40 protein-coding genes (2 of these 40 running past the window's edge) are annotated in these 57,671 nt (G+C 48.3%); 31 read left to right on the top strand and 9 right to left on the bottom strand.

Annotated features, from left to right (window positions below):
• The 19 genes from KSP24_RS10590 to KSP24_RS10500 form a co-directional block, all read left to right on the top strand.
• A protein-coding gene (locus KSP24_RS10590; RefSeq protein ID WP_216975101.1) for a DUF5695 domain-containing protein crosses the window boundary here: on the top strand, positions 1–2,178 show its 3' portion. 1,848 nt of this gene lie to the left of the window's left edge; the window shows 2,178 of its 4,026 coding nt (coding positions 1,849–4,026); its start codon lies off the left edge, out of view; the stop codon is at positions 2,176–2,178.
• Positions 2,179–2,313: 135 nt separating this feature from the next.
• On the top strand, positions 2,314–3,612 hold the full coding sequence (melA, locus tag KSP24_RS10585) for an alpha-glucosidase/alpha-galactosidase (protein ID WP_216975109.1): 1,299 nt from the start codon (positions 2,314–2,316) through the stop codon (positions 3,610–3,612).
• Positions 3,613–3,625: 13 nt separating this feature from the next.
• The gene (locus KSP24_RS10580; protein WP_216975100.1) at positions 3,626–5,452 is read left to right on the top strand and encodes a cache domain-containing sensor histidine kinase; all 1,827 of its coding nucleotides are present in this window, start codon (positions 3,626–3,628) and stop codon (positions 5,450–5,452) included.
• 16 nt (positions 5,453–5,468) lie between these two features.
• Complete coding sequence (locus KSP24_RS10575) at positions 5,469–7,064, top strand: response regulator (protein WP_129548782.1); 1,596 nt, start codon at positions 5,469–5,471, stop codon at positions 7,062–7,064.
• A gap of 123 nt (positions 7,065–7,187) precedes the next feature.
• Positions 7,188–8,543 carry an ABC transporter substrate-binding protein gene (locus KSP24_RS10570; RefSeq protein WP_254207715.1) on the top strand — a complete coding sequence of 452 codons (1,356 nt, stop codon included), beginning with the start codon at positions 7,188–7,190 and terminating at the stop codon, positions 8,541–8,543.
• Positions 8,544–8,576: 33 nt separating this feature from the next.
• Positions 8,577–9,482, top strand: a complete 906-nt coding sequence (locus tag KSP24_RS10565; RefSeq protein ID WP_129548783.1) for a carbohydrate ABC transporter permease — start codon at positions 8,577–8,579, stop codon at positions 9,480–9,482.
• Positions 9,479–10,405, top strand: a complete 927-nt coding sequence (locus KSP24_RS10560) for a carbohydrate ABC transporter permease (protein ID WP_129548784.1) — start codon at positions 9,479–9,481, stop codon at positions 10,403–10,405. The genes KSP24_RS10565 and KSP24_RS10560 overlap by 4 nt, the downstream gene beginning before the upstream one ends.
• Positions 10,406–10,423: 18 nt before the next feature.
• The gene (locus tag KSP24_RS10555) at positions 10,424–11,530 is read left to right on the top strand and encodes a M24 family metallopeptidase (RefSeq protein ID WP_129548785.1); all 1,107 of its coding nucleotides are present in this window, start codon (positions 10,424–10,426) and stop codon (positions 11,528–11,530) included.
• Between the two features lie 48 nt (positions 11,531–11,578).
• Positions 11,579–13,102, top strand: coding sequence for an Ig domain-containing protein (locus tag KSP24_RS10550; protein ID WP_216975099.1), 1,524 nt, complete (start codon positions 11,579–11,581; stop codon positions 13,100–13,102).
• An 87-nt stretch (positions 13,103–13,189) separates the two neighbouring features.
• A complete protein-coding gene (locus tag KSP24_RS10545) occupies positions 13,190–14,398 on the top strand; it encodes an NAD(P)/FAD-dependent oxidoreductase (protein WP_216975098.1) in 1,209 nt (402 codons plus the stop codon).
• Complete coding sequence (locus KSP24_RS10540) at positions 14,395–15,396, top strand: proline racemase family protein (protein WP_129548788.1); 1,002 nt, start codon at positions 14,395–14,397, stop codon at positions 15,394–15,396. Before KSP24_RS10545 ends, KSP24_RS10540 begins: the two co-directional genes overlap by 4 nt.
• Positions 15,397–15,447: 51 nt before the next feature.
• The gene (locus tag KSP24_RS10535; protein WP_216975097.1) at positions 15,448–16,335 is read left to right on the top strand and encodes a dihydrodipicolinate synthase family protein; all 888 of its coding nucleotides are present in this window, start codon (positions 15,448–15,450) and stop codon (positions 16,333–16,335) included.
• 15 nt (positions 16,336–16,350) lie between these two features.
• Positions 16,351–17,787, top strand: coding sequence for an aldehyde dehydrogenase family protein (locus KSP24_RS10530; protein WP_216975096.1), 1,437 nt, complete (start codon positions 16,351–16,353; stop codon positions 17,785–17,787).
• Complete coding sequence (locus KSP24_RS10525; RefSeq protein ID WP_216975095.1) at positions 17,780–18,187, top strand: (2Fe-2S)-binding protein; 408 nt, start codon at positions 17,780–17,782, stop codon at positions 18,185–18,187. The genes KSP24_RS10530 and KSP24_RS10525 overlap by 8 nt, the downstream gene beginning before the upstream one ends.
• On the top strand, positions 18,184–18,519 hold the full coding sequence (locus tag KSP24_RS10520; RefSeq protein ID WP_216975094.1) for a (2Fe-2S)-binding protein: 336 nt from the start codon (positions 18,184–18,186) through the stop codon (positions 18,517–18,519). The genes KSP24_RS10525 and KSP24_RS10520 overlap by 4 nt, the downstream gene beginning before the upstream one ends.
• On the top strand, positions 18,516–19,742 hold the full coding sequence (locus KSP24_RS10515) for an NAD(P)/FAD-dependent oxidoreductase (protein WP_216975093.1): 1,227 nt from the start codon (positions 18,516–18,518) through the stop codon (positions 19,740–19,742). Before KSP24_RS10520 ends, KSP24_RS10515 begins: the two co-directional genes overlap by 4 nt.
• A gap of 62 nt (positions 19,743–19,804) precedes the next feature.
• Positions 19,805–22,129 (top strand): glycoside hydrolase family 127 protein, encoded by a 2,325-nt coding sequence (locus KSP24_RS10510; RefSeq protein ID WP_216975092.1) that lies wholly within the window; start codon positions 19,805–19,807, stop codon positions 22,127–22,129.
• Between the two features lie 431 nt (positions 22,130–22,560).
• Positions 22,561–23,511, top strand: coding sequence for a copper amine oxidase N-terminal domain-containing protein (locus KSP24_RS10505; protein ID WP_216975091.1), 951 nt, complete (start codon positions 22,561–22,563; stop codon positions 23,509–23,511).
• A 4-nt stretch (positions 23,512–23,515) separates the two neighbouring features.
• Positions 23,516–26,809, top strand: a complete 3,294-nt coding sequence (locus KSP24_RS10500) for a DUF5704 domain-containing protein (protein WP_216975090.1) — start codon at positions 23,516–23,518, stop codon at positions 26,807–26,809.
• Positions 26,810–27,088: 279 nt separating this feature from the next.
• Here KSP24_RS10500 and KSP24_RS10495 read toward each other — a convergent pair whose 3' ends face one another.
• Genes KSP24_RS10495 through KSP24_RS10485 form a run of 3 tightly spaced genes read right to left on the bottom strand, consistent with a single transcriptional unit; the run spans position 27,089 to position 29,902 of the window.
• A complete protein-coding gene (locus KSP24_RS10495) occupies positions 27,089–28,090 on the bottom strand; it encodes a DUF5643 domain-containing protein (RefSeq protein ID WP_216975089.1) in 1,002 nt (333 codons plus the stop codon).
• Positions 28,091–28,143: 53 nt separating this feature from the next.
• Positions 28,144–29,346 (bottom strand): DUF4179 domain-containing protein, encoded by a 1,203-nt coding sequence (locus KSP24_RS10490; RefSeq protein WP_216975088.1) that lies wholly within the window; start codon positions 29,344–29,346, stop codon positions 28,144–28,146.
• The gene (locus tag KSP24_RS10485; RefSeq protein WP_216975087.1) at positions 29,318–29,902 is read right to left on the bottom strand and encodes an RNA polymerase sigma factor; all 585 of its coding nucleotides are present in this window, start codon (positions 29,900–29,902) and stop codon (positions 29,318–29,320) included. The genes KSP24_RS10490 and KSP24_RS10485 overlap by 29 nt, the downstream gene beginning before the upstream one ends.
• 367 nt (positions 29,903–30,269) lie before the next feature.
• On the opposite strand from KSP24_RS10485, the gene KSP24_RS10480 reads away from it, so the two are divergent.
• Positions 30,270–32,801, top strand: a complete 2,532-nt coding sequence (locus tag KSP24_RS10480; protein ID WP_216975086.1) for a rhamnogalacturonan lyase — start codon at positions 30,270–30,272, stop codon at positions 32,799–32,801.
• A 283-nt stretch (positions 32,802–33,084) separates the two neighbouring features.
• On the opposite strand, the gene KSP24_RS10475 is transcribed toward KSP24_RS10480, so the two are convergent.
• A complete protein-coding gene (locus KSP24_RS10475; RefSeq protein WP_058829035.1) occupies positions 33,085–34,125 on the bottom strand; it encodes a substrate-binding domain-containing protein in 1,041 nt (346 codons plus the stop codon).
• Between the two features lie 511 nt (positions 34,126–34,636).
• On the opposite strand from KSP24_RS10475, the gene KSP24_RS10470 reads away from it, so the two are divergent.
• The 10 genes from KSP24_RS10470 to KSP24_RS10425 all read left to right on the top strand — a co-directional run bounded on the left by KSP24_RS10470 (position 34,637) and on the right by KSP24_RS10425 (position 49,970).
• Positions 34,637–35,599 (top strand): ABC transporter permease, encoded by a 963-nt coding sequence (locus KSP24_RS10470; protein ID WP_216975085.1) that lies wholly within the window; start codon positions 34,637–34,639, stop codon positions 35,597–35,599.
• 15 nt (positions 35,600–35,614) lie between these two features.
• On the top strand, positions 35,615–36,496 hold the full coding sequence (locus KSP24_RS10465; RefSeq protein ID WP_013369666.1) for a carbohydrate ABC transporter permease: 882 nt from the start codon (positions 35,615–35,617) through the stop codon (positions 36,494–36,496).
• A gap of 63 nt (positions 36,497–36,559) precedes the next feature.
• Complete coding sequence (locus tag KSP24_RS10460) at positions 36,560–38,149, top strand: ABC transporter substrate-binding protein (RefSeq protein WP_216975084.1); 1,590 nt, start codon at positions 36,560–36,562, stop codon at positions 38,147–38,149.
• Positions 38,150–38,175: 26 nt separating this feature from the next.
• Positions 38,176–39,633 carry a glycoside hydrolase family 32 protein gene (locus tag KSP24_RS10455; protein WP_216975083.1) on the top strand — a complete coding sequence of 486 codons (1,458 nt, stop codon included), beginning with the start codon at positions 38,176–38,178 and terminating at the stop codon, positions 39,631–39,633.
• A gap of 41 nt (positions 39,634–39,674) precedes the next feature.
• On the top strand, positions 39,675–42,932 hold the full coding sequence (locus KSP24_RS10450) for a glycoside hydrolase family 32 protein (RefSeq protein WP_216975082.1): 3,258 nt from the start codon (positions 39,675–39,677) through the stop codon (positions 42,930–42,932).
• Positions 42,933–43,164: 232 nt separating this feature from the next.
• The gene (locus KSP24_RS10445) at positions 43,165–44,901 is read left to right on the top strand and encodes an ABC transporter ATP-binding protein (RefSeq protein ID WP_216975107.1); all 1,737 of its coding nucleotides are present in this window, start codon (positions 43,165–43,167) and stop codon (positions 44,899–44,901) included.
• Complete coding sequence (locus KSP24_RS10440; protein ID WP_216975081.1) at positions 44,882–46,720, top strand: ABC transporter ATP-binding protein; 1,839 nt, start codon at positions 44,882–44,884, stop codon at positions 46,718–46,720. Before KSP24_RS10445 ends, KSP24_RS10440 begins: the two co-directional genes overlap by 20 nt.
• Positions 46,721–47,075: 355 nt before the next feature.
• Positions 47,076–48,275 (top strand): MFS transporter, encoded by a 1,200-nt coding sequence (locus KSP24_RS10435; RefSeq protein ID WP_216975080.1) that lies wholly within the window; start codon positions 47,076–47,078, stop codon positions 48,273–48,275.
• Positions 48,268–48,912, top strand: a complete 645-nt coding sequence (locus KSP24_RS10430) for a TetR/AcrR family transcriptional regulator (protein ID WP_216975079.1) — start codon at positions 48,268–48,270, stop codon at positions 48,910–48,912. The genes KSP24_RS10435 and KSP24_RS10430 overlap by 8 nt, the downstream gene beginning before the upstream one ends.
• Before the next feature lie 146 nt (positions 48,913–49,058).
• Positions 49,059–49,970: an AraC family transcriptional regulator gene (locus tag KSP24_RS10425; protein ID WP_216975078.1), complete on the top strand. Its 912-nt coding sequence runs from the start codon at positions 49,059–49,061 to the stop codon at positions 49,968–49,970.
• Positions 49,971–50,078: 108 nt separating this feature from the next.
• Here the strand turns inward: KSP24_RS10425 and KSP24_RS10420 are convergent, their stop codons facing one another.
• From KSP24_RS10420 to KSP24_RS10400, 5 genes are all read right to left on the bottom strand, one after another.
• Positions 50,079–51,479: a sugar porter family MFS transporter gene (locus KSP24_RS10420; RefSeq protein WP_165080299.1), complete on the bottom strand. Its 1,401-nt coding sequence runs from the start codon at positions 51,477–51,479 to the stop codon at positions 50,079–50,081.
• A 227-nt stretch (positions 51,480–51,706) separates the two neighbouring features.
• Positions 51,707–53,044 (bottom strand): response regulator, encoded by a 1,338-nt coding sequence (locus KSP24_RS10415; RefSeq protein ID WP_064962466.1) that lies wholly within the window; start codon positions 53,042–53,044, stop codon positions 51,707–51,709.
• A complete protein-coding gene (locus tag KSP24_RS10410; RefSeq protein WP_216975077.1) occupies positions 53,019–54,470 on the bottom strand; it encodes a sensor histidine kinase in 1,452 nt (483 codons plus the stop codon). The genes KSP24_RS10415 and KSP24_RS10410 overlap by 26 nt, the downstream gene beginning before the upstream one ends.
• On the bottom strand, positions 54,467–55,465 hold the full coding sequence (locus tag KSP24_RS10405) for a substrate-binding domain-containing protein (protein ID WP_216975076.1): 999 nt from the start codon (positions 55,463–55,465) through the stop codon (positions 54,467–54,469). The genes KSP24_RS10410 and KSP24_RS10405 overlap by 4 nt, the downstream gene beginning before the upstream one ends.
• Before the next feature lie 53 nt (positions 55,466–55,518).
• Positions 55,519–56,364: a Cof-type HAD-IIB family hydrolase gene (locus KSP24_RS10400; protein WP_216975075.1), complete on the bottom strand. Its 846-nt coding sequence runs from the start codon at positions 56,362–56,364 to the stop codon at positions 55,519–55,521.
• 265 nt (positions 56,365–56,629) lie between these two features.
• On the opposite strand from KSP24_RS10400, the gene melA (KSP24_RS10395) reads away from it, so the two are divergent.
• On the top strand, positions 56,630–57,671 hold the 5' portion of the coding sequence (gene melA, locus KSP24_RS10395) for an alpha-glucosidase/alpha-galactosidase (RefSeq protein WP_013369680.1). 473 nt of this gene lie beyond the right edge of the window; 1,042 of the gene's 1,515 nt are visible here — the first part of the coding sequence; it begins with the start codon at positions 56,630–56,632; the stop codon falls past the right edge of the window.

Here is a 57,671-nt window from a genome sequence, read left to right as displayed (position 1 = left end):
ACGTTAGCCAAGCAGAATATAGATACAGAGGGTGAGCAAAGTAAAGCCCTGGAAATGATGGGTAAAATCAATGCCAAAACTCGTGCATCACGCGGCCATATGCCTGTATGGTACTACTATACCGATCCGGTGACGATTACCGGGGAGAACTGGTTTAACTTCCAGTACACGACTTCACTTGCGGGATATGCGATGGATGACTGGATCCGTCATCATGAGGACAATCATCGCGAGGAGCAACAACGGCTGTCCTATGCTGCCAAAATTGCCAATGTCGGAGCGATTAATTCCGGACAAATCAGTTCGGACCCTGAGAACATCGGGGCGGTTGCATGGACGTATCAAGCAGAAAAAGGCAATAACGGTACAAACGGTACCGGCGGCGGTAAAAATGTTCCGCTCTTTAACGGCTGGCGCGGCATGAGCGGTGAGGCTGACCTCGGATTGTTTGGTGCACTTAAAACCTTAAGCGCGGATATCGCGATTGATCCAATTTTTGGATTGACGGGCTACGGTGCAGAGGTGAGTAAAAGCGGTAACGTGTATACGATCAAGCCGCTGGACGGTTTGTTCAAACGAGTCAACCTGATTACGGAAAAGCTGTATATCGAGCTGGAAAAGGACCAGTATACAGAAGCCAAGCTGGCAACATCCAAGGATTATGTATGGCTCCAATTGAAAAATCAAACGCCGGGCCAAGCTCATTCTACGTACGTTACATTTGATGGCTTAAAGAAAGGAACGTACCTGGTTAAAGTGGGTGGTCAATCACAAGGCAAGTTTAATGCGTATGCACCAACCAATAAGCTTAAGTTGGAAATGGGTACAGCATCCTCCTATACAGTAGAGCTGACACCCACCACACCTGATCCCAACAAAGCACCTGTCGTTGATGCAGGCAAGGATTCCAAGGTGAAGCTGCCGGATCAGATTATTCTGAAAGGTACAGCTACAGATGATGGACTTCCGCAAGGAAAGGTGACCAGCGAGTGGAGTCTGGTTGAAGGACCACAGAACGCGAAGGTCACATTCAGCAGCAAAACATCACTACGCTCGAAGGTGAACGTTTCTGAACCAGGAACGTATATATTCAAGCTGACAGCCAGCGACTCCCAGTTATCAGGAGAGGCTAAAGTAACTGTGATAGCTGAACCGGCGGCACCGTTACCTGAACAGCTTGCCGTTTACAAGTTCGACGAAACCAGCGGTGCTGTTGCTGCGGATTCATCGGAAAGCGGCAATGATGCTACCGTTAAGGGAACTGCGGCATGGGCTGCGGGGAAAAGAGGCAACGCTGTGAGCCTGAACGGCAAGGACAGCTATGTGCAGCTTCCGGCGGGGATTGTCAGCCGGGCACAGCAATTGACCGTATCCGGCTGGGTCAAAGCGAACAGCCTGAGCGACTATGTGCGGATTTTTGACTTCGGCTCCGGGACCAATGAATATATGTTCCTGACTCCTAAAGCCGGGAACCGGATGCTATTTGCCATTACGAATCAAGGTAACGGGCAAGGACAGGAGCAGACGATTGATGCCCCTGTATTGCCGACAGGCGTATGGAAGCATGTTGCAGTCACGCTTTCGGGCTCCACAGGTATTTTGTACGTGGATGGGAAAGAAGTGGGACGCAATACCAACCTGACCTTGAATCCAACCAGTCTGGGACAGACGAAAAATAATTTTATCGGTAAGTCCCAGTACCCTGATCCGTATTTCAATGGTCTGGTGGATGAATTCCGGATCTATAGCCGCGCTTTGAATGCAAACGAGGTGGCAGGTCTGGCCTCCGGTACAGCACAGAGTCTGACGGCAACTGAGAACATCACTGCGTTAAAAGAGGTGAATGTAACAACTCATGTCGGTGAAAAACTTGAACTGCCAAGCGTAGTGGAAGCTACGTATGGAGAAGGCTCCACCAAATGGGTGGCTGTGGAATGGGAGGATATAGACCCTGCACAATATGCTGCTCCAGGTTCGTTTGAATTGAAGGGCAAAGTGGAAGGGACAGAGTTGAAGGCATTGGCCAAGGTGACTGTGATTGAGGCAGGGGCAGTGACTTCACCGGTAACTCCGATTAGCCCGGAGACTTCAGTAACCCCGCCAACTACGACATCCCCGGCAACATCTGTCTTACCGTCTCGGCTTATCAGCCCAGCTAAATCAGTGGGAGTATCCTGAATAAGAGGCAACAACGCATAGTCATGGCTAATCTTTCCCATCGTCACTTTCTTCCTGCAAAGGGGGAGAGGGGCGATGGGTATCCTTGCATTTGAGGTGCAGAGCTGCGAACAAAATGTGAATGGGGGACAAAGTATGAGCAAGATTACATTTCTGGGTGCAGGCAGTACGGTGTTTGCTAAAAATGTGCTTGGCGATTGTATGTTGACACCTGCTTTGCAGGGCTTTGAACTGGCGTTGTTCGATATTGACCCTGTTAGGCTGAAGGATTCGGAAAATATTTTATCCAATTTGAAAAAAACAACGGGGAGTACCTGTGTGATCCGCTCCTACACTGACCGCAAGGAAGCACTGCGTGGAGCGGCCTATGTAGTAAATGCCATCCAGGTGGGCGGTTATGATCCGTGTACGATTACAGATTTTGAGATTCCCAAAAAATACGGACTGTGCCAAACGATTGCTGATACGGTTGGTATTGGCGGTATTTTCCGCAATTTAAGAACGATTCCGGTGATGCTCGATTTTGCGGCAGAGGTGCGCGAGGTGTGCCCGGGTGCACTGTTTCTCAACTATACCAATCCGATGGCTGTGTTGACGAACGTGATGAACGTACACGGTGGTGTCCGTACAGTAGGGCTGTGTCATAGCGTACAGGCGTGTATACCCGAGTTGTTCAAAAGCCTCGGCTTGGAGCAGGAAGGTGTAAAGGCAAAGATCGCAGGCATTAATCATATGGCGTGGCTACTCGAAGTGAGCAAGGATGGGGTGGATTTGTATCCTGAGATTAAAAAACGGGCTGCCGCCAAGCAGCGGGAAAAGCATCATGATATGGTACGCTTTGAAATGATGATGAAATTCGGCTATTACATTACAGAATCGTCCGAGCATAACGCAGAATATCATCCGTATTTTATCAAACGGGCATACCCTGAGCTGATTGAACGCTTCAATATTCCCTTGGATGAATACCCGCGCCGCTGCGTGAGCCAGATTGAACGCTGGGAGACAATGCGTGAGGAACTTTTGGGCGATCAGGATCTGCGCCATGAACGGTCGAATGAATATGCTTCTTATATATTTGAGGCAATCGAAACCAATCAGCCCTTTGCGATTGGCGGGAATGTGATGAATACAGGTTTGATTACCAATCTGCCGAAGGAAGCCTGTGTAGAGGTACCTTGTCTAGTCAATCGTAATGGGGTTACACCGACCTTTGTCGGGGATTTGCCGCCTCAATGTGCTGCACTGAACCGGACGAATATTAATACCCAGCTGTTAACGATTGAAGCTGCAATGACGGGGAAAAAAGAACACATTTACCACGCCGCTATGCTGGACCCGCACACCTCGGCTGAATTATCCATGGATGATATCGTTTCTCTGTGCGACGACCTGATTGCAGCGCACGGGACGTGGCTTCCAGCTTATGTGTAAGGGAGGCAGATGAATGGGGGGCAGGGGGCGTCAAAAGTTCGCCGGGATTCCTACGATCCGTGGGAAATTTATCGTATTGACGCTGGTGCTGACTGTCATTCCGATGGTAGTGCTGACCTTTACCTTTTACCGGATCGCGGTCCATTCTCTTGGTGAGAAGTCGGAAGCGCTAGCAATGCAGTCCCGGCAAATGAGCGAGAATTATGTTAATGCGACACTCTCCGATCTGAATGATCTAACCAATGCCATTCTCAGCAATCCTGATGTGCAGTCCACACTGGAGACCAAGCCGGAAGATGATTATGAATACTTACGGAACGACGAAACACTCAGCATGGTCGTCCGTACGCAAACCCAGACCAAGCCGTATATCACGTCCTCCCTCATCTATGCCGCCAATGGCGGACTCAAGCATTCTCTCTATCAAGGGAATGTTTCGGTCCGTTTTGGCGGCCTTCCTACATTAGAGGAAGCACGTGTGTACTACCGCCGTCTGCTCGCTGAGCGACCTATGATGTGGATGGCTCATCCGCCGTTTAAATCAGGACGCGGGATGGCGGAGGATCGTATATACGTCGGGAAGCTGCTGCGAAAAACGAATGGAGACTATGAACCGCTTGGATTTTTGCTGTTAGAAATCGATAAGGCCAGTCTGTTTCGGGGGCTTGCTTTTCATGAAACAGATAGCAATACCCAGATGTGGGTGCTGGATCAGGAGGGCGAGCCTGTATACCGATTGCCGGAACAGAGTGCTGCGGACCCATCGCTATTGCGACAAATCGCCCAATCTGCTGTAGATAGACCCGTGCTTACGAAGGACTGGAGAACATGGAACGGCCGCCAGACGATGATTTCCTATGGCCCGTTAAATGAGGGACAATGGACGCTCCTGCAAAAAGTCGATCAGTCCGTGTTATTCGAGGATGCGCGGCAAATCGGGGCCTGGACCATCTGGACCTTTTTGATTGCACTGGTGTTGGGCTGGATGCTGTCTTATCGGCTGAGTGATACGATTCGTCGCCCCCTGCTTCAATTGAGCCGATTAATGGCGGTGGATGGGAGTGTGACCACCACAGCCTCAGCCCAAACTTTTGAAGCTCCTGCTTCCGTTGTTTTTAACCCTAAGGATGAGGTGGGGCAGATCGGGGAGCGATTTCTTCATATGATGCAAAAAAATCATGAGCTGTACGGGCAGGTTTACGAAGCGTTGCTGTCGCGTAAGCAGGCCGAGTTCCGCGCGCTTCAGGCGCAGATTAATCCGCACTTTTTGTATAACACGCTGGAGTCGCTCAAAGGAATGGCATTGGCTAATGGGCAGCGGGATATGGCAGAGGTGATCGGCGCCTTCGGTAAATGCTTTCGCATTTCGCTAAGTTATGGTCGAGAGCAAATCAGTTTGGGACAGGAAGTCGAGCATGTAAGCGCCTATGTGAAGGTACAGCAGTTCAGGTTTCGAGATTCGTTCGAATGGATTTGCGAAGTCGAGGAGGATATTTGCGGGTTTTACGTACCCAAGCTGATTCTCCAGCCACTCGTTGAAAATGCGATTTACCACGGCTTAAAAGGTCGTACCGACCGCGGCTATATTATGTTATCCGGTGCTAGGGAAGGCGATGCTTTGCGTTTAACGGTCAGTGATGATGGGGGCGGTATTGGAGCCGAGCGTCTGGACGATATTCGGAAGTCGCTAGATGCCGAGCGGGGGAGTGCGATTGGCTTTGGACTGCGTAATGTGCATGAACGTCTTCGACATTATGGTCCCCAATATGGTCTGTCTGTGACAACCGAGCTGGGTCAGTACACCTCGGTTACCTTACTGGCACCCATTCGAACCGAATAAGAAAGGGGAGGATGGCATGTACCGGCTGCTGATTGTGGACGATGAATATCATATTCGGGAAGGACTGAGGCTGATGGTGGCGGAAAGTGGCCTGTCAGTGGAAGTCAGTGATGTGGCGGGGGACGGCGCAACGGCATTACGTTTGTATATGGAGCGGCGACCGGACATCATTTTACTGGATATTAATTTACCGGATATGAGTGGGCTGGACATAGCAAAAACCATTCGGGAAAAGGATCAACACACCCCATTATTATTCCTGACAGGGTACGAATCTATGACGTATATACGTCAGGCGGTTTCGCTTCAAGCGGTTGATTATTTGCTCAAGCCGGTGACAAGCGAGGATTTTGAAGCGGCTCTGAGACGAGCTGAGGATCGCATTGCGCAATGGCGAAGAAGCGAGGAGGAAGCTATTCACCGTCACCGTTCATTGGAGCCATTGTACAGGGAGCATTTGCTGCTGGATCTGCTCCAGCAGCGACGCCCAGCAGCCGAGGTCATTCAGGAGATGGACGGGCTAGGATTTTTCGCCGAGGCGAGTGGGCCGCCTTATACTGTGCTGTGTTGCGAGCTAGAGGAGGCGCCACAGCAGGAGACAGCCGCCACTAGCAATACACCACACGGTTCCATGTATGGAAGCAGCCATGTATTCGCCGGACTGGCGGAAGAGGCTGCGGTAGCAGCCGGGGCGAAGGCGCACAGTGCAGCGGTTTCCCGCGATCGGCGTGTTGTGCTGCTGGCGACAGCATCTTGCAGAGCGGCGGAGTGGACGGCACAGCAGATTCGTCAGGCGGTGCAGGAACGATTGAGCCAGGGGATGTCCATCGGGATTAGCCGCCCCGTACAACGGATGGAGCAACTTTGCGAAGCTTATGAGCAAGCTGTGCAAGCGGCAGAGCATCGGGGGTGGGTGGGCTATAGCCAGATCATCCCCTATGAGAGTATTCAGACGGCCGAGCCGAACAGTAGTCATTTGCTAGAGAAGGAACTGCTCATGATTACGGAAATTCGAGCAGGCAATGATGCTGCCGTACATGCGATTTTGCAGGAATGGTCTGGACAATTAGCGGGCTTGCCTGTCAATCAGGTGAAAATGATCGTCACCCAGCTCGTCCTGTTCGTTATGCGCATTGTTCAGAGCGATGCATTCGAAGGGCAAACATCCATACAGGAGCAGGACCCATTATTGGAACTGTCCCGATTGCGGCACGGGCCTGAGATGATTGATTACGTGTCGCGCTATTTTGTCCGGGTGGGGCGCCAAGTCCGGGAATCGCGCGAGAAGGGGATTCCGCGCAAATTCCAACGCGCCAAGGAATGGATTCGTGAGCACCTTCAAGAGGATGGCGGATTGAACCGTCTTGCAGAGTACATGAATATGAGTCCCAAATATTTGAGTGCCCGTTTTAAGCAGGTTACAGGTGAAAGCTTCGCTGACTACCAGACGCGTGTGCGCTTTGAGCGAGCCCGAGAACTGCTGTTGGACCCGAATCGCAAGGTAGCGGAGGTAGCGGAAGCTGTGGGCTTCGCAGATACGAACTATTTTAGCATTGCCTTTAAAAAGCATACCGGATTAACGCCAACAGAATTCCGAAAAACATTTTTGTAAACGCGCTGTTAAAAAAATCATACCAAAACAAAGAGAGTCTGGAGTCGTTAGGTGGTCGGCTACGGGCTCTCGGCGCATAATAGGCTTGTAAGGAGAAACCAGTTCAGGAAGGGGCCGGTTGATTTGCGGAAACGAAGGTTACGGACATGGATGGCTCTGGTGATGACGGCGATGCTGACAGGGCTTACGGCTTGCAGTGGTAACGCTGGCGAACCGGCTAATCCCAATGCGGTCGAACTCAAGTTTATGTACTGGGGGAGCAATGACGAGAAGCAAGCGATGGAAAAGATGATTCAAAGCTTTAATGCATCCCATCCGAACATTCGGGTGAAGGGCGAGCATGTCCCTGGTGACTACACTACGAAAATTAACACGTTAATGGCTGCCAATCAGCTTCCTGATATCGCCTACCTGGGCGATTCGCTCACGATGAAATGGGCAAGTGAAGGCAGACTCCTAGATTTATCCTCCTATTATGACGAATATCCCGAATTAAAAAACAAGCTCAAATCCTCCTATCTTTACAGCGAACCTGGCAAGTCTATCGGTAATTACACTGCACTGGAAGTGATGCAGCTATTTTACAACAAGGAGTTGTTTACAGAAGCAGGGGTACCCGTTCCTCCGGCTGATCCTGAAAAAGCGTGGACATGGGATGAATTTCTGGAGATTGCCAAAAAGCTGACCAAGGATCAGAACGGCAAGCATCCGGGAGACAGCGGATTTGATCCAAAAAATATTGTGCAATACGGCTTTGCCTTCGGCAACGACCGCAGTTCATGGGGGCCACTTTTAGCGAGCAATGGCGGAGGTTTAACCGACAAAACAGGCAAGAAGTACACCCTGAACCGTCCTGAGTCGGTGGAGGTATTCCAGAAACTGCAGGATTTAGTTTTCAAGGAGCATGTTTCTCCTGATTTGATCCAGCAGCAGGACATGCCGTCCAATACGGTTCGGCTCCAGACGAGAAAGGTTGCAATGGTGGTAGATGGAACATGGTCTCTGCTCGATTTTTCAAACAACAAGCAGCTGCAATGGAGTATTGGCGTTTTACCAAAGCTTAAAGAGCCTAAAACGATGATCGTTGCGGGGGCCACAGTCATTTTCCAGAGCACCAAGCACCCGAAAGAAGCGCTCGAATTTTATTTGTACCATAACAATCCCGAAAAGGTGGATCTGTTCAAGTCCGGTCTGTGGATGCCTATCGAAGAGAAATATTATACCGACGAGCAGGCTATCCAGTCGTGGACGAATAATGCCGCACATCCACCGGAATTTCAGCAGGCTGGCATCAAGTATGCCAGAGATTATGCAATCAAGCCGTCAACTTCTACCCTGCGTAACTGGCCTGATATTGGTTCCAAGCTGACCCCAGGGCTGGATCTGATCTGGACGAACAAGAAGACGCCGCAGCAGGCGCTGGATGAACTGGAACCCATTATTCAGCCACTGCTTCAAGGAGTATACCCGGATGAATAATGCGGCAGGACAGCTGCGAAAGGAGAACGGCCCATGAAGCGACCAAAATCAGGAATGATGCGCATGGAGCGAAACTGGGGTCTGCTATTCGCGCTGCCTGCCATCCTGGGATTAATGATATTTACGATTGGACCGATCGTGGCCTCGTTCGTATTCAGCTTAACCGATTGGACAATTGGCGGACAGATGACCTTTATTGGATTGGATAATTACCGAACCATTTTGACCAAGGATACTACCTTTTCTCAATCCATGTTCGTGACCACGTATTATGCACTGGGCAGCGTACCTCTGGGCTTGGCGGCAGCTTTTATCATTGCGTTGTTATTAAATCAAAAGGTAAAAGGTTTATCGGTGTTTCGCACGATTTATTATTTACCTACCATTGTGCCGAGTATTGCCAACACGATGCTGTGGCTGTGGATGTTCAATCCGGATTTTGGTCTGTTGAATTCACTGCTGGAGAGTGTTGGACTACCGGGGAGCAAATGGATTTATGACGAGAAGACTGCGATCCCCTCGCTGATTATGATGAGCACTTGGGGAATCGGGAACACGGTCATTATCTTTTTGGCAGGACTTCAGTCGGTGCCCACCCATCTATATGAAGCAGCTGAGGTAGACGGCGGCAATAGGCTGCATAAATTTTTTCATATTACGATTCCTTCGATGACACCAACCATCTTCTTCAATCTTGTCATGTCTTTAATCAGCACCTTTCAGGCATTCAATCAGGCGTATGTCATGACCAACGGGGGACCTAACAATTCAACGCTGTTCTATGTATTCTACTTGTGGCGAACAGCCTTTACGGAGACTAAAATCGGTTACGCCTCAGCGCTGGCCTGGATTTTATTTTTCGTCATTATGGTTCTAACTGTTCTGATTTTCTCCACGTCCAAAAAGTGGGTTCACTATGAAGGGGGGGAACGTTCATGAATCAGGTCACTTCTTCTGTCAAACCTTCAGATACACCGCAACATCCACTTCCACAGCCTGAACGCTCCCGAAGTCCTGCTACCGCCACCCGTTCCAAACCATTCCAAATCAGCCGTATCGTGCTGTATATCGTTTTAATTATGGGCAGTGTTTTAATGCTGTTGCCATTCGTATGGCTCATTCGCAGCTCTTTGATGGGGACATCGCAAATTTTCGTGTTCCCTCCAGAGTGGGTACCCTCTCCTTTTCAATGGAGCAATTACCCGGAAGCGCTGACGTCGGTACCGTTCGGCAGATATTTTCTTAATACGTTCCTCATTGAGGTGTGTGTACTGGCAGGAGTGATGCTGACCTCGATTGTATCGGCCTTTACTTTTGCCCGTCTGCGCTGGCCTGGCCGCAATCTGATTTTTTCCCTGCTGATCGGGTCGATGATGTTGCCTTATGCGGTGACGCTCATACCTACTTTCGTTATGTGGCGTGAGCTGGGTGGGCTGAATACATTTCTGCCGCTGATTGTTCCTGCATGGTTTGGTGGAGGGGCATTTAACATCTTTCTGATGCGGCAATTTATGCTGACGATTCCGCGCGATCTGGACGAAGCAGCTTATATGGATGGAGGTACACCGCTAACTGTATTATGGCGCGTCGTTGTTCCTTTATCTTCGCCTGCATTGATCGTGATCGGGATATTTACATTTATTGATGTGTGGAACGATTTTTTGGGCCCGATTATTTATTTGAGTGACGAAAAGCATTTTACACTGGCGCTGGGGCTGGCGACTTTTCGGGGATTGAACAATACCAATTGGCCTTACTTGATGGCAGCATCCAGCACGATTTTGGCTCCGATCGTCCTGATATTTTTTATCGGACAACGCTATTTTATTGAAGGCATCACACTGACAGGAATTAAAGGCTAAAAGGAGGCTGATGTAGCTTTGGATAAACCCAACGGTTCAGCAAAACGGTTACAGGGTGTTCCGGGCAGACTGGCTCAGTTACGCTCGGAATTCCCGGCTCTAGGGATAGATGCACTGCTGATTACACATGGTCCCAACCGACGATATATGACCGGATTTACAGGCTCAGCCGGAATTGCGCTCGTTACGCAGGAAGAGGCTTTTTTGGTGACGGATTTCCGCTATATGTTGCAGGCAACAGATCAAGCAGCAGAATATTCAGTTATTCGGCATGAGGCACAAATCTTCCAGACCATCGCTGATCTCACAAGTAAATTGGGTGTTCGTAGACTGGGGTTGGAGAGCCGGCATGTCTCACTTCAACAGTCGGGACAGCTTCAAGCCGCAATAGGCTCGTTGGAGTACGTGCAAACGGAGGATGTAATTGAACGGCTGCGTGATGTGAAGGACGAAGAAGAGATTCGCACCATCCGTGAAGCTGCGCGTATTACCGATGCTGCCTTTACGGAGGTGCTGAATTATATTCAGCCTGGAGTTACAGAGCGGCGAATTGCGGCGGAACTGGAATATCAGCTCCGGCTCGCAGGCGCGGAATCAGGCGGTTTTGCGTTCATTGTCGCTTCAGGTGAACGCTCGGCACTGCCCCATGGATTGGCCAGCGACAAGGAAATTGGTCAGAACGAGTTTGTCACGATGGATTTTGGTGCCAATGTGCGCGGTTACCTATCTGATATTACGCGTACCGTATTTGTCGGCAATCCGTCAGAACGTCATGAGGAATTGTATGCTATTGTGCTGGAAGCAAATATGACGACGATTGCAGGACTTCGGCCTGGCATGAGCGGTCGGGAGGGAGACCGTCTGGGACGGAATGTGATTGCCTCCTATGGCTATGGAGAGCAGTTTGGTCACGGATTGGGCCACGGCTTTGGCTTGGAGATTCATGAGCAGGTGCGGCTGTCCCCTGAGAGCCAATCTGCACTTGTACCAGGACATGTCATTACCGTGGAACCGGGCATTTATATTCCGGGTTTCGGCGGAGTTCGGATTGAGGACGATGTGCTGATCACAGATGACGGTGCCCAGGTGCTGACTTCCTCGCCCAAGGAGCTGCTTTTGTTATAAAACTATCGATAGTTTGCAAGTCAACCCAAAACGATATGGAGGGATCAAATGAACACGCATAAAAGGAAAACCAAAGTATGGCTGACCACACTGGCATCTTCTCTCATTGTGGCTTTGACACCAGCTCTTCCGGGGCAACAGGCTTATGCCGAGGCAGAGTCGGATGTAAAAGTCATCGACATCTTTAGCCGGACGGTGAACGATTATGGTATAGATCTGGTCGATTGGCAAGGGTATCTGGCAAACCCCTATGTGAAGCTAAAAGTGAAGCCGCCTGCAAATGCCGCTTTTCCGTTAACTGTTACGTTAAAAGCGCAAGGCACGTCCCGGCTGATGATGGATTTGCCAAGTACGTTGTCGGCCCAAGGAGCAAGCAAAACGCTGACCTTTGCCAATGCGCAGGAGGAAAAGGATTTCCGGCTGGCCATCCATCCTGATCGGATTGGAGGAAACGGTGAAACAGAGAACTATACACTGTCCATGTCCGTTGCTGGAAATGATGGTCACACGACCACTCAGTCCATTCCGATTCGTGTGCTGGATCAGGACGATAATGAAGAACCCACAATCCCCCTCCATTTTGACTACAGATTCGATACGATCAGGCCTTATTTCAATGATGCAGCTACCAAAAAAGCCGCAGAGCTGGCAGTGAAGGACTGGTTCTATTTCTTTGATCTGGAGCCGTTTGATGAGGTTCCTGCCAACGCGGAAGTAAACCATCTGCCAGGAGATGATTGGCAAAATGAAATACAGGTGACGAATAACAAACCCTACAAAGGCATGTGGGTATTTATGAGGGGGCTAAACGGGCCGTATTCTACGGGCTTTCCGGCAGCTAACGGTCATTACCATACACGTAACGGTGTGACCGTTCCGGGGAACTTAAACCGTTCCTATAGTCTGATTCTGGATTTCTATGATGATGCCATTCCATTTACATCGGTGGACGATGAAGAATGGTATCAATCCGATCTGTCCAAGGTGACGGATGTGCATGGGCTGATCATGCACGAATTCGGTCATGCAATTGTGTTCAGTGACACGTTCCCAGGCGTCAAGGCGCTGAAGGAAGCCGCTGGCAATGACCCGGATATTATGGCTTATCAGCACAGACCGGCTGCATTGGACGACAGCTATCATCTCTCTGGAGAGCTTGCAGAAGTCGATAGATTGAGCGGACAAAATGGAGGTTGGCGCCATCTGTTCCCGACCCGGCGCTGGATGAACACGAAGCTTTCGCTGCTCGTAGCTGAAAAGGCAGGCTGGCCGCTGCGCAAGGACCTCACTCCTTTCCTCGCGCCAGAAATCTTGACGAAGCAACTGCCAGCACCCGTCAAAGGGAAAACGTACACAGCCAAGCTGGAAGCCAAGGGAGGCGTACCTTTTTACGATTGGACGGTGACAGGCGGTCAACTGCCCGCAGGCTTCACACTGGACCGCTTTACAGGAACGATTAGCGGAAAAGCAGACAGCGGAGCAGCCAACAAGACGTATACGTTCACCATACAGCTGCGGGATTATGACGAGCTGAGCAAGCCTGTGACACAAAGTTTTACGCTCAAGCTGTAATGAGTGCCCCTAGACGCGGCTGACATTAGGCAAGCCATCTGACTGTTTTTGCATTCTGATTGAAATGGTTGAAGGGAGGGGAAACGAATGAAACACGATGCGGCGGATCTGGTCATTGTAGGCGGCGGAATCATCGGTACAGCCATCGCTTATTATGCGGCTAAATCTGGTATGAAAGTCGTGCTGGCTGAACGAGGGGAAATTGCTGGAGGCACTTCTTCCCGTTGTGACGGAAATATACTGGCAATCGACAAAGAGCCTGGGTTTGACAGTCGGATGTCACTGCTATCGCAGAAGCTGGTGGCAGAGTTGGCTATGGAACTGGAAGATGAATTCGAGTATCGTGCGCCTGGAAGTATTCTGGTCTGTGAAAATGACCAGGAGATGCAGGCCGCAGAGCAATGGGTCACCCGCCAGCAGCAGGAAGGGCTTCCGTTTCGCATGCTGGATCAGCAGGATTTGCGAGAGGAATGGCCGCATTTGGCCAAAGATTTACCGGGTGGGCTGGAGTGTGCGACAGATTCTACCGTGAATCCGGTGCAGATGACGTATGCACTGGCCAGGGCCGCGCGTCGGAGGGGAGCCAGATTATTACCGCGCATGCCGATACGGTCGGTTCTCAAGGACGAAAGGGGGAACGCCTGCGGAGTGGAGACGCCAAATGGTGTAATCCATGCTGATGCAGTAGTGTTGGCCGCAGGTGTATGGACACGCAGCATCGGTCATTCGCTAGGTTTAGACCTTCCGATTATACCGCGCAAAGGACATATACTGGTGTCTGCCCGAATGCCTTCAATCGGAAACCGCAAGATGATGGAGTTCGGTTATCTGATGAGCAAGTTCGGAGGTCAGCGGAGTGTAGATGAGGTTTATGAAAAATACGGTGTAGCGCTGGTATTCGAGCCCACCGCATCACAGAACGTTCTGATTGGCAGCAGCCGTCAGTTTGTCGGTATGGATACAGGTGTCGATCAACAGGTGATTCGCTTAATCGCTCGCAGAGCCATTCGCTTTTTTCCTGCTTTGGCCAATGTACCGCTGATGAGGGCGTATACCGGTTTGCGTCCATGGACCCCTGATCATTTGCCCATCGTATCCGCAGTGGATGAAGTGCCGGGGCTATTCATCGCTTCAGGCCATGAAGGAGATGGTATTAGTCTTGCGGCGGTTACGGGGAAGCTGGTGACCGAGATGGTACGCGGCGAACCCACTTGTATTCCGGTAGAGCCGCTGCGTTATGACCGATTTGGAGAGGCTTTTACCAGCCACGAGGTTCATGGGGAGGTAACAGGATGAGCGTAGCGGGCAGAATTACTACGATTGATACTCATACGGGAGGCAATCCGACGCGGACAGTCATCCACGGTGCGCCTAAACTGGTAGGTCATACGATGCTGGAAAAGATGACTTATATGGCAACGCATCATGATGATTTTCGCCGTCTGCTGATGTTCGAGCCGCGTGGTCATGAGGTGATGTCAGGCTGCATTTTAACAGAACCTTGTCATCCAGATGCAGATATTGGTGTGGTCTTTATAGAAACAGGCGGCTATTTGCCAATGTGTGGTCACGATACGATTGGCGTATGTACGGCACTAGTGGAAGGCGGACTAATTGCTGCGGATAAAAAATCTATATTGCTGGACACTCCGGCAGGCCCGGTTCAAGCACGGCTGGATGTAGATGGGGGTAAGGTGAGACAAGTAACGTTCACAAACATCCCTTCCTTTGTGTACCGCCGTGAGGTGAAGGTTCAGGTAGAGGGGATCGGTCGAGTTACCCTTGATATTGCCTATGGAGGCAACTTTTACGGCATTATAGAGGCGGCTTCTATCGGTCTTGTACTGAATCAGAGCAATGGAGCAAAAATTGTACGAACAGCGGTACAGATTCGGGAGGCAGTGAATGCAGTTGTTGAGGCAGTACATCCTGAAAATCCGGTTATTCAAGGATTGACACATATTGAATTTTACGGGGAACCCGTCGCCTCGCAGGCTGATTGTCGCAATGTTGTCGTCATTCCGCCAGGGGGTATCGACCGCTCTCCTTGTGGTACAGGAACCTCGGCCAAGGTAGCGGTGCTGCATGCCAAGGGAAAGCTAGGCTTGCATGAGGTGTTTGTGCATGAAAGCATCACAGGCTCCATGTTTCGGGCTGAAATTATGGGCGAGACGCAGGTAGGTCCTTACCCGGCAGTGATTCCGCAAATTACAGGTTCGGCATGGGTGACGGGACATCATCAATTTGTGCTGGACCCTGAGGACCCGCTGAGAGAAGGATTTTTGCTGATATGAGCATTTTGCAATTAAATAAGAAAATAAAAATGGGAAAGGGTAGGTGAGCATATGGCACGTTTTGAAGGTGTGTATGTGGCCTTGGTTACACCGTTCACGGCAGAGCTGGAGGTCGACTACAAGCGTCTGACCGAGCTGTGCGATTATCTGATTGCAAGCGGCATTAGCGGCCTGGTACCTACAGGCTCGCTGGGAGAGTATGCTGCTTTATCGCCAGAGGAACGGTCGCAGGTGGTGCATACGGTCATTGACGCTGCGGCGGGACGTGTTCCTGTTGTAGTCGGCTCGGCTGCTCCATCCACTAAACAGGCGGTGCATTGGGTACAGCATGCCAAGGATGCCGGAGCAGCGGGTGTCATGGCGCTGCCGCCCATTAATTACAATCCACTGCCCCATGAGGTAACGGCTCATTATGAAGCATTGTCGAAGGTGGGGTTGCCGATCATTGCGTATAACAACCCCCATGATTACAAGGTTGACTTGACTCCAGATATTCTTGCAGACTTGTCGCGAATTGAAAATATCGTAGCAGTCAAGGAATTTTCCGGTGATGTACGGCGTATTCACGCTATTTTGGACCAGACAGAGCTGGAGGTCATGGTCGGAGTAGATAATCTGGCGATGGAGGGAGCATTGTTCGGCGCGACAGGCTGGATTTCGGGGGTACCTAATGCGTTACCGAAAGAAGGAGTAGAGCTGTTCCGGCTTGCGCAGGCGGGAAATGTGGCGGAAGCGTCCGCGTTGTACCTCAGGCTATTGCCGCTGTTCCACTATGATGCCAGTCCGCAATTGGTGCAGTCCATCAAATATATGATGGAGCTGGCTGGATTTCCGGTCGGCCCAACACGTCCACCCAGACTTGCGTTGCCACAGGCGGATTATGACCGTATTCGTGAAGCTTTTGAGGTGGCGGTCCGTCCGAGCGGGGTTTCATCTTGAATGGGGGTGAAGACGATGGAGAGCCGAAATTGGATTGGCGGTGAGTGGCTAAGTCCTTCCGGCGACACAATGGTGGTTCGTAATCCTTCGGCTTTGAAGGAGGAGGTGGGGGCTGTCCACTTTTCCGGTAAGGACGATATTACACAGGCCGGGGAAGCGGCACGACTGGCGCAAGCAGGATGGGCAGCATTAAGTCCGGCAGCACGGGGAGCTTATTTGTTCAAAGCAGCCGGATTACTGGAGACAGCCGTACCTGAACTGGCTGAGCTGGCCAGCCGGGAAATGGGCAAGCCAATTACCGAGATGCGCGGAGAGGTGATGCGAGGTGTCCACCTGCTCCGATACTATGCGGCAGAGGGTGTACGTTCCATCGGTACAGTTATTCCTTCGAATGAGTCGGGAGTGCTCCAATACACAAAGCGCATTCCGCTGGGCGTAACGGCTGTCATAACGCCGTGGAATTTCCCGGTAGCGATTCCGCTGTGGAAAATGGCCCCTGCACTCTTGTGCGGCAATACGGTCATTTGGAAGCCTGCTGAACATGCTTCATTAACCGCAGTACGGATTGCTGAGCTATTCGAGGCGGTGCAGCTTCCGCCTGGCGTATTGAATCTCGCCATTGGGCAGGGGAATCGTATAGGCAATGCCTTGCTGGAGCATCCAGCGCTGGATGCGGTCAGCTTCACGGGTTCTACCGCTACAGGTTTGGGCATTGCCGAACGGTGCGCACGTCGGAATATTAAATACCAGACCGAGATGGGCGGTAAAAATGCCGCTGTGGTGCTGAAGGACGCAGATGTGTCGCAGGCGGTGGCGATGATTGTCAGCGGTGCCTTTCGATCAGCCGGGCAAAAATGCACAGCCACCAGCCGAGTGATTGTAGAACGGTCTGTCTATGAGACGTTCACGGAAGCGTTATGCCAAGCGGTAGAAAAAATCCAGGTCGCCCCAGCGCTCGACCCCGGTGCTTATCTTGGACCTGTGGCATCGAAGAGTCAGTACGAGAAGGTCATGTCTTATGTATCGCTGGCCCGCCGGGAAGCCGACATTTTGGCGGAAGGTGGAGCAGTCGCCGGGACAGATAACGGTTATTATGTGCGTCCATTGTTGACGACTGGAGTAGATTCGTCCCACCCTTTGATTCAAGAGGAGGTTTTTGGCCCAGTCACCAGTGTCATGCAGGCGGACGACTTCGAGGATGCGATTCGGCTGTGCAATGATTCTATTTACGGGCTAAGCGCTTCCCTGTTCACCCGCGATTTGCGGCTTGCTCATCGATTTCTGGATGAAGCGGATGCGGGAATGGTACGAGTCAATCAGGAGACGGCAGGTGTTGAATATCAGGCTCCGTTTGGTGGTCTGAAGCAGTCAAGCTCACATACCCGGGAACAGGGTCAGGCGGCGCTGGATTTTTATTCAGTGATTAAAACCTGTGCTATCAGCTATGCGTAAACGCACGACGGGACAAAGTGAAACGGTTGGGGCGGAAGTGCAGGGGGAAGAGACCCAGTATGCAGAAAATCAATACGCAGAAAATCAGTATGCTGAATCTCCGGATGTGCAATCAAAAACGTTTGGCGCGTCAGGTCATGTGCTTGTGTGTCGATGTGAAGAAGTGAGTATTGCACAGATGGAGCAGGCCTGCCGCATGGGCGTGGACACCGTGCGTCAGCTTAAAATGGCTACACGGGTGACCATGGGGGCATGCCAGGGCAGGATATGCCGACAATTGGTGGAGTCATGGTTTTACAATCAGGTTCCTGCCGCCCGCCGGGAGGCAGAGCTGTTATCACAAAGGCCTCCGGTGCGTCCCGTAACGTTCGGTCAGCTGGCAGAAGGAGGTTCCCCATGAGCCGTGCACGTATCGTAAATCATCCGATTTTGGGACCCAAGCCAGAGCGGAGGCGGGTATCTTTCATGTTTGACGGTCGTCCCATGCAGGGATTGGCTGGAGAGCCATTGGCAGCAGCGCTGCTCGCCAGCGGTGTCCGTTTGCTGAGAAGGCATGAGGAATCAGGTACAGCCAGGGGCGTATACTGCGCCATTGGGCATTGTAACGAATGCCGTCTGACGGTTCATCCGTTCGGTACGGTTCGTTCCTGCCTGACCAAGTTGGAAGAAGGTATGGTGGTGGAAACCGGACGGCAGCTTTCGAATGAAATCACAGGGAGAATTGTGACATGAATAAAATGGCACATCTCATCGTCATTGGCGCAGGTCCGGCAGGACTATCCGCAGCGGCATCGGCTGCTGAACAAGGATTGCCCGTCACGGTATTGGATGAGTTTACTGAGCCGGGTGGACGTATGCCCGGGCAATATCATGAGGAAGGCAGTCAAGGCTGGTGGATCGGAAAGCATGTTTCAGATGAGCTGATTACCCGTTGCGAGGAGCTTGGGGTGGACATTCGCTGTGGCGTGTCCGTACATGGTATGGAATATACGACTACGTGGGAAATATCCACTTCCTATGGATTGTTCACTGCTGAGTACGTATTGCTGGCGACCGGAGCTGCTGAGATTCCTGTTCCGCTGGATGGCTGGACGTTGCCGGGTGTAATGTCCATCGGGGCTGCGCAGGTGCTGACTAACGTTCATTACGTCAAACCGGGAGAGCGCGGCATCATCGTAGGCATGAACGTATTGTCTATGGCGATTGCCCGCGAGCTGTCCGTCGCCGGGGTGAAGGTGGCGGCGATTACACTGCCGTGCGCGGGTCCGCTGGCTGGTGCAGCGGCAGATCCGACAGCCTCCGTAAAGCTGCTGCTTCAGCTGTCGGGGCTGGCCCCGGCCGCCTGGATGCGCGCCGGCGGCAAGCTGGCAGCGACGATGCGGATGGAGAAGCTCATCGCGCGCTGCTATCCCCACAGAGGCTTCCGTCTGTGGGATATCCCGATCCGTTTGCGGACAGCAGTGAAGTCCGTCAACGGGCAAGACCGGGTCGAATCCGTGACCCTGGTCCACGTTAAACCAGACGGCTCGCCGATTGCCGGCAGCGAGCGCGTCGAACCCGCCGACTTTGTGGCGCTGAGCGGCGGTTTGTATCCGCTCGCCGAGCTGGCGGCGGTAGCCGGATGCAAATTCGTATACAGCCCTGAACTGGGCGGGCATGTTCCACTACATGGTGAGCGAATGGAAACCTCGCTCAAAGGGCTGTACGTTGCCGGCAATGTTACCGGCATTGAAAGCGGACTGGTCGCCATGGCTCAAGGGCGATTAGCAGCCGCTTCTATGATCCATGCTGCTGGACTTGGCGGAGCAGGCGGGGAACAACGGGTACAGGAAGCGATCCGTGGGGTTCATTTTGCACGGAAACATGCGCTGATTCAGTTTCATCCCGGCATAACAGAAGCGAGAACACAGCTGTACCAGCAGTGGGATCACTTCTCTTCTGGCAGCGGTGCGTAACGGCTCGTGAGGTTGGATATACGTTTTTTATCCCAAATTTGCCTTAAAGGGAGGAACGGAAGATGACTCTTAAAGCAAAGGCCCATATGAAAGCGAGGCCGTTCGCATTGAACGAGGTGGTATTGGCTGAAGGTCCATTCAAACAGGCGATGGAGCTCAACCGATCTTATCTGTTGGAGCTTCAGCCTGATCGTCTGCTGGCGCGGTTTCGGGAATATGCCGGGCTTGCGCCCAAAGCGCCTCAATATGAAGGCTGGGAAGCGATGACTATTTCTGGGCATACGCTGGGACATTATTTGTCCGCTTGCTCTATGATGTTTGCTTCAACGGGCGATGAGCGTTTTAAGGAGATCGCACATTACATTACGGATGAACTGGATGTTTGCCAGGCGGCGCATGGTGACGGATATGTATCCGGTATTCCCGGGGGAAAGGAACTTTTTGAAGAGGTGTCTGCCGGAAATATTCGTTCGAAGGGATTTGACCTGAACGGTGCCTGGGCTCCTTTGTATACATTACACAAGTTATTCGCTGGTCTGCGTGACGCATATCATTTGACAGGCTGTGACAAGGCATTAGATGTAGAGTGCAAATTGGCGGACTGGCTCGAAGAAATTTTGAAGCCGATGAACGATGAGCAGCTGCAGCAGATGATGTTTTGCGAATATGGAGGCATGAATGAGGTATTGGCGGATTTGTATGCGGATACCGGGGAAGGGCGCTACTTGCAGTTGGCTGAGTGCTTCTGGCACAAGCTGGTGCTGGACCCGCTTAGCTCACAGGAGGATTGTTTACAGGGCATTCACGCCAATACACAGATTCCGAAGCTAATCGGACTTGCCAAGGAATATGAGCTCACGAATGACACGAAGCGCCGGAAGACAGTGGAGTTTTTTTGGGAGCGGGTGGTGGATCATCATTCGTATGTCATTGGGGGCAATAGCTTTGGAGAATATTTTGGCGCGCCAGATGGCTTGAATGATCGCATCGGACCGCATACAACGGAGACGTGTAACACCTATAACATGCTAAAGCTGACTAATCATCTGTTCCAGTGGAATGTTTCCGCCAAGGAAGCGGACTTTTATGAGCGGGGTCTATTCAATCATATTTTAGCCTCGCAGGACCCGGTCCACGGGGGCGTTACTTATTTTCTGTCGCTCGCTATGGGCGGACACAAGCATTTTGAAAGTAAATTCGATGATTTTACGTGCTGTGTCGGCACAGGAATGGAAAACCATGCGAGCTACGGCAGTGGCATATATTTTCACGATCACGATAAGCTGTATGTCAATCAGTTCATTGCTTCCACGCTGGCATGGAAGGATACAGGTGTCACTCTAAAACAAACTACGTCCTATCCAGACACGGATCATACTACGCTGAAAATTCAATGCGATCAACCTGCATCATTTATGCTGCTCATCCGCTATCCTTATTGGGCCGAAAAAGGGATCACTATCTGTGTAAACGGCAAGGAACAGTCGGTTGCATCGGAACCGGGCAGTTTTGTCTCAATCGCTAGAACCTGGCTTGATGGGGATGTTGTAGAGGTGACAATTCCGATGTCGCTCAGACTGGAGCAGATGCCGGATAACCCGGATCGGTCGGCTGTCATGTATGGACCGCTGGTGCTGGCAGGCGATCTAGGCCCCTTAGAAGATCCTAAAGCTAAAGAGTTCCTGTACACCCCGGTATTCATTCCTCCAACAGAAGAACTGGATCATTGGATACAGCCTATGGAGGGCAAAACGAATACATTCCGTACCTGGAATACAGGGCATCCCCGAGATGTGGAACTGTCTCCGCTGTATAAAATGCATGACCGTACGTATTCTGTCTATTGGGACATTTTTACGAAAGAAGCGTGGCAGGAGGCGGAAAAGGAATACACAGCAGCACGCGAAAAGCTGGCGATTCTGGAGCAGTGCACGATTGACTTTGCCCAACCCGGAGAAATGCAGCCGGAACGGGATCATAACTTTCAAGGAGATGCTTCGACTCGCACCGGATATGTGAATAACCGACCTTACCGGAATGCGGGAATTGACGGCTGGTTCTCTTTCGATTTGAAGACAGATCCTGTTGCTCCGATGCTGCTGGTGATCACCTACACGGCTACGCTGGAAATGCCAAACTGTGATTTTGACATTTTGATTAACGGTCATCTGCTTGAGCATTTTAGTGAAGGATTTGATGAGGCTGATAAGTTTTACAACGTGAATGCCGCTATTCCAGCTGCATATCTGGAGGGTAAGGATATAGCCACAGTGACCTTCAAAGCCAAGCCGGGACAGCGTATCCGCAGATTGTTTGGGCTGAGGATGGTCAACAAGGACGTGTATGAGCAGCTATATCAAGCTGGGAGTCCAGGTGTACATGAATGATTTTTTGAGCTGTTTCGTGAGAAAAAGTAACGTTTGATTTTTAACCAGTAATGATTTATGATGTAAGAAATATTGGATGATGCTGGATCAATCCATAGGATATGAACTGATATTTTCATAGTTTTTGCGCGTGAAGCACACGGGCTGTTTCTTCCTTCATAGGGGAGAGGCAGCCCTTTTTTGTTGAGATTTTGCGGAAGATATAAGTTAAATAAGGAGGCCATTCTATGATTTAGAGGGAGAGGTTTCTCATAGGAAATGATTTTTAGAGTAGTTATATTAGTTATTTTTCTTATAGATTTTGTAATTGGGAAACCCTATAATATATAAGTTGTATCCAGTATTTTCCGAAAGTGGGGATGCGAACAGTTTATGAGATTAGAGATGATATACATAGTTTAAAAGTTTAAGCAGACAAAGGGGATCGAGAGATGAGTATGAAAAAATGGGTGTTGAGTTTGACCGCAGTCGCGTTGCTATGGGGCGGGACAAGTACGATTCCAACGACGGAGGCGGCAAGTAGCACCAAACCAATTGAAGTCTTATTAAATGCGAAAAAAATACAGTTCCCGGATGCCAAACCTTTTCAGGATGGTAACGATTATGTAATGGTTCCCATCCGGTTTGTATCCGAGGCATTGGGTGCTAAGGTGGGCTGGGAGAAAACTGGCGGCCAATTAGCTGTGTCGATAAAAAATGATGCACATGCCGTTAATATGACAGTGGGGCAAAACACCGCTACCGTGGATGGGCAGACCAAAACGTATGAAACGAAGATTATTTTGAAGCAAAACCGTACTTTTGTACCACTGCGGTTAGTGAGTGAGGGTTTGGGACAGACGGTAGAATGGGATAAGGTCAGCCGCTGGGTCTGGATTGGGAAGAAGGAAATCGCTGCGTTAGAGGATACAGGGCATCAGGCGGTGAGTATTGAGCCGTATAAAAAGGCGATTGGTACAATACCCAATCTTATGAAGAACGTGGTTAATGGTACTAGATACGAGAAAGTGGTTATTTTCAAACAATCTGATCTGCCTACTAAGCTACTACGAGAAATTTATTCTGTTGAATCTTACACGACACCTAAAGGTGTTCCTTATCTACGAATGAGAGTAAAAACAAGTTCGGGTACAGCAGCCAGTATTTTCTACCTGACTAAGAACAAGAATGCACGTCTTCGTCCTCCATTGGATGAGCTGACAGAGGACAACGGTGATGGTACAAAAATGATTTATTACCCGATTTATTCGTCTGCAGATGAGCTTTTCCAGGGAATTAAAGATTATAAGTCTTTCAAGTTGGAAGACATTGAGTACATAGGATTTCGCTTGCAAGGCGATGGTTATATTCCGCTGATGGTTAACCCGTGGAAGGGAAATTAGGCAAATGAAGAACACAAAACGCATTTTGGCCGCATTGCTGGTGGGGGTACTGCTGTTCTTGCAGCTCCCACCTTTTTCTTTTCCCACAGATAAGGCAGTAGCCGAAACAGAAATAACACCGCTGTCCTACTATGCAGACAGGAATGCTCGCTACTTTGTTGGCATGATGTACTTCGACATGTGGATGAACACTGCTGGTAAATGGGTTACCGATGGTGGCAAAGAGCCAGGAAAAGGGATGCACGGTGAGGCGAAGTTCACGTACAAATTTAATTTTCCTGGTCGTAAGATTAAGAGCGTAGCAGCAAAATTGTATAATCCAGCAGCAGAAGTCAACAAAAATAATCCTGATTATAAAAAGTATTTTTCCAAGTCTCGGTCTGATGAATACATTGAGTATGTAGATTATGTAAGTGATGGCACGAAGGAAGACGACATTCGTGCCTTCAAAATAAATGGAGTTGGAACGGATACAACTATTATTCCAATCACGGTGAATATAAAATTGAATGCGATAACTCAACCTAAAAACATCAAGGAAGAGAGCTGCCCTACCTGTGCCAAGGAAGTAGAAGCATACCGCATCTACCAGCCCATTTTATTCAAAATCGAACTAGAGAGCGCACTCATCGTCAAGCATTTTACAACTGAAGGGAAGTCGCTTAACAACGTATTTACACCAATAGAAGATGAACTAAAACCTAATCAACCGTATGACTTCATCCCGCCAACCAATCCGAAATATGAGTATGTGGGTTACAAGAAAAGCACGACAGGTAAACCGCCAAGCGGAGATATTTTGCCGGGGATTGTACCTGGGTTTACCTATGACGGTTCTTTTGAACAGTTTACCGCTTACTTGTATTACAAAGAAGCTCAGGGCTGTCCGAAGCCTGGAGAAAGCCAAGAGGGAGCGCCCTCAAATTGCCAAGATAATGAACAGCCAACGAAAGGTGTTGTCTGCTCCCGTCCCGTTCCAGGTCTGCGCTTGGAAACTGCCGAACTGGACCCAGTAGTATCTGCCGTGATCAAAGCGGACCAGCGTGGTCGGGAACGATTTGACGTATCCAAAGGTATTCCTACCTCTGAAAGCCTGTACGGTCATGTGCAAGCCAAGAGATATCTTTTTCAACATAAGTTTGTGAACATGACGGGTCAGTGTACATATACGGTGAACGTAAAACGGGAATATCGGTTGACCTGGCGGCCTAAGAAAAAATCTCGGCGGAATGAGACGGTGAAGCGAACTTATACTTACCAAATCGTCCGTCCGTACTCCTATTGGAAGATAGACAATTTGGAGGTATATGGTATTAAAGAGGCTTCACTCCGAAACTATGCGTTACCCAATGAAGCAATCACCCTGTTTCCGCAATCCTATAATCCCCCTTCCTATATTGCGGCGACCCAGGGTAACTTTTATCCGCCCCCTGCACCAGGGACAGTGGATGGAGGTAGTCGTAGCAAAAACGGCGGCAGCAGCAAGCCCAGTGTGCCTGATGATCGCAGTGTACTGAAATCTAAGGCAGAGGAGGCAGTTAAGGAAATTGAAGTGGAGAACGATACTTTGACCTTTGAAAACAAGATCATTATGAATCCAGAGCGCGTCAAGGTAAATGGCCCTAAACCAGGTGTGATTCCCTCTTCTGGAGCGATTGGGGCCGATGTGCTGTACAGTCCGAATCATGTGATTGATAAGCATAAGATGAATAAGCCCGACACGCCCAGCAGTGGTGACATCACTTACGCTATTCTCAAAGGAAATATCAATGGAGGTGCGGATAAAACGTTGCCGATACAGGGGATCAATACAGTGACTGTCCACACTCCCGTAGTGAATCTGTCTACAGTGTCGGATGATGCTGCTCACAATCAGAAAACCCAACCTACGAAGGGACGATCCGCACTTATTTTGGAGCGTCCTTTCCGAGTCACGATTTCGACAGCAGGTCCGCATTTGAATATTCCCGGCTATGGTGATCGGGAGTATGCCAAATATGTACGAACCAAGCAGGTGCGCTTTCCATTCGATGTGTACGACAAAGGAAAGACGCATTTTTATCCGCGAGGTACCTGGATCGACATTCCGGTACTACAGCTGGACACAGACTTTTATTTGCCCGTATGGGTCGATGAAGGCAATTATACAGTCGAGTTCCGCACCATTGCCGAAAATGCACCGGATGGATTCACCGAGCAGCACCATGCCAACACAAATCTCGCTCATCATGTTGCCAATGATGTGGTGAATATTGAGGTCATCGGACGGATGTATGATTTTCATATCACGGATATTGCAGATTACCATTGGGAGCGTGTATTTCGACTGCAAAAAGGAAGCCCACTGCATAGTGGCCTGTCCTATTGGACAGGACTTGGCAATATTGACGGGTTGCCTAGAGGGAACCCGGAGCCCTTCACATTGCCTGTTCGCCCCGGCAGTCATCCATTTGAAGGGTACGCAAATGTGGCGGTCAAGACAGGCTATCATTTCAAGTTTGACCTCAAAACCAAAGGCAATATGTTCAGCGCCCGGGATGGAATTCGCATTACCCCTTCATTTTATTGGGTGAGCAAAGATGGGCGACAGCGGGAAGAGGTAGATCTGTATACACATGCAGGCAGCCGAAAGTTTATCCGTGTAGGATCGGCGGAGGACCGGGAGAAGCGATATGTTATTTTGAACGAACGGCTACGCAATGTCCCTATGGAGGAAATGAAGGATACAGCAGCCTACCAATATCAACATGGACTGAGTGAAGCAGAGCGGAGTCAGTTAACGCTGGAACGTTATGTGGCGCTGTATGCCCAGCGTATCACACGCAGCAAGACCTGGGTTGGACGCTACGACTGGCTGGTGCTGCCTGCGGCTGTACGTACCTTGATCGGTCCTAAGACAGACCTGCCGGAGGGGGTGGATGCCGATCGTGCGAATGCGGCGATTCAGCGCTGGTATGGCGAGTATAGTCTGCCTGCCGATGTGTACGCGGTCACCAAAGGGACGGATTTACGTAATGTAAGCCGAGAGAGGGAGTTAAACGAACATACAGATCTATTCAAGAAGACAGGCTTTATAGTGGTTCGTTTTAATTTGGAATCGCTCCGTCAGGGGGACACCGAGCATCCACATTTGCAATATATCAATGGCCCGCTTTTGAACCAATGGCAACTGGAAGGATATCGCAGAGAGATAAAGGACCCATACGGACACACCTTTTATTTACAGGATGGGGATATAGTATTTTATCATGCAGACCAGTCTAGTCGGGACGACTTCAATTCCTTTGTCCCTCACTAATTAGGAGATATACCAATTAAGGGTAAACTAAACCTATCCTTGACGATGTTGTACAAGCTTGACAAGCTCCTGTGTAGAGCGCTCGGTCGCTTTCCAGCTTTTTTACCGATGCTCCCTTACTGTGCAGGTGCAATGTGAGCGGATAATTGAAGCCACTTCAGCACTAGTATAACCAGTAGAATCAGTAAAGTAAGCAGGGGAAGGAATGGCTTAACGTAAAGTAAACAAAACGAGCAAGCCTGGATTCTCTTTCAGGCTTGCTCGCTTCTTGCATCGATGTTATTGGGCTGGCACGGGAATGGTCATTTCGAGTTCCTTAATGTATGTTTTATCTCCGTTTTTATATTTCCCGTCGGCTCCCTTGCCTTGACCGACAACACTCCAATTAGAGGGATCGACTGTAAATGTATACGGTTTGATCGTCACATATTGGGGTTTGCTGCCTATAGCACTGTACAGCTCATCAATATGATACTTCGTTCTAGGCTTGCTATGATAGAAGCCGACTCTCCGTTGCTGAAGCGTTTTCCCCTGATCATCTACGATGTCATAATACATCATGGATGGAGCGTACTTTCCTGTCTGCTTGGTAGATGCAGGCACTTGACCTTCGCTGTCTAGCACCAGCCGGGTTGTACGGTAGGCAATATCGAGCTGTTTGACTGTATAACTGAAATCCCCACTCTTTTGGGTTTTATTTGGCTTGATACTCACCATATTACCGTCCTTTTTAACAGGGACTTTAAACTCAAAAGGCTTGCTGATTCTGGTAACCCCTACCTGGATAGTCATTTCAAACTCGTCTGGAAGTGCATCCAACTGATTGTATTCAGCTTCTACGGCGTTCTTTTGAGATACTTTGTCTCCGAACGAGCCAAGGCCTTTAAATGCCTTCCCATCAATCAGAATTTGAGGCCTCTTGATATAGCCCTTCTTTTGATCTTTCTCAGGAACCATATACTTCTTGAGGCTTTTACTGGCCTTGGCATCTACTGGGAGGTACAGGCTCATGACTCCCTCAGGTAAATTTTTGCCTTCACGTTCGATGGAGAAGGACAAGCGTGTGCCATCATAAAACACATCGCCAAGCTTCAGTGTAACCCCGTCCTGCGTTAGGCTCAGATTGGAAGAAGCGGCTTGCGCGGATTTCGCGTCACTAGTGGCTGCTGCAATGGGGGATATGTTTTTTGGTATGGCTGCTCCTGTTCCTATTATCGCGAAAGCCGAAGTTGTAAGTAATACCCGTTTTAGGAATGTTAATTTTAAGTTTGTTTGTTTCATTAGATATGTTCTCCTCTCATGAAATGAAATTCATGTATTTAAAAAATTGGTGATTAGTTATTCAGGGGAATCTTCATTTCGAGTTCCTTGATGTACGTTTTATCTCCTCTTTTATGCTTGCCGTCAGATCCCATGCCTTCACCGACAATACTCCAATCAGCCGGCTTGACGGTCAAGGTGAATGGCTTAATCGTTACGTATTTCGTATTCGGCTTGAGAGCATCATACAGCTCATCCACATGGTATTCTGTCTTAGGCTTGCTGTGAAAATAACCGAATTGGCGCTGCTCAAGAATGTCGCCCTGATCATCCACAATATCGTAATACATCATCGTTGGCGCATACTCTCCCGTTTGCTCCGGAGAAGCAGGCACTTCACCTTTACTGTCCAGCACCAGCCGAGTCGTTGTTGAGGTGGATTTCAGCTCCTTCACGGTATAGCTGAAGTTGCCGGTGGTTTTTGCCTCATTCGGCTTGACAGTAATCATGGTGTTGTCTATTTTCACCGGAACCTTGAATTCATAGGGTTCATCAACACCCGTCATCGAAGTTCTGATCGTCAACTCAAACTCGTCCGGCAGGGAGTCCAACTTCATGAATTCCCCTACGACTGAATTCTTTTTTTCCGGATCATCACCATACGAGTTTAGGTGAGAGTCTATTTTTTTTCCATTAATCAAGACTTCGGGGAAGTATTTAAAGTACCCCTTAAGCTGATTCTTCTCAGGCACTTTATGCTTCTTTAACCATTCCTTATCGTTACTTTCAGTTTTGACATCTGTAGGCAGATAGGGACTCACAGAGCCTTCCGGCATATTCTCGCCTTGACGTTCAATAGAGAAGGACAGGCGTGTACCGTCGTACAGCACATCACTCAAGGTCAGTGTAATCCCGTCATGAGACACAGTTTCATTAGGGTGACTGAGAATGCCCTTATCTACAGCAGTCTGAATTTCATCCGAGCTCAATCCATAAAAAATACTGCCAATTCCGGGAATTTGCTTGAGTGTGGCCGCCATCGTGGGTGATACAAACCCGGCGCCTACCACTCCTGTCCCTAATATGCCAACTACGGATGCCGCCAGAACAGCCCGTTTTGCAAATTTCGATTTCGTCGTCTTTCTTTGCATGGCTCTTTTTTCAATCTCCTTCATAATTTGATCACTCATACTGCCTCTGGGCATGACTGATTCATTGATCCAATCCTCCAACTGGTCCATTTCGCGTTCATAAGGTGGTGTTGGGCGTTTGTCCATTAACAAGTCCTCCTTTGCTTCTGTGGTCCAGCAGCTTGCGCCGAAGCCGCTCATATTTTTTGCGGATGGTTGCCGACTTCAAACCCATGATGTTGCTAATCTCCTCAAAGCTGTATTGCTCAACAGCCTTCAGCAGCAGAATATGACGCTCTTCCGGTGTAAGATAAGTCAGCAGTTCTTCAATTACGCTTTTATAAGGTGATACTTGGACGATTGGATCTTGTTCCTTGACTTGTTGAACCAGTCTGAGCCAGCGGCTGTGCTTCTTTTTGATGTTCATTAAGTGATGGTAGGCCATTTTGTATAGCCATGCCGAGAAGCTGGTTTGTCTGCTGTATTGATGAAGATTCTCATAGGCTCTGATGAAAATGTCCTGAACAGCGTCCTCTGTTGCTTCATGATTCTTCAAAATATAGAAGCAGTAGGTGTACATCTGCCGCTCGAATTGTCGAATAATGATTTCGTAAGTCTGCTGTTCACCAGCCTTGACGCGCTCTACGGCCAGCTCAATCTGGCTGTGTTTATCCTGTTGATCCCCGGGGATGGTTGCCTGCAAGAGCTCACCTCCTTGTATTTATGTCTATATAACAATCGCAACGGGGCGTTTTGTGACATTATTTTTGTGAAACCTTGATAGGTATGTATGTTTTGATCACAGCTCGTCCATTTTATCATCTTATGATATTCGGATATGCCCACTTCAACTAACATGGTCGTTTCATGAAATGGACTGTTAGTAGTGGTTAATGGGGACATTTTAATTGAAACGAACAACAACACGGATTTGTGTAGAGAAATGCACGGATATTTAAACGCGTTTGGAGGAACGGCAAAACTATAATAATAAGGAATTTAAATTATGTAAGCGCAATCATTTTGGGTGTTTGCTTGTCATCACAATACAATTGAGGAGGACGAATTGGATGGCTCAAAGGAAAGGCGCATGGCGAAAGGGAACCTTGACCGCCACGTTGGCAGCAATGCTGGCGATGACGGGTACGACTGGGGGAGTGGCTGCGGAAGACTTGTCCGAACCCACGCTGCAGGCAGAATCATCAATCCCAGTAGAACAGAATCGTAGCGGCAGCATTCAGTTGGAAAAGCTGGATCGCGGACTGGTGGCTGCGGCGACGCAAGAGGGGGTATTTTTAAGCTGGCGGTTATTGGCCCAAGAAGTGAACGGCTACGGTTCAACAGGGCTGACAGGAGCGGACTTTAACGTATACCGTGATGGCAAGAAAATCGCAACGGTGACGGACAGCACCAATTATCTGGATAAGGAAGGAACCGGAAATGCGGTGTACAGGGTCGCTTCAGTCGTTAAAGGGAAAGAGAAGGATCGCAGTGCCAAAGTGAAGCCATGGCAGCAGAGTTATTATGAGCTTCCTCTGCAAAAGCCTGCTGATGGCGTAACACCCGCAGGTGAATCCTATACGTATTCGGCCAACGATATGAGTGTGGGGGATGTGGACGGAGACGGCCAATATGAATTTTTTGTAAAATGGGACCCATCCAACTCTAAAGACGTATCTCAGAAGGGGTATACCGGAATTACGTATGTCGATGCGTATACGTTCGAGGGCAAGCTACTGTATCGAATTGACCTCGGTGTGAATATTCGCTCAGGTGCGCACTATACACAGATGATGGTGTATGATTTTGACGGCGATGGCAAAGCCGAGCTGATGTTCAAGACGGCTCCAGGGACCAAAACGATTACTTTTGATAAAAAGGGCAAACCCAAAAAAGAAAAATATATTACCCTGCCCCGTGAGGATCGCAAAGCTGGAATTACACATAAGGATGATTATCGTTTGAGCCGCACGGATTATTATGAGCATGTAGTGAACATATTTATGAACTGGACGAAGCATGAAGAAGTGATCAAGGGGCAGTGGCCTGCTACGCTGGAGGAGTGTTTTGGTATTGCTCCAAAATACAGCTACCCGTTATCCCGAAAGGATGCGGAAAGCCTGACGGATTACTTTATGGATGTGTATGCTCCTGCGCGGAGCGACAAAAACAAGCTGAGAGAATTTGAAGGCTTCATTGTGGATGGGCCGGAGTATTTGACCATTTTCAAAGGAAAAACGGGGACTGAGCTGGAGACGATTCGCTATGAGCCAGAGCGCCATGACGACGGTCTTATGTGGGGAGACTATGCTATGGCCCGGATTGAACCTGCTAACCGCGTGGATCGTTTTCTGGCAGGGGTAGCATATCTGGACGGACGTAAACCATATGCCGTATTTGCACGTGGCTATTATACGCGTTCCACCTTGGTCACTTACACGTGGGATGGTCGTCATCTCCAAAAACATTGGATGGTGGACAGTGGTTGGGCACCGATGACCAATCCGTTTAATGATAGCCCACACGGACGGGATGGAACGGACCCGAAATTCGGCACTTTGACTACACAAGGAGCACATTCGCTGAGTGCGGCAGACGTGGATGGAGATGGCAAAGACGAAATTGTATATGGCTCCGCCACGATTGACCATGATGGTAGCCTACTGTACAGCTCATTTGATGTTATGCCTCCTGAAAGCGCAATTCCGGGCCAAACCGCCAGATTGGGACACGGCGACGCGCTGCATGTGACCGATATTGACCCTGATCGGCCAGGAAAAGAAATCTTTATGGTGCATGAAGGCGGCACCTATGCTCCTTATGGTTATTCGCTGCGGGATGCCAAAACGGGCAAAGTCCTCTACGGTGGATATTCCGGCAAGGATACAGGCCGTGGGATGGTCGGTGACATAGACCCGGATCAGCGAGGACTGGAGACTTGGGCCATAGGCTTGTGGACCGCTGCGGGCAAACAATTGGATACGAAGATGCCGGGTACCAATATGAGTATCAAATGGGCGGCTGATATGACCACACAAATCGTGAACGGGGCGATCGACGTAACCCCAACCATTGAAGATTGGAAACGAGGCACAATACTAACCGCATCAGGCACCAAAACGAACAATTATACCAAAGGAACGCCATCGTTGGTCGCTGACATTTACGGAGATTGGCGTGAGGAAATGCTTGTCCGTACAGCGGATAGCTCGGCGATTCGTATCTATTTGAGCACCAAGCCCACAACGCATAAATTGTACACGTTGATGCATGACCCGCAGTATCGTGCGGATGTGGCGCGTCAAAATACCGGCTATAACCAGCCGTCCTACACAAGTTTTTACTTTGCATCCGATATGGATTGGGCGAACGTGCCCATTCCCAAGCTCTACACACCAAGAGCCTTGATGAATGAAGAGAGCAGTGACGAAGCGGATGAGGTAGAGGCAACGGAGGTAGATGAAAAAGAAGTCGATGAAATGAAAGTTGAAGAAACGAGCATCGATGAAACGAAAGTTGATGAAACGGAAATAGGAGCGAAGAAAATAGAGGGAGAGTCAGCAACTCCAGTAGTTCCTGTAGTTCCAGCAGAGGGTCTATAAACGACTAGCTGAAGACTAAGACTCTATCTCCGCATCCATCAGTTTAATAGACTTAGAAAAATGGCAAGTCTCTGATGATTTAGAGGCTTGCCATTTTGTATTATTAAAGTTGAAGAGTGCTGAAAGCAGTGGAGAGGACGGAACGATTGCGAAAAAGCGTCAGGGTCGCCTTTGTATCCAGATTTTTACCACTAAGCTATTCAATAAAATCCAGATACAACAGCGATTGGAGCAACGTTCCGTTCGCGGAGCCCCGCAAGAATACCTCTTTTACACTCACCAGCTACTGCAATGTCGGAGTCGATTCTCTAAATATCGGCTCTGTTCTGATATGCGTAATCTGATAAGGTCTGGAAGGATCTTTGACCCGTGCCAATAGCATCTCAGCCGCCGTAATCCCCATTTCGTTGTTGTAGATATGCACAGTGGATAAATGAGGCTCCACAATCCGGGATTCAGGAGCGTTATCAAACCCAAACACAGCAATATCTTCAGGGATTTTCAAGTTTTTATTTTTGAGCGCTTTCATGACACTGACGGCGATAAAATCATTGGCGCATACGAACGCGGACGGAAGCGCGCTCATACCCTCCAATTGCTTATCCATCCAATCCGATTCGGAGAAAAAATTTCGGTCCTGATCAACGATGCAGCAAGATAAATCCACACTTAGGCCTGCTTCGATTAAAGCACGGTTATATCCAACCCACCGCTCGTTGAAGCTTTTGCAATGTTTATAATCCCCAGCAAAACCAATCCGCGCAAATCCACGATTAATCAGGCTTTTGGTAACAGAATAAACGCTATGTTCATTTTCCATCAACAATAAATCCGCTTTCAAATCAGGACAAAAAATGTCCACCGAGCAATCAATAAAAATTGTGGGCAGTCCCAAACTCGTAACGAGCTCACTATACTGTGGATCGAACATTTCAATGCAAATGATTCCGTCAACCTTGGAGGCTTCAAAATTATTAGGAAGTGTTCCCGCTTGGATTTCGTTTTCCCGCACAATATGAATCGACAAATTATACCCTTCTGCACTTATTCTTTTTTCCAGCCCACTGATCAGCAAGGAGCCAAAATGCGAGCTGTTTGGCAGATTGCATGTAAACAGGGCAATGTTACCTTGGTTCTTAGGGATAATGCTGTCTGTTTCCACATAGGCAAATTGCTTATATTTGAGTTCGATCGCTTTTTTAATGACCTTGTTCCGAGTATCAACCGGGATGCTGTCACTACCGTTAATCGCTTTGGATGCGGTATTTCGGGAGATTCCCAAAGCGTCAGCAATGTCTTGAATGGTGACTTTTTCTTTCTTCATAGACTGGTTCCACCTTCACTTAATAAATGGATTGCCTGAGAGGTACAGTTGCCTCTGCCAGCTCTCCGTTCAGACCTAAAATGTATCCTAAATGTATAATAGTTCGCATAAAATAGCAATGTTAACATTACAAATGACTAAATTATTTTTACATTTGTGAAGTTTGCTTAATAGCCTATATTTATCTTCATCGGATCAAAAAATGAACTGAAATTCAAGTTTATATAAGCTGGATAAAAAAATGCTCATTGAAATAGAGAGGGGAGATCAGTGCCGTATAAGTGAAGCGGTCATTGTGAATGGGGAACTTTCATATTTGGATTATTGGGTATGATTATTTTATTTTTTGTTACAAAGATTCAAATTGACAATATTATTTTGGTCAAATGTAAATAATTTATTTTACAAAAGTTATTGACGATGATAAATCAATTTGGTAAATTGAAGATGAAAATTGTAAGCCTTTTCAATTGTATTATACAGACGGCTATTACAGATGGGGGGAAGGCAAATGGCCAACTTGGCTAAGGCAGCTCAGAGAAATGTCGCACTGGGGGAGCAAAGGACCATTCGCAGTAAATTAAACTATATTCGTAAGAACTATTTTCTTTACGTACTGCTGGCGCCTGCGCTGATTCTTACGATTCTTTTCAAGTATGTTCCGATGTACGGGGCGATTATTGCTTTCAAGGATTTTAGCCCGCTCAAGGGGATTTGGGGAAGTGACTGGGTTGGACTGAAATACTTCACTAAATTTTTAGACTCGCCTAATTTTACAGATATTTTCTTTAATACGCTGAAACTGAGCTTCTACGGGCTTGTACTCGGATTTCCTGTACCGATCCTGTTGGCGGTCATGCTGAATCAAATCCGCAAGGCGGGGTTGAAAAAGAATATCCAGCTTGTTTTGTACGCCCCTAATTTTATTTCGGTCGTTGTCATCGTGGGTATGCTGTTTATTTTCTTGTCCCCGACAGGACCCCTGAATCAAATCATTGCATCGGTGACCGGCAACCCTGTGATCTTTATGACAGAGCCTGAATATTTCCGCTGGATTTATATCCTGTCTGGAATTTGGCAGGGGGCGGGGTGGTCTTCAATCATTTATGTAGCTGCGCTAGCTAATGTTGATCCCGAGCTGCATAATGCAGCAAGTCTGGACGGAGCCAACCTGCTTCAGCGCATATGGCATATTGATTTGCCGACGATTAAACCCATTATGGCGATTGTTTTTATCTTGGCAGCAGGAGGAATCATGTCGATCGGGTTTGAGAAGGCGTATCTCATGCAGACATCCATGAACTTGCCTACTTCTGAAATCATTCCTACCTATGTGTATAAAGTCGGCTTGCAATCCGGCAATTACGCCTATTCTGCAGCGGTCGGGCTGTTCAACTCGGTGATTAATGTGGTTTTGCTGCTGACCGTTAACTTTATCGTCAAGAAGCTCAATGAGGGAGAAGGGCTTTATTAGGAAAGGAGCCTCTTTATGCATGTCAAACATTCTAATCTGGACCGCTTCATCCTAGGTGTGAATTATATTGTGCTCACTCTAGCTGTATTGATTATCGTAGTTCCCTTAGGTTATATCGTTATAGCATCGTTTATGGACCCGACCGTTTTGTTAAGCAAAGGGCTATCCTTCCGTATTTCGGATTGGAGTGTGGAGGGATATCGGAAAATTTTGTCCAACCCGGCGATGCTCCGTGGATTTGCCAATTCGGTGTTCTATTCTTCATGCTTCGCCTTGATCTCTGTGACGGTTTCGATTTGTGCTGGCTATGCCTTATCGGTGAACAGCTTGGTAGGGCGGAATTTCTTTATGACATTGTTTATCATCACCATGTTTTTCAGTGGAGGGCTGATTCCAACTTACCTGCTGGTCAAAAATTTAGGGATGCTGGATACCGTATGGGCCATCCTTCTTCCCGGTGCGATCAATGTGTGGGATCTGATTTTGGCCCGAACATTCTTTAAAGGTGTACCCAATGAATTAAAAGAAGCTGCCAACGTGGACGGAGCCTCGGACTGGACCATATTTTTCAGAATCGTGCTCCCGCTGTCCAAACCCATTATTTTTGTCATTGCGCTATATGCCTTTGTCGGTCAGTGGAATTCTTATTTTGATGCCATGATTTATCTGGATAATGCACAGCTGCATCCACTTCAATTGGTGCTGAGATCCATCCTGATCCAAAATCAGACGATGCCTGGCATGATTAGTGATCAATTGGCAATGGCAGAACTGAAACGTCTTTCGGAAATGATCAAATATTCATCAATTGTCATCTCCAGTCTTCCGCTACTTGTGATGTATCCCTTTTTCCAAAAGTATTTTGAAAAGGGCGTTATGGTCGGCTCCTTAAAATAAAAGATGCCGGGAACTTCATTTGCTACACGTGCATTTTACCTTTATCCGATGGAGGTCATCCAGATGAAAACAGTCAAAACTGCCTCATTTGCCGCACTGGCGGCGATCTTAGTTCTTTCCGGCTGCGGCAGCAGCAATTCCTCTAATGAGAGCGATGCAACAGATGTGAATGGAAAAGTGACGCTCAACTTTTTAACCCAAAGCTCTCCACTCGCTCCGGCAGACCCGAACGACAAGCTGATCAACAAACGGCTGGAAGAAAAAACAGGCATTCATATTCATTGGAAGAATTTTACGAGTGATCAGTTTGTGGAAAAAAGGAATCTGGCTATTGCCAGCGGTGATTTACCGGATGCAGTGTTCGATGCGGGCTACTCGGATTACGATTTGCTCAAGCTGGCCAAAGACGGTGTCATTATTCCGGTGGAGGATTTGATTGAACAACATATGCCGAATTTTAAAAAGGTATTGGAGCAATCCCCGGAATATAAAGCGATGTTGACTGCGCCAGATGGACATATTTATTCCTTTCCGTGGATTGAAGAATTGGGAACAGGAAAAGAAGCGATCCAGTCCGTAGATGATTTGCCATGGATTAATGTGGAGTGGCTGAACAAGCTGGGCTTGTCCATGCCAACAACGACCGAAGAGCTGAAGCAGGTCTTGATTGCCTTTAAAACAAAGGACCCCAACGGCAACGGGCAGGCGGATGAGATTCCGTTATCGTTTATAGATAAACCCGGCGGCGAGGATTTGGCCTTTTTATACGGGGCGTTTGGGCTTGGAGAGAACTGGGATCATACAGTAGTGACGAACGATGGGAAAGTCGTTTTTACGGCAGCGGATGACGGATATAAGGAAGCAGTCAAATATATTCATGATTTATACAAGGAAGGGCTGGTGGACATAGAGTCTTCCCAGCAGGATTGGAACACTTATCTGGCCAAAGGGAAGGATCACCGCTATGGTCTGTACTTTACATGGGATAAGGCTAATATTACAGGCCCGAATAAAAAATACGATCTCATGCCGCCGCTGGCTGGACCGGATGGACGTGTGAATGTTACACGGACGAATGGCATCGGCTTCGATCGCGGGCGCATGGTAATCACCAGTGCCAATAAGAAGCTGGAAGCGACCGCCAAGTGGATTGACCAGCTGTATGATCCGATCCAGTCCATACAGAACAACTGGGGAACTTATGGGGATACGAAGCAGAAAAATATCTTTGAGTATGATGAGGCAAAGGGAATGTTGAAGCATCTGCCGCTGGAAGGCTCGGCTCCGGTGGAAATCAGACAAAAGACGAACATTGGCGGACCGTTAGCTGTATTGGATGAATACTACGGAAAATACACAACCCAGCCAGAAGATGCCACATGGCGATTGGGTTTGCTCAAAAAGGTGATGGTTCCCCATATGCAAGCAGATCATAATTACCCTAAAGTATTTTTCTCTATAGATGAGCTGGACCGCTTATCGACCATTGAAACCGATCTATTCGCCTACGTTCTCCGCAAACGTACGGAATGGTACCAGAATGGCAAGGTCGAAGAGGAGTGGCCGGAATATTTGCAGGAACTGAACAGTTTGGGGTTACAGGAATGGTTGCAAATCAAACAGGCGGGCTATGACAGAAACGCAAGTAAATAATTCTTTTTTCGAGGGAGATGGAATATATGAACGTTGTTAGGCAAGAGAAATACCGCCCATCCTATCACTTTTCACCGAAAAACGGATGGATGAATGATCCGAACGGAATGGTTTATTTTGAAGGACGTTATCATTTGTTTTATCAGCATCATCCATTCGGCACAACGTGGGGTCCTATGCATTGGGGGCATGCGGTCAGTACTGATTTGGTGAACTGGGAGGAGCGGCCGATTGCTTTGGAGCCGGATGGGCTAGGAACGATTTTTTCCGGGAGCGGCGTGGTGGATGAGCGGGATACGTCCGGTTTTTTTGAAGGCAAGCCGGGTTTGGTAGCTATTTTCACTCATCATTATTCGCTTCCAAACACGGATCAGATACGCCAATACCAGAGCCTCGCCTATAGTACAGATTCAGGTGAAAGCTGGATTAAATATGCGGGCAACCCGGTACTGGAGGATGAGCATTGCATTGATTTTCGTGACCCCAAAGTGTTCTGGCATGAGCCTACAGAGCAGTGGGTGATGGTGCTGGCCTGTGGTCAGACGGTTCGAATCTATCATTCTCCGAATCTGAAGGAATGGGTGTTTGCCAGTGAATTTGGACACGGCATCGGTAGCCATGACGGGGTGTGGGAATGTCCGGATTTATTTCCGTTATGGGTTAATGGGGAGAGGTCACAGGTAAAGTGGGTTATGCTCGTAAGTATCGGTGATCATCCGGAGATCCGGGAAGGGTCGAGAACACAGTATTTTACGGGTGAATTTGATGGGACGACATTTGTGGCAGATGTGGAAAGTGAAAAAGTCCGCTGGTTCGATTATGGCAGAGATAACTACGCAGGTGTGTGCTGGTCGGATATCCCGGCAGAGGACGGACGACGCCTGTTTATGGGCTGGATGAGCAACTGGAGATATGCCAATCAGACCCCGACGGAACGCTGGAGAGGTGCCATGTCCATTCCGCGTGAACTCGCACTGGAAACGAGAAAGGGCACAGTGGCACTTATTCAGCGCCCTGTTCGGGAACTGGAGGGATTAAGAACTCCTGTCCTGTCACTCACAGAGCCATCTTGGGAGGAAGTGCGGAACGCATTGTCTGCCCTGCAACTGGATTGCTACGAACTTGTGGCTGAATTTGCAACTACCGGAGACTTTGGCTTTAAGGTGCGGGTATCGGATGAACAAGAGACACTCGTCGGTTATACTTCCGCCACGCAGGAAGTATACGTCGACCGGACACGGTCAGGCTGTTCAGATTTTCATGAAGACTTTGCAGTCAGACATGGGACCTCACTAGGAATCTTACCAGATCGAATGGACATCCGCCTCTATGTGGATCGCTCGTCTATTGAAGTATTTTTCGATCGCGGACAGGTAGCCATTACCGATTTAATATTTCCTGACGCAGAAGCTAAGGGGCTTGAAATATTCCCATCGGAAGAGCAGGTAACTTTATTTTCGCTGGAGCTTTATGCGCTGAAATGAGATTTTCTTCATAATCCATACTGGAAGGTAGGAAATTGGCGATGAGGATAAAGCTCACAAACACGCGAACGAACCTGACGGACTGGCAGATTAAAGGACAGGGACATATTGAAGATAACGTTCAGGGACTTTTACTAAGATCGGAGCCACAGGAAAATGTGATGGCTATGTCTGCAACCATGTCTGAGGATTTTACTTTTGAAGCAGATGTAATGGTCACAGACCTACAGGCGGATGCTGCCCTGGTATTTCGTTCCAGTAGGGATGGATGGTTTTCCTATATGCTTCAAATTGTGCCGTCCGCCGGGTTGGTGCGGCTACGGGATGCTGCTGGAGATATCGAAAGGCTCAAAGAGGAACGGCCAGTAGAATTACAAAAAGGAGATATTTATCATCTCAAGGTGAAGGTGGAAGGTCCTCATCTTAAAGTGTACTGGGATGAAGGCTATCGCCCGATTATAGATGTGGTCGATATGACGTATGCATCAGGATATTTGGGACTGAATGTCTGGAATGGGTCGGCATTATTTCAGAACATTCAAGTCAGTGATATGGATACGAATGTAGGTGAACTGCTTTTAATCCGTGGGAAATGGCAACCGGACCTAAAAGGGCAGAGAGCCGAGGAAACAAGTATGGAAGGTGCGCTCAAAATATACGATACCGCAGCTGCTGACCTGGTGATGGAAGGCAGTGTGACGCTGAATTCTTCTCAACCGGGAATAGAAGCAGGACTATTTTTCAGAGGGAATCAGAAGGGAACAGAGGGATATGTTGCTTCTGTGCAAGGTGAGGATCATCAGGTTCGGGTACATCTGAAAAAGGCGAACGGAACGTTGGTTGCAAGCTCGGCTATGCCGTATCTGGATACATCGGGCAGTAAACACAGTTTGGAAATCATCGCACATGGAGAGCGGATTCGCGTGTTTGTAGATGGCTACACGCCTGCGGCGATTGACATCGTGGATAACAGTTATTCCAGTGGTTTTATAGGTATAAAGGCAACTGGGGGAACGGCATATTTTCAGGATCTCTACCTTACCCCTGTCTCGAATTACTATACAGAAAAATATCGTCCGCAGTATCATTATTCTCCTGCCAGAGGTTCAGCCAGTGATCCGAACGGATTGGTTTATTTTGAGGGGGAATATCACCTGTTCCATCAGGATGGTGGACAGTGGGCACATGCAGTCAGTCTGGATTTGCTGGATTGGAAAAGGCTTCCTTTGGCATTAAAGTGGAATGATTTGGGCCATATCTGGTCCGGCTCGGCTGTAGCTGATCTCTCCAATACTTCCGGATTGTTCAGCGACTATGGCGGGAAAGGACTGGTTGCGTATTACACCTCCTATAATCCCGATCAGCCCAAGGGAAACCAGAGAATTGGCCTTGCTTACAGCACAGACCGGGGACGGACATGGCAATACTCAGAAGACCGTTCGATTGTAATAGAGAATCCGGGCCAAAGTGAAAACGATCCTGGCAACTGGGATTTTCGTGATCCGAAAGTAGTATGGGATGAAGCGCATCAGCGCTGGATTATGGTCGTGTCGGGAGGTGACCATATCCGTTTTTTTACCTCCGCCAATTTATTAGATTGGAGCTGGACGGATAACTTTGGCTACGGTGATTATATACGGGGTGGGGTATGGGAGTGTCCTGATTTATTCCCGCTTCCGGTAGACAAAGGCAACACCTCTAAATGGGTGCTGATGATTAGCACTGGAGCCAGCACGAACACTCAAGGCTCGGATGCGGAATATTTTATCGGTGAACTGACGTCTGATGGAAAATTTCAAAATGATCTTCCGCCGGGGAAGGTGCTGAAAACCGATTGGGGCAAGGAATTCTATGCCTCGATGTCCTTCACCAATGTACCTGGCGGGCGGCGTATCATGCTGGCATGGATGACGAATTGGGACTACCCGTTCAGCTTTCCGACTTCGCCCTGGAAGGGGCAGTTCAGCATCCCGAGAGAGTTATCGCTAAAAACGACCCGTGAAGGTATCCGCTTGATACAGCATCCGATATCCGAACTGACTTCGCTGCGTTCCCATTTATTTTCACTAGACCATGAGAGTATCACGGAATCTTCTCCGAATATACTGGAAGGCTTGAATGCGGGGGCCTATGAGATTGAAGCAGAGTTCGAATTCCCTTCCGTTGGGATGGCATCGACTTTTGGGTTTTACGTACGGGAAGGCGGTGAGCAAAGAACGGCAGTCGGCTATAAAACAGATGTACAACAGATGTTTGTAAACCGTGCTGATTCAGGGCTTGCCGATTTCTCTCCCCTGTTTTCAATGTTTCATGAAGCATTGCTGGCACCCGTCGGGAATCGGATTCAAATGCGTATATTTGTGGATGAATCATCAGTTGAGGTGTTTGGTAATCATGGGGAAGTCGTATTTTCTGATCTCATTTTTCCAGATTCGGCGCGTAGAGGAATGAGCTTCTATACCCAAGGTGGTGAAGTAAAAGTTGTTTCTCTTCATGTGTATGCGCTACGCAATAGCTGGAGGGTTACAGAGGCTTCACCCATCAGACTGATGATGGATTACACTCAGCTGGAGCTTGCGGAAGGACAGTCGAAACGTCTGTATGCGAGTGTGGAGGACCATTCCGGGAGAAAAGGACATTTGCTGAATTGGGAATCCAGCAATCCCGCAGTCGTCAAGGTGATCGTGTCAAATGAGGGTAGCGCGATCGTTGAGGTACTTTCCCTTGGAGAAGCCGTTGTTACAGCCTCCATCCCGGGAGATACGGTAAGAGCAAGTACCTCTGTTACCGTACACGGCGGGATGTTTTATACCAACCTTTCAGGTTGGAAGCCGGATGTCTCTGCATCCCGCTGGATGGTGACGGCAGATGGTATACGCGGAAGTTATATCAGTGATGCGAATTATATGGCTTCTGAACAGGCGAAAGATTTTACGTATGAGGCTGATATGAAGCTGGATGGAAATGGGAGTGCTGGCTCCATGATTTTCCGTGCCAATGCGGACGGGTCGAGTGGCTATTATTTGAATTTGGATCCGAACATGAAATCCATTCGCCTTTTTTATAAAAAAGAAGGGCGATTCGAGGAACAACAGGTGCTGACCAAGGTTCCAAGATTTGTACTCCCGGGAGTAACCTATCATATCAAAATCCAAGCAAAAGGATTACGCCTTCGTATAGAGATAGACGATGAACAGGTAATCGACTTGGAAGATGGTACGTTTGCCGCAGGGCATTTTGGCATTAATGTATTTGGAGGGCAAGCTTTTTACCAAAATGTAAGGGTCGAAAAAGTCTGATTTGAATTTCGTATTTTTGAAAGAGAGCTGTATTTTACGAGCTCTCTTTTTTGCGTCTTTTTTAGCCGGAGCCTGCAAATTGCTGGTTAAACGAAGACCTGCAGGAGGGTATAATAAAATATAGTGCTATATAAAGTGCGTATATATGGTGTTACAGCAGGTTTTGATTGATATAACCATTAGACGCTGATCTGGAAGGACGGCTAAGGCAATTGGAGGAATACTTGTGGGGATGATGTTCTCTTTTCTAAAAAAATATCGGGTTCCAGCCATCGCGGCGCTCGTGATGATGTTGCTGGAATTGACGGTAGAGTTATCGCAGCCGTATTTGATCTCCAAAATCATAGATGAGGGCATTCGGCAGCAGAATTTGCCTGTCGTCTGGTTATGGGGCGGTGTACTGGTGGGCAGTGCCGTTATCGCTTTTATGGCAGGGATATCGAGCTCCTTTTTTGCTTCGCATGCAAGTCAGGGTTTTGGCTATGATGTGCGGGAAAAGCTGTATCAAAAGGTGCAATCCTTTTCTTATCCGGTATTCAAACGGTTTGCTACTTCGTCGCTGATTACGCGCCTGACGGGAGATGTCACGCAAGTACAAGATACGGTGTTTATGAGCTTGCGATTTATGACACGGGTTCCGCTGGTGGTCATCGGCAGTATTGTGATGGCCTTGATTGTACATTTTAGGCTTGGGCTGCTACTGGCGGTTATGGCCCCGGTGCTGTTCGTATTTGTGCTGGTGACGATGCGGAGGACTGTCACTTTGTTTAAGGGTGTCCAGCGGCGCTTGGATGATGTTAATGGAGTAATTCAGGAGAATCTGACAGGCATACGGCTTATCCGGGTTTTTGTGCGAATGCGGCATGAAATTGAACGCTTTGCCCATTATGGAAGCGAATTGATGAAAGGGACAGTGTCCGCTTTACGCTGGACAGAAACGACGATACCGTTCATTTTGTTTACGATGAATGCAGGGATCATTGCAGTACTTTGGTTTGGGCGCGGTCAAATTTCCACTGGAGATGCCAGTGTAGGACAGGTGGTGGCAGTCGTCAATTATTCCCTGCGGACGATTGGAGCTTTGTCTGCCTTGTCGGGTATCGTTGTGGTATTTTCCCGGGCTACTGCATCCACAGGAAGGATTCGAGAGGTTTTGGAAACACCTAATGAAGAGGGGCGAGAGCTGGGGGCTGTTCCAACACAGAACACACGAATGGAGGGACAGGTGGAAATGGATCGGGTGAGCTTTCATTATCCGGGCAGTGATTTGGCTGTATTAAAGGATATATCCTTTAAGGCACGACCGGGTGAGCGAATCGCTATTATGGGAGCTACTGGTTCGGGCAAATCCTCACTTGTACAGTTGATTACACGTCTGTATGAAGAAGATGAAGGTCATGTGCGCTTTGACGGAAAGGACGCTCGTGAACTGGATGGTTCCATACTACGTGAGGCGATTGGCTATGTCCCTCAAGAGGTACTGCTATTCACCGGCTCGATTCGGGATAATATTGCCTGGGGGCTGGAGCATGCGAGTCTGGAGCAGATTCAGGAAGCCGCACGCATGGCGCAAATCCATCATATGATTGAACGCTTGCCACAAGGCTATGACACCATGCTCGGACAGCGTGGCGTTAATCTGTCTGGCGGACAGAAGCAGCGGCTTTCGATTGCCCGCGCATTGGTGCGCCAGCCGGCAGTGCTGATTCTGGACGACAGCACAAGCGCGCTGGATGTGGGGACAGAAACAGCATTGCTGAATGCATTCGATGGCCTGTCCTGCACGACATTTCTCATCACGCAGAAGATCAGCTCGACTGCATCAGCAGATCAGATTTTACTGCTGGATGAGGGGCGTCTGATCGCAAGTGGAAGTCATAAGCATCTCATGGATAGCTCGGATCTGTACCGGCGTATCTATGAATCACAATACGGAAAGGAGGAGTCGCATGTTCAAGGAACTCATTGAACCGTTCCGTCAGCCTACACCGGAATCCGGTGTACTGCGAAACCCGGCAGGTGCTGAAGGACGACGCAAGGCCAAAGCGAAGAACTGGTCTGGCACGGTAGGGCGAATATGGGCTTATCTGGCTCGTCGCAAGGCCAAGCTAATGCTGGTACTGTTCATGGTGTTGCTCAGCTCCGGGCTGTCGCTGCTGGGACCATATTTGGTTGGCGTAGCGGTGGATGATTTTCTCGAAGGTCCGGGTGGACGCACGTGGATTTATTTTCTCATAGGTTTAGGGGCTGTATATTTACTGAACTCGCTGACCTCCTGGCTGCAAAATATCTGGATGATTGAGATTGCCCAAGAGACGGTATACCGCATGCGTTTCGATCTGTTTTCACATTTGCATCGACTCCCCATTCCTTTCTACGGCAAACGTCAGCAGGGAGAAATTATGAGTCGTCTGACCAATGATATCGAAAATGTCAGTTCTACGCTGAACAGCTCGGCCATTCAGATTTTCTCAAGCATATTGACGCTCATCGGTACACTCACAGTGATGCTGTGGTTAAGCCCGCTAATGACTCTGCTAACCTTTATCGTGGTGCCGTTAATGGCAGCCGGGATGCGCTGGATTACACGCCGCACCGGGCCTTTATATAAGGAACGACAGAAGAACTTGGGCGAGCTGAACGGATACATCGAAGAAACGCTGTCCGGTCAGCAGATTATTAAGGCATTTTCACAGGAGAAGAGGGTTATTCGTGATTTTCGTGAGCGTAATGACCGTATTCGGCTGTCAGGTTTCTGGGCACAAACGATTTCAGGCTTTATCCCTAAGCTGATGAATGGACTGAATAATCTCAGCTTTGCTATTGTAGCAGGGATCGGTGGCATTTTGGCCATTCGCGGCTCGATTACGATAGGGACGATTATCGTATTTGTAGAATATGCTCGCCAGTTTACTAGACCGCTGAACGATTTGGCTAACCAGTGGAATACACTGTTGTCCGCCATTGCCGGAGCTGAGCGTGTATTTGAAATATTGGACGAAGATGAAGAGTCCAAGGATGAACGTGGCGCAGTAAAGCTGAAGCATGTAGAGGGAGCTGTGCGGTTTACGGATGTTTCCTTTGGTTATGATGAGGGAAGCGCTACGCTAGAAGCGATCTCTTTTGAAGCTAAACCTGGTGAGATGATCGCGCTGGTCGGCCCGACCGGAGCAGGAAAAACGACACTGATCCAGCTTCTTTCCAGGTTCTATAGCCCAGACAAGGGAACGATTACACTGGACGGGCGTGACATTACGACCATAGAGCGTGAAAGCTTGCGCTCCCGTATGGCGTTTGTGCTACAGGATACCTTCCTGTTTCAGGGGACCATTCGTGAAAATATCCGCTTTGGCAGGCTGGATGCCACTGATGAGGAGGTTGAACAAGCATCGAAGCTGGCCAACGCCCACTCCTTTATCATGCGGATGAAGGACGGGTACGACAAGGTGCTGGAAGCGAACGGCAGCGGTATCAGCCAAGGTCAAAAGCAGCTGCTGGCGATTGCCCGTGCGATTTTGGCCAACCCTTCCATCCTGGTACTCGACGAGGCGACCAGCAGTATCGACACCATTACCGAGATGAAAATCCAGGAAGGACTGGAACGGCTCATGCAGGGCCGAACAAGTTTCGTTATTGCGCATCGGTTGAATACCATTCGTCAGGCTGACCGGATTTTGGTCTTAAAGGGCGGCCGTCTGGACGAGCAAGGCTCCCATGAGGAGTTGCTGGCTCACAAAGGCTTTTATAGTGATTTATATTATGGTCAGTTGAGAAAACAAAGCTCATAAGCTGGCTTGATCAACAGATTTACAGGCATATTTAGAAAGGACTACGCTGGAACTCCTTTTCTAAGTATGCCTTTTTTAAAGCTACGTAACGTTAAATATACCCATACCCCGTAGATGTATGACGGGTTCACCCAAGAAAAGCATCTGCTATATTAGTAGAACAAATAAGAGGTATATTACAAGAGTTCGCAAAAAGGGAGCCTCATGTGTAAGTCCTGCATAAAAAGGTCTCTTTCCGTATTAGCTTGGCTCAATTAGGTTTGTATTTTTATTTACAATGGCTCCTATTTCAACTAAGATGGTTTACACATAGTAAAGGTTTACATAGTGTAAATAGTTGAAGGGGGTTACAAATATGAGCAGCTTACCTAAGTCTGCTAAATTTCCACTTTTCATTTTGATGCTGAATCTGTTTATTGCTTTATTGGGTCAAGGCATGGTAATTCCCATTTTGCCTGAATATCTGAAACAATTTAATGCGGCAGGAGCTGCTGCGGGGTATCTTATTGCCGCTTTTGGAGCAGCACAGTTTATTTTTTCACCTCTAGGTGGTCAGCTTTCGGATAGATACGGGCGAAAATCGATGATTATTATTGGTCTGTTTTTAACCGTCATTTCGGATTTGATGTTTGCGGTATCTACGACATTGCCCCTTCTATATATTGCTAGATTTATTGGGGGGATGGGTATTGGATTAATGGTACCTTCCAATATGGCCTATGTCGCTGATATTACCACTCCTGAAACCCGCGCTAAAGGAATGGGGTACTTGGGTGCTTCCATGAATTTGGGGATGGTGCTTGGTCCGGGGTTAGGCGGTATGATCGCTGAGTTTGGTATAAGGGTGCCCTATTTTTTTGCTGGTGGACTTGGACTTGTAGCAACGCTGCTTAGCTTATATATGCCAGAGACACTGCCTAAGGAACAACGAAAATCAGTTGACCAATGGGTCCGACGGGAGCCCATTCGAAAGCAAATCCTGAATTCATTTCGGACGTCCTATTTTCGTTATCTTCTCCTCATATTGATCATGACATTAGGTTTGATGAATTACGAAACGGTGTATGCTCTTTTTGTGGAACGAAAATACGGTTTTGATGCCACTAAAATCTCAATGATCATTACGGTTGGTGCCATAATAGGCATCGTGGTGCAAGTATGGCTGCTTGATTATCTCATCAAGAGACTTGGCGAGATGAAGCTCATACGCCTCTCTTTGATCATGACAGCCATTGCTTTACTGTTCATGCTCATTAAGATCAATTTAGGTTATCTGCTGGTGGTATCGGCTCTGTTTTTTGCCTTTAATGCTTTCTTAAGGCCAACAGTAAGTACGATGATCGCCAACTCGGCTGGTGATCGTCAAGGATATGCCGCCGGACTGAATACGACGTATACCAGCCTAGGCAATATTTTGGGACCCATTTTAGCAGGTTTATTGTTTGACAAACACATTCATATTCCTTATATTTTTGGTGCACTAATCCTTGCATCTGCCCTTTTCTTAACCTTTCAAAAATCAAAAAATGAGAAACGGATGGTTGCTAATGACTGAGAACTGGCACCAGAATTTGAAAAACAAAAATCGGGAAGAACTCATTGCGGCTGCGAAGGAACTTTTTATGAAGCAGAGCTTTCTCAAAGTTAATATTAAGGATGTATGCCATGTGGCCGGTGTAAGTCGGGTTACATTTTATAAGCACTTTCAGTCCATGAACGAACTGATTTTTGAGGTTCAGATTGAAATTCTTGAGAGTATGACTGAATTTGTTAGAAGAGCACCTTCAGCCGAAATGAATGGTAAGCAGATGCTTACTTCGATGCTTGATGCATGGATTGATTATGCTTGGCAACATCCAGATTACATCAAGTTTATTCTGTTATTCGATCTGCATTACGAAGCTTATGATTCAAATCAAGAACTCAAAGAACAGTACAAAAAATTTGTTAGCCGCGAAAAGGAACAACATTTCCTGATAGATGCTCTGGAAGCTGGAATCCAGGATGGATCATTAAAGTCGGATGCTGAACCCTTAAAGACTGCGCATTTTATCTTCACGTCTATGATGGGTTTACTCCAGAAAATGAGCCTAGCTTCCAAGGAAGATTGGAATAGTGAATTTCAGGATGTACAAATTGCAAACCGATTTGTAGGGATGCTGATTCAGCATTTAAGTCCAGAAAGTGATTAGGTAGGAGTCGCTCACCGTATTCCAAGGGATTTCAGTGTCCGATAAAGCGAAATAGAATAACACGGCTCAGTCTGTTAAACTGTGAAAATAGAACGGGTACATATACGTTGCCATATTAGCTTGATCTATTTCGCGGAGGTGCGGGGATGAACGGAAGTCTGTTTGAGCCAGGACTGCGGGACGGGGATTATATTCCCCGTTTTTTTGCTTACTATTACAAGCAATGGCGTGACTATACGATGTCTTACCACGATCATCATTCCACTGAAATTATGTATATGATTTCCGGTTTGTGCAGGGTAGATGTACAAACCGGAGAAGATACGGAAGAAAGCATTACGCTGCGCAAAGGCGAGTTTATTATGCTGGATGCAGGCATCCCACATCGGTTGGTGGTGGAAGGTGAACAACCGTGCCGGATGCTGAATGTAGAGTTTGGCTTTAAGGAAGGGGTGAGGGTAGGACCGTCTATCCAACAAATAGCAGCGGAGGAGCAGGAGCTCACGGCCTTTATGTCCCGCCCATTTCCGTATTTGGTGCTATCCGACCCGGAAGAGGTATATTATGCGCTGAAAAGTCTCGTGCTGGAGCTGGATCAACGAAAAGAACAGCCGGGTGCCATGGCAGAAATGCTTTTTATGCAATTGCTAGTACGAATTGCACGTCTGCGGGAAGAGGCAGAGCGCAGCAATACGCAGCAAACAGATGTGTACATCAAGCGATGCATTGAATTTCTCCATCTGAACTATGACCGGGATATTGCAGTCAAGGACATGGCCGCAGCCGTCAATCTGCACCCTGGGTATTTGCATCGAATTTTCAAGAAACATACCGGACTAACGCTTACCGCGTATTTAACAATGTTGCGAATGGACAAGGCCCGTATGCTGCTTCAGCAAACGGACATTCCCATTCAAGAAATTGCCGATTATGTTGGCGTGGCCAGCAGACAGTATTTTCACATGTTGTTCAAAAAGCACACTGGTCAAACCCCTGTTGAATACCGCTCTGCTGTGGAGCGCGATGTGAGGAACTACGCGGAGGAGGGTGGGAGCTGATCATAAAAAAACTCTGAACCATTGCCGATTTAGGTCGGTATGGTTTCAGAGGTCGTATATTTTGAAGCATTATAACAGGTGCTGGGCTTCTTGAGAGCTAAAGTTGGATTATTTTCCGAGCCACATATTTTCCATCTGTTCAAGTGATCTCCCCTTGGTTTCGGGAACCTTGCGCCATATAAAGACTACGACGAACAACGAGATGGCTCCGAATATCCAGAAGGTATTGGACGGACCAGCTGAACTCAGCAGAGGAGGGAATGCTTGGGATACCAGATAATCGCCGGCCCATAATGCCATCGAAGCAATGGCGACAGCTTTGCCGCGAATGCGGTTCGGAAAGATCTCCGAGATCATGACCCATACGATTGGCCCAAGCGATATAGCGTAGGAGGCCACGTAGATCAATATCATGATCAGCACGAGCGGTCCGGTAGTTAAACCCATTTTGAATGCGGCTCCAATAATGACCAAGCAGAGGGTCATCAACGAGGTACCGATCATCAGCAGAACTTTTCGTCCCGCTTTGTCGATCAGCCATACGGATACGATGGTAAACAACACATTGATCAACCCGATCCAGATGGTCTGGGTCAAAGAAGCGTCCGTACCGAGCCCCATTCCTTTAAAGATAACCGGCGCATAATACAAAATGGCATTGATGCCGGTAATATGCTGCATAATGGCGAGCATAATACCGATAAAGAGAGCGACCCGAATACCGGGAGCGAACAATTGTTTTAATGAGTCGTTCTCATTTTTGAACGATTCCTTGATATCAAGTACTTCCTGTTTAGCGGCTTCTTCACCGTGAATTTTCAGCAGAATTGGCAGCGCTTCATAAGGCCGATTCTTTTTGATAAGCCATCTCGGGCTTTCGGGTATGAAGAGCATCAGGAGCATAAAGATCAGTCCCGGAACAGCTCCCACACCGAACATCCAGCGCCAGGCTGTTGAGACACCCCAAGCTTCATCTCCCAGGCTGACGATCCACGAATTTTGAAAATAAACCAGGAAAATACCTGTTACGATCGCCAGCTGATTTAAAGCAACCAAACGGCCTCGGTATTTGGCAGGAGCGATCTCCGCGTTATATACCGGACAAATGGTGGAAGTGATTCCTATGCCGACGCCGCCGATCATGCGAAAGATAACATACCCGGTGAACGTATCTTGAAGTGCAGAGCAGATTGAGCCGACGACGAATAAAAATCCGGCGGCCAGCAACACCTTTTTTCTGCCGATCCTTTCACTCATGTAGCCGGAGAGAGCCGCTCCCGTAATACTCCCTACAATCAGACTCGACACCGCCCAACCAACCTGAAATTCGCTCAGCGAAAAACGCTGCTGTAGGAATTCAACTGCTCCCGAAACTACCGCGATATCAAAACCGAACAGTATGCCTCCAAGCGCGGCTACGATGGATACCAGCGTCACAAACAGCATACTGGGTTTTTCTGATTGAAGCGCTTTCTGTTGAGCGCTTTCATTATGGATGATTACTCCCATATGATCATCTCCCCTCCAGATTCCTAGAACCTCATTCCGTTCTTCGAGGAGAAGTATAACACGCGCTTATAAAAGAAAGGCCGGTGATCGTCTTCAATAAACGGACCTTTTCATGCACGATTTTGACTTCGATTCCCGAATTGGAGATGAAGGGTCTAAACCTAGCATTACCTTGTCATTCGAGCTTAAAAAAATCCATGTCGATGGTCGACATGGATGAATCTCTGCTATTTTTGGCCTTTGAACTCTGTGGGAGGAACGCCCGTGATCTTCTTAAAGACGCGGCTAAAATAGTTCGGGTCCTTATAACCCACTTCAAAGCTGATTTCCTTCAGAGCAAGGTTGCCCTCCTTGATCAGAGAAATAGCTTTATTAATCCTTAGCCGGGTTACGAAGTCGATGAACGTTTCTCCGTATTCCTGTTTGAAGATTTTGCTGAAGTAGTGGGGATTCAAATGGACGAAATCAGCCACCTCTTCCAACGAAAGTTCATCGTTGAAGCGTTCCTCGATATACATTTTTGCTCTGCCTAGCATAGTCAGTGTTTGAACCTCCCGCTGTTCGCGTATCCGTTGCAGTGCTGATATGACGTACGTCTGCTGAAGCATTCCATTCTCCGCTTTGACGGCAAGCTCAGAGGCGTTTCCAGCCTCTGACGACTTCAGTTCGTCAAAGTGGCAGTAACCTCCATCACGCTTGCGTAGGGTGGAGGCAAAAACGGCTTCAAAATAGGACTTGCGAAGTCCTTCCTCGCCGCTATGCAGTGAGCCGATTCCAATAGCCGTCTTCATGCCAAATTGCTGCTGGGACAGCTCGGAGAGCTGCTGAACAAGGTGTTTAATCAGTTGGCGCCAGTCGTTTTCGCTGGTGGCAGCTGGCTTTTGTAAAAAAGTAGCCATGTGATGGTCGATCAGGGAGCTCACAATGGAATTGGGACCATGTGTTTTTACATAGCTTCGGAAATGATCGTAAATTTTCTTTTTGTCCTGCTCGTCTGCATATCCTTCAAAGGCAGCAATGATGGCGCTTCCCTGATCAAGAGGAAAGTCCAGCCATTCCGACAGTTGGGAAGCGCTCGAATCCACCGTCTGGTCGACCATAAGCATTAAAGCCAGCTCATTTTCTGCGAGCGGCATCAGCTGTGAGATTTTGTGCCTAAGCTCCAATTCTTCCGTGCGTGCCCGCTTCTCGCATTCAATTTCTTCAATCAGTCGTTTCAGTGTACCGATGATGAGTTCCCGCTTCGCCGGCTTCAGAATATATTCTTTTACACCCAAAGAGAGCGCCTCACGTGCATAAGCAAAATAATCATATGCGGTGACAAGCACAAAGCGGGTATCGGGAAGACGCTCCTTTAATTCACGAAGCGCTTCAAGTCCATCGATTCCGGGCATATTGATATCCAGAATGGCAATATGGGGACGGTGCTCTTCTGCGCATTCGATCGCCATGCGGCCGTTGTCAGCATGAATAAACCGAAATACCCCCGGCATCGCCCGTTCCACTATCAATTCCAGTCCTTCCCTCTCCAAAGCTTCGTCATCCGCGATCAACAACCGATACATTCGTCTGCTCACTCTCCTTCTTGACTGGGATTCGTATTGTTATGGTAGTACCTAGTCCGGTATGGCTACGGATTTCAACCATTCCTTCCTTTTCGTAGAACAACTGCAGCCGCCTAAACACGTTTTGCATTCCAAGTCCCGTTGAACTGCTGCTTTCAGCTCCGCCTTCAAGACGGAGCACGGACAGTCGGGTTTCTTCTGTCATGCCCTTTCCGTTGTCCGAAATTTCAATTTGCACATCCTCGCCCGCTCTCGACAGCGTCAATGTGATAATGGCCCCGTTTTCCATATCTGCTACACCATGAAGAAAGGCGTTTTCAATAAACGGCTGGATCGTCAAGGCCGGAATTTGCTGCTGAAGTACGGAAGCGTCAAAGTGAAGATCAAAGCAAATTCTGTCCCGGAAGCGCGCCTGCTGGATGGTCACGTATTCGTTTATATGATCCAGTTCCTCCTGGAGCGTTACGGGTTTGTCCAGCTTTTGCAGACTGTACCGTAGTAGATTGGACAGCGAAACGATCAGGTCGCTGGTCTTCTCCGCTCCTTCCAGGATCGCCAGTTTGGAGAGCACATTTAAGGTATTGAATAAAAAGTGCGGGTTAATTTGATTTTGCAGAGCCAAAAGCTCTAGCTCCTTCACAAGCCGCCGCATTTCCAGACTCTGTTTATCTTTTTCGATAAGGATGCTCAAATCAGCAGACATTTGCGAAATGGCGTCCGCCAATACGCCTAGCTCGTCATCCCGTCGCGGTTGGGGTTGGGGCTCGATATTCAGATCACCTGTGGCGATTCGCTTCGCCAGTCTGACAAGTCTGCCGACAGGGCCAGTAATGCTGCGCGAGATCCAGATGGCAAGCAAAACACCCATCAGCGCGTTCATGCCGAACAACGCCACTCCCAATCCGTTCATTTGCTCATTCTTGTTCCGGATGTTCTCGATGATCGGTCGGTAATAAGCCAGTTCAGCATCGATCAGTCGCTGGCCCTCCTCATGAATATAGCTGACGGTTTTCTCCGCTTCAATATAATGTTCAAAAGCCGATTGAGGATCTTGTGCCTTTGCATCCAGAACTGCGGCTTGTTTCTGTTCAAGAAATGTGGCCAACAGATTCATGTAGTCCTCCTCGGCAAAAGAAGGATCGGTTGAGTCGGAGACTTCCTGGATTCTGCCTTTTAGCTGTTTCAATTGGTATTCTGTCAGACCCTGCACACCCTTATTGCCTGTTGGATTGAGCAGATAGGCATATAGGAGATTTAAGTTGCCCTCCGCCGATTCGGAGGTTTGCTCGATGAGAAGAATGCGGCCAAGCATTTCATCGTAGCTCTGTTGTACAACCTTTCCACTTTGGAATACGAAATAAGCAATGATATTGGCAAACACAACTAGAAGAGGGATGAACAGAAGCAGCTTCTTTCTGATCGTCATCGCTTGTCATCTCCAGACATGTCATCGGGAGTGTCTGCATGCACTTCATAAACTCTGGTGTATGTTAATTCCTGAGGATGACTCCCCTTGAGATAATCATTCAGCAATTTTATGGCCTTGGCCCCCATTTCCTCTGGCTGTTGCACAATGGTCAGTTTGATTTTGCGATCTTTAATAGCTTTCAACGTTTCGGCCATATCGTCAAAAGCGAAAATTTGCAAGTTCTGCGCTCCACGCCGTTCTGTAGCCTCCAGAATGCCAAGTCCGTCCAGCGCACTGAATCCGACCATGTAGCGAATCTGCGGATAATGGGTGAGCATGTTCTGAGCTTGCTGGGCTGCCTGAAGCCGTGAAATATTTGAGGAGCGAATCTCCACGATGCGGAGCTTGGGATAGCGGCTGATCACCGAACGAAATCCGGCAAGCCTGAGCCGCTGATTCTCGACGCGCTCGCTGCTGATCATCACTCCAATATCGCCACGCTCCCCAGAGGCCTTCGCCAACAGCATGCCCATCTGTTTTCCTGCTCCTTCGTTATCCGTTCCAACGTAAGCTAGTCTCCGGGAGTCCGGCTCATCCGTATCGATCGTGATGACAGGTATGCCAAGTCCGGCCGCTTTGTCGATTAATCGGCGATACTCCGGATCATTTATCCCTTGAACCAGAATCGCATCCGCCTTGGCGGCGATCGCTTTATCAAGCAGTTTGATCTGCTCGGACGGATTAATGCGGTCCGGTCCGATATAATCGAGCCGCATACCGTACTGCTCCGCTTCCTTTCGAGCTCCTTGTTCGATTGACCGCCAGTAATAATTGTCCAGCTCTTGCGATATCAATACCACTTTTGTATCGGAACCCCTGTCGTTTGGTGAAACCGTCTTCAATTGTTCTGCAAATTGGTGAATTTGAAGAGAAGACAGAGTGAACTGAAAGAGCAGCCAGGCAAATAGCAGGAAGACGGGAATAAGGATAAATGTCCATTTACGGTTTGACATGTCTTGCTCCTTTGGGAATATTTAGAGACACAACTCATTAAAAAATAACATCGCTAAATCAGACTATGCTTTTTAAAGCTGTGAAACAGTCCATCCTCATCCACAGCATCTGTAATGTCATCTGCAATGGCTTTGAGGCCCGGTTTGGCATTTCCCATGGCGATTCCTAGTGCACAATATTCAATCATTTCAGCATCGTTCATCCCGTCTCCGATAGCAATGGTATCTTCTTGGGATCTTCCCAGATGCTCAATAAGCTTTTCAATAGCTACGGCTTTATGAATACCGGGAACCATTAGCTCACCACTGTCTTGCCCGAAAGCAGATACAGTACATTGAATAACCTCAAATTTCCCTGCGAATTCCTTTTTGATTTGTTCAAAAGGAACATTTTTGTTTTCCAAAAAACATGCTTTGTTCACGTCACTACGGTATAGGTTGTCCTCGCCTATAGTTAGGCCGGTGATAAAAGGATGCGGGCGTTGTTCTTTTTTTTCTCTGGCTACGGGATCATTGTCCACATCTCCATAGATAAGCCGTTCTACATGGGGCAAAAAGTTTTTACTCGCAAACAACCCCCCGTTCGATTCCAAATAAAAGTCCAAATCATGCTCATCAAAGTAATCGACCATATGTCTAACATCTTCATCCGATACTTTGTGGTGATATAACATCTCACCTTCAATTTCTACAAAGCCTCCGCCAGCTCCGATGATCCCGTCAAAACCGACCTCCATGATAAAATCATAAATCTCCGCTTTGGATCGGCCAGTGCATAAATAAATCAGATGTCCGTTTTTTCTCGCTTCGATACATGCTGTTTTTGCAGATTCGGGAATCATACCGTCATCATCCACTAGCGTTCCATCTATATCTAAAAAGATAATCTTTTTGTTCATCTTAGGGCTGCTCCTTGCTCTCCAATGTTTTCTTTTATGTTACTACATTTACCGCACTTAAAGTACATACTGAACTGAAGAAACATTACACAGAAAGAGAGAAACGGGATGGAACGAAGTGGAAAAGGGAAACCCTCTGCTAACGCGAAAGTTAGGATTTTTGACACCTAAGTGAGAAACTGGTCATGATTTTGATAACGCTTTCCGCAGGCATATTGCTACAATGGCGGTATATTACAATTCTAATTACCGGAGGTTGAATGCCGTGTCATTTAAAGTAGCTTTTATTGGAGCAGGAAGCATCGGTTTTACCCGTGGAATTTTGCGGGATCTGTTATCGGTACCGGAGTTTAACAATATTGAAGTGGCTTTTACGGACATCAGTCAGCACAATCTGGATATGGTTACTGAACTGTGTCAACGGGATATTCGTGAGAATGGTTTGTCCATACAAATACAGTCCTCTACGGATCGAAAGGTAGCTCTAAAGGATGCCAAATACGTCATTTGTACAATCCGTGTCGGCGGTCTCGAAGCTTTTGCGACCGATGTGGATATTCCGCTAAAATACGGTGTGGATCAATGCGTGGGCGATACATTATGTGCAGGAGGCATCATGTATGGTCAGCGTGGTATCGCTGAAATGCTGGAGATTTGCAAAGATATCCGCGAGTTAAGTGCACCGGATGTACTGCTGTTGAACTACTCGAACCCCATGGCAATGATGACCTGGGCGTGCAACAAGTACGGCGGCGTGCGTACGGTTGGTCTATGTCATGGCGTTCAGAATGGGCATCACCAAATTGCCGAGGCGTACGGTCTGGAGAAGCAGGATGTGGACATTGTATGCGCCGGAATCAATCACCAAACATGGTATATTCAGGCCTCACATAAGGGCAAGGATCTGACAGCCGGACTGCTGGAGGCATTTGAACAACATCCTGAATTTAGCCGCACCGAAAAGGTACGCATCGATATGCTTCGTCGTTTTGGCTATTACAGCACAGAGTCGAATGGTCATCTCAGTGAATATGTGCCTTGGTATCGGAAGCGTCCGAATGAAATTCTGGACTGGATTGACCTGGGCAACTGGATCAACGGAGAAACAGGCGGCTATCTGCGTGTATGTACGGAAGGACGCAACTGGTTTGAAACAGATTTCCCCAACTGGATGAAGGAAGAGCCACTGGAGTACAAGGCAGAGAGTCGCGGTGAAGAGCACGGCTCATACATTATCGAAGGTCTGGAAACAGGACGTGTATACCGGGGACATTTTAATGTTATTAATCATGGGGTAATTTCCAACC

The organism is Paenibacillus sp. AK121 (genome assembly GCF_019042715.1).
Classification (GTDB): Bacteria; Bacillota; Bacilli; order Paenibacillales; family Paenibacillaceae; genus Paenibacillus; species Paenibacillus polymyxa_C.
The sequence above is the reverse complement of the archived record's forward strand: the minus strand, read 5'-3'. Positions and strand labels throughout refer to the sequence as shown.

Excerpts from the sequence above, each read along its gene's own strand:
- melA (WP_216975109.1), top strand. The coding sequence starts at position 2,314 with ATGAGCAAGATTACATTTCTGGGTGCAGGCAGTACGGTGTTTGCTAAA.
- KSP24_RS10580 (WP_216975100.1), top strand. The coding sequence starts at position 3,626 with ATGGGGGGCAGGGGGCGTCAAAAGTTCGCCGGGATTCCTACGATCCGT.
- KSP24_RS10575 (WP_129548782.1), top strand. The coding sequence starts at position 5,469 with ATGTACCGGCTGCTGATTGTGGACGATGAATATCATATTCGGGAAGGA.
- KSP24_RS10565 (WP_129548783.1), top strand. The coding sequence starts at position 8,577 with ATGAAGCGACCAAAATCAGGAATGATGCGCATGGAGCGAAACTGGGGT.
- KSP24_RS10560 (WP_129548784.1), top strand. The coding sequence starts at position 9,479 with ATGAATCAGGTCACTTCTTCTGTCAAACCTTCAGATACACCGCAACAT.
- KSP24_RS10550 (WP_216975099.1), top strand. The coding sequence starts at position 11,579 with ATGAACACGCATAAAAGGAAAACCAAAGTATGGCTGACCACACTGGCA.
- KSP24_RS10545 (WP_216975098.1), top strand. The coding sequence starts at position 13,190 with ATGAAACACGATGCGGCGGATCTGGTCATTGTAGGCGGCGGAATCATC.
- KSP24_RS10540 (WP_129548788.1), top strand. The coding sequence starts at position 14,395 with ATGAGCGTAGCGGGCAGAATTACTACGATTGATACTCATACGGGAGGC.
- KSP24_RS10535 (WP_216975097.1), top strand. The coding sequence starts at position 15,448 with ATGGCACGTTTTGAAGGTGTGTATGTGGCCTTGGTTACACCGTTCACG.
- KSP24_RS10530 (WP_216975096.1), top strand. The coding sequence starts at position 16,351 with ATGGAGAGCCGAAATTGGATTGGCGGTGAGTGGCTAAGTCCTTCCGGC.
- KSP24_RS10525 (WP_216975095.1), top strand. The coding sequence starts at position 17,780 with ATGCGTAAACGCACGACGGGACAAAGTGAAACGGTTGGGGCGGAAGTG.
- KSP24_RS10520 (WP_216975094.1), top strand. The coding sequence starts at position 18,184 with ATGAGCCGTGCACGTATCGTAAATCATCCGATTTTGGGACCCAAGCCA.
- KSP24_RS10515 (WP_216975093.1), top strand. The coding sequence starts at position 18,516 with ATGAATAAAATGGCACATCTCATCGTCATTGGCGCAGGTCCGGCAGGA.
- KSP24_RS10510 (WP_216975092.1), top strand. The coding sequence starts at position 19,805 with ATGACTCTTAAAGCAAAGGCCCATATGAAAGCGAGGCCGTTCGCATTG.
- KSP24_RS10505 (WP_216975091.1), top strand. The coding sequence starts at position 22,561 with ATGAGTATGAAAAAATGGGTGTTGAGTTTGACCGCAGTCGCGTTGCTA.
- KSP24_RS10500 (WP_216975090.1), top strand. The coding sequence starts at position 23,516 with ATGAAGAACACAAAACGCATTTTGGCCGCATTGCTGGTGGGGGTACTG.
- KSP24_RS10495 (WP_216975089.1), bottom strand. The coding sequence starts at position 28,090 with ATGAAACAAACAAACTTAAAATTAACATTCCTAAAACGGGTATTACTT.
- KSP24_RS10490 (WP_216975088.1), bottom strand. The coding sequence starts at position 29,346 with ATGGACAAACGCCCAACACCACCTTATGAACGCGAAATGGACCAGTTG.
- KSP24_RS10480 (WP_216975086.1), top strand. The coding sequence starts at position 30,270 with ATGGCTCAAAGGAAAGGCGCATGGCGAAAGGGAACCTTGACCGCCACG.
- KSP24_RS10475 (WP_058829035.1), bottom strand. The coding sequence starts at position 34,125 with ATGAAGAAAGAAAAAGTCACCATTCAAGACATTGCTGACGCTTTGGGA.
- KSP24_RS10470 (WP_216975085.1), top strand. The coding sequence starts at position 34,637 with ATGGCCAACTTGGCTAAGGCAGCTCAGAGAAATGTCGCACTGGGGGAG.
- KSP24_RS10465 (WP_013369666.1), top strand. The coding sequence starts at position 35,615 with ATGCATGTCAAACATTCTAATCTGGACCGCTTCATCCTAGGTGTGAAT.
- KSP24_RS10460 (WP_216975084.1), top strand. The coding sequence starts at position 36,560 with ATGAAAACAGTCAAAACTGCCTCATTTGCCGCACTGGCGGCGATCTTA.
- KSP24_RS10455 (WP_216975083.1), top strand. The coding sequence starts at position 38,176 with ATGAACGTTGTTAGGCAAGAGAAATACCGCCCATCCTATCACTTTTCA.
- KSP24_RS10450 (WP_216975082.1), top strand. The coding sequence starts at position 39,675 with ATGAGGATAAAGCTCACAAACACGCGAACGAACCTGACGGACTGGCAG.
- KSP24_RS10445 (WP_216975107.1), top strand. The coding sequence starts at position 43,165 with ATGATGTTCTCTTTTCTAAAAAAATATCGGGTTCCAGCCATCGCGGCG.
- KSP24_RS10440 (WP_216975081.1), top strand. The coding sequence starts at position 44,882 with ATGTTCAAGGAACTCATTGAACCGTTCCGTCAGCCTACACCGGAATCC.
- KSP24_RS10435 (WP_216975080.1), top strand. The coding sequence starts at position 47,076 with ATGAGCAGCTTACCTAAGTCTGCTAAATTTCCACTTTTCATTTTGATG.
- KSP24_RS10430 (WP_216975079.1), top strand. The coding sequence starts at position 48,268 with ATGACTGAGAACTGGCACCAGAATTTGAAAAACAAAAATCGGGAAGAA.
- KSP24_RS10425 (WP_216975078.1), top strand. The coding sequence starts at position 49,059 with ATGAACGGAAGTCTGTTTGAGCCAGGACTGCGGGACGGGGATTATATT.
- KSP24_RS10420 (WP_165080299.1), bottom strand. The coding sequence starts at position 51,479 with ATGGGAGTAATCATCCATAATGAAAGCGCTCAACAGAAAGCGCTTCAA.
- KSP24_RS10415 (WP_064962466.1), bottom strand. The coding sequence starts at position 53,044 with ATGTATCGGTTGTTGATCGCGGATGACGAAGCTTTGGAGAGGGAAGGA.
- KSP24_RS10410 (WP_216975077.1), bottom strand. The coding sequence starts at position 54,470 with ATGACGATCAGAAAGAAGCTGCTTCTGTTCATCCCTCTTCTAGTTGTG.
- KSP24_RS10405 (WP_216975076.1), bottom strand. The coding sequence starts at position 55,465 with ATGTCAAACCGTAAATGGACATTTATCCTTATTCCCGTCTTCCTGCTA.
- KSP24_RS10400 (WP_216975075.1), bottom strand. The coding sequence starts at position 56,364 with ATGAACAAAAAGATTATCTTTTTAGATATAGATGGAACGCTAGTGGAT.